Annotated in this window: 54 protein-coding genes and 2 tRNA genes (1 of these 56 cut by a window edge); 18 read left to right on the top strand and 38 right to left on the bottom strand. The window is 72.1% G+C overall.

Going from position 1 to position 56,680, the window contains the following annotated elements:
- From ACWEPX_RS14115 to nadD, 7 genes are all read right to left on the bottom strand, one after another.
- On the bottom strand, positions 1-224 hold the start of the coding sequence (locus ACWEPX_RS14115) for a ComEC/Rec2 family competence protein (protein WP_451897552.1). 2,074 nt of this gene lie to the left of the window's left edge; the window shows 224 of its 2,298 coding nt (coding positions 1-224); the start codon lies at positions 222-224; its stop codon lies beyond the left edge, outside the window.
- A gap of 919 nt (positions 225-1,143) precedes the next feature.
- A complete protein-coding gene (locus ACWEPX_RS14110) occupies positions 1,144-1,623 on the bottom strand; it encodes a helix-hairpin-helix domain-containing protein (protein ID WP_451897551.1) in 480 nt (159 codons plus the stop codon).
- A gap of 1,005 nt (positions 1,624-2,628) precedes the next feature.
- A complete protein-coding gene (locus tag ACWEPX_RS14105; RefSeq protein ID WP_451897550.1) occupies positions 2,629-3,477 on the bottom strand; it encodes a DegV family protein in 849 nt (282 codons plus the stop codon).
- 40 nt (positions 3,478-3,517) lie between these two features.
- Positions 3,518-4,222, bottom strand: coding sequence for a diglucosylglycerate octanoyltransferase (gene octT, locus ACWEPX_RS14100; RefSeq protein WP_451897549.1), 705 nt, complete (start codon positions 4,220-4,222; stop codon positions 3,518-3,520).
- A complete protein-coding gene (locus tag ACWEPX_RS14095) occupies positions 4,219-4,833 on the bottom strand; it encodes a histidine phosphatase family protein (RefSeq protein ID WP_451897548.1) in 615 nt (204 codons plus the stop codon). The genes octT and ACWEPX_RS14095 overlap by 4 nt, the downstream gene beginning before the upstream one ends.
- Positions 4,830-5,216, bottom strand: a complete 387-nt coding sequence (rsfS, locus tag ACWEPX_RS14090) for a ribosome silencing factor (RefSeq protein ID WP_451897547.1) — start codon at positions 5,214-5,216, stop codon at positions 4,830-4,832. The genes ACWEPX_RS14095 and rsfS overlap by 4 nt, the downstream gene beginning before the upstream one ends.
- A gap of 51 nt (positions 5,217-5,267) precedes the next feature.
- Positions 5,268-5,861: a nicotinate-nucleotide adenylyltransferase gene (nadD, locus tag ACWEPX_RS14085; RefSeq protein WP_451897546.1), complete on the bottom strand. Its 594-nt coding sequence runs from the start codon at positions 5,859-5,861 to the stop codon at positions 5,268-5,270.
- Between the two features lie 97 nt (positions 5,862-5,958).
- Here nadD and ACWEPX_RS14080 point away from each other — a divergent pair, with 97 nt between their 5' ends.
- From ACWEPX_RS14080 to ACWEPX_RS14070, 3 genes are read left to right on the top strand one after another with little or no spacing between them, the layout of a single operon-like run.
- Positions 5,959-6,642 carry a nitroreductase family protein gene (locus ACWEPX_RS14080; protein WP_451897545.1) on the top strand — a complete coding sequence of 228 codons (684 nt, stop codon included), beginning with the start codon at positions 5,959-5,961 and terminating at the stop codon, positions 6,640-6,642.
- A gap of 15 nt (positions 6,643-6,657) precedes the next feature.
- Entirely contained in the window at positions 6,658-8,706 is a 2,049-nt protein-coding gene (locus ACWEPX_RS14075; protein ID WP_451897544.1) for a RecQ family ATP-dependent DNA helicase, read from the top strand.
- Complete coding sequence (locus ACWEPX_RS14070; RefSeq protein ID WP_451897543.1) at positions 8,703-9,404, top strand: methyltransferase domain-containing protein; 702 nt, start codon at positions 8,703-8,705, stop codon at positions 9,402-9,404. The genes ACWEPX_RS14075 and ACWEPX_RS14070 overlap by 4 nt, the downstream gene beginning before the upstream one ends.
- Here the strand turns inward: ACWEPX_RS14070 and proB are convergent.
- The 6 genes from proB to ACWEPX_RS14040 all read right to left on the bottom strand — a co-directional run bounded on the left by proB (position 9,390) and on the right by ACWEPX_RS14040 (position 16,312).
- Positions 9,390-10,511 carry a glutamate 5-kinase gene (gene proB / locus ACWEPX_RS14065; RefSeq protein ID WP_451897542.1) on the bottom strand — a complete coding sequence of 374 codons (1,122 nt, stop codon included), beginning with the start codon at positions 10,509-10,511 and terminating at the stop codon, positions 9,390-9,392. The two genes, ACWEPX_RS14070 and proB, sit on opposite strands and share 15 nt — an antisense overlap.
- Positions 10,508-11,941: a GTPase ObgE gene (obgE, locus tag ACWEPX_RS14060; protein ID WP_451897541.1), complete on the bottom strand. Its 1,434-nt coding sequence runs from the start codon at positions 11,939-11,941 to the stop codon at positions 10,508-10,510. The genes proB and obgE overlap by 4 nt, the downstream gene beginning before the upstream one ends.
- A gap of 78 nt (positions 11,942-12,019) precedes the next feature.
- Positions 12,020-12,277, bottom strand: coding sequence for a 50S ribosomal protein L27 (gene rpmA, locus ACWEPX_RS14055; RefSeq protein WP_451897540.1), 258 nt, complete (start codon positions 12,275-12,277; stop codon positions 12,020-12,022).
- Positions 12,278-12,291: 14 nt separating this feature from the next.
- On the bottom strand, positions 12,292-12,603 hold the full coding sequence (gene rplU / locus ACWEPX_RS14050; protein ID WP_189212117.1) for a 50S ribosomal protein L21: 312 nt from the start codon (positions 12,601-12,603) through the stop codon (positions 12,292-12,294).
- A gap of 143 nt (positions 12,604-12,746) precedes the next feature.
- Entirely contained in the window at positions 12,747-15,395 is a 2,649-nt protein-coding gene (locus tag ACWEPX_RS14045; protein ID WP_451897539.1) for a translation initiation factor IF-2 N-terminal domain-containing protein, read from the bottom strand.
- A 185-nt stretch (positions 15,396-15,580) separates the two neighbouring features.
- Positions 15,581-16,312 (bottom strand): TIGR03936 family radical SAM-associated protein, encoded by a 732-nt coding sequence (locus ACWEPX_RS14040; RefSeq protein ID WP_451897538.1) that lies wholly within the window; start codon positions 16,310-16,312, stop codon positions 15,581-15,583.
- A gap of 223 nt (positions 16,313-16,535) precedes the next feature.
- Between ACWEPX_RS14040 and ACWEPX_RS14035 the strand changes: the two genes are divergently transcribed.
- Positions 16,536-17,906, top strand: coding sequence for a S8 family peptidase (locus ACWEPX_RS14035; protein ID WP_451897537.1), 1,371 nt, complete (start codon positions 16,536-16,538; stop codon positions 17,904-17,906).
- 22 nt (positions 17,907-17,928) lie between these two features.
- On the opposite strand, the gene ACWEPX_RS14030 is transcribed toward ACWEPX_RS14035, so the two are convergent.
- From ACWEPX_RS14030 to ACWEPX_RS13980, 11 genes are all read right to left on the bottom strand, one after another.
- Positions 17,929-19,887, bottom strand: a complete 1,959-nt coding sequence (locus ACWEPX_RS14030; protein ID WP_451897536.1) for a TIGR03960 family B12-binding radical SAM protein — start codon at positions 19,885-19,887, stop codon at positions 17,929-17,931.
- Positions 19,888-19,913: 26 nt separating this feature from the next.
- Positions 19,914-20,768: an ABC transporter permease gene (locus ACWEPX_RS14025; RefSeq protein ID WP_451897535.1), complete on the bottom strand. Its 855-nt coding sequence runs from the start codon at positions 20,766-20,768 to the stop codon at positions 19,914-19,916.
- The gene (locus tag ACWEPX_RS14020; protein ID WP_451897534.1) at positions 20,769-21,569 is read right to left on the bottom strand and encodes an ABC transporter permease; all 801 of its coding nucleotides are present in this window, start codon (positions 21,567-21,569) and stop codon (positions 20,769-20,771) included.
- Positions 21,569-22,534: an ATP-binding cassette domain-containing protein gene (locus ACWEPX_RS14015; protein ID WP_451897533.1), complete on the bottom strand. Its 966-nt coding sequence runs from the start codon at positions 22,532-22,534 to the stop codon at positions 21,569-21,571. Before ACWEPX_RS14015 ends, ACWEPX_RS14020 begins: the two co-directional genes overlap by 1 nt.
- Before the next feature lie 49 nt (positions 22,535-22,583).
- Complete coding sequence (gene ndk / locus ACWEPX_RS14010; protein WP_451897532.1) at positions 22,584-22,994, bottom strand: nucleoside-diphosphate kinase; 411 nt, start codon at positions 22,992-22,994, stop codon at positions 22,584-22,586.
- A 94-nt stretch (positions 22,995-23,088) separates the two neighbouring features.
- Complete coding sequence (locus ACWEPX_RS14005; protein ID WP_451897531.1) at positions 23,089-23,478, bottom strand: PaaI family thioesterase; 390 nt, start codon at positions 23,476-23,478, stop codon at positions 23,089-23,091.
- A 10-nt stretch (positions 23,479-23,488) separates the two neighbouring features.
- Positions 23,489-23,905 (bottom strand): VOC family protein, encoded by a 417-nt coding sequence (locus ACWEPX_RS14000; protein WP_451897530.1) that lies wholly within the window; start codon positions 23,903-23,905, stop codon positions 23,489-23,491.
- Positions 23,906-23,915: 10 nt separating this feature from the next.
- On the bottom strand, positions 23,916-24,290 hold the full coding sequence (locus ACWEPX_RS13995; RefSeq protein WP_451897798.1) for a helix-turn-helix transcriptional regulator: 375 nt from the start codon (positions 24,288-24,290) through the stop codon (positions 23,916-23,918).
- Positions 24,291-24,344: 54 nt separating this feature from the next.
- The gene (locus tag ACWEPX_RS13990) at positions 24,345-24,701 is read right to left on the bottom strand and encodes a DUF4233 domain-containing protein (protein WP_451897529.1); all 357 of its coding nucleotides are present in this window, start codon (positions 24,699-24,701) and stop codon (positions 24,345-24,347) included.
- Positions 24,698-26,044 (bottom strand): bifunctional tetrahydrofolate synthase/dihydrofolate synthase, encoded by a 1,347-nt coding sequence (gene folC / locus ACWEPX_RS13985; RefSeq protein ID WP_451897528.1) that lies wholly within the window; start codon positions 26,042-26,044, stop codon positions 24,698-24,700. The genes ACWEPX_RS13990 and folC overlap by 4 nt, the downstream gene beginning before the upstream one ends.
- Positions 26,045-26,229: 185 nt before the next feature.
- Positions 26,230-28,851 (bottom strand): valine--tRNA ligase, encoded by a 2,622-nt coding sequence (locus ACWEPX_RS13980; protein WP_451897527.1) that lies wholly within the window; start codon positions 28,849-28,851, stop codon positions 26,230-26,232.
- Between the two features lie 70 nt (positions 28,852-28,921).
- Here ACWEPX_RS13980 and valS point away from each other — a divergent pair, with 70 nt between their 5' ends.
- From valS to ACWEPX_RS13960, 4 genes are all read left to right on the top strand, one after another.
- Positions 28,922-31,387, top strand: coding sequence for a valine--tRNA ligase (gene valS, locus ACWEPX_RS13975; protein WP_451897526.1), 2,466 nt, complete (start codon positions 28,922-28,924; stop codon positions 31,385-31,387).
- 222 nt (positions 31,388-31,609) lie between these two features.
- A complete protein-coding gene (locus ACWEPX_RS13970; protein ID WP_451897525.1) occupies positions 31,610-32,575 on the top strand; it encodes a hypothetical protein in 966 nt (321 codons plus the stop codon).
- A 49-nt stretch (positions 32,576-32,624) separates the two neighbouring features.
- Complete coding sequence (locus ACWEPX_RS13965; protein WP_451897524.1) at positions 32,625-34,907, top strand: FdhF/YdeP family oxidoreductase; 2,283 nt, start codon at positions 32,625-32,627, stop codon at positions 34,905-34,907.
- A gap of 85 nt (positions 34,908-34,992) precedes the next feature.
- Positions 34,993-35,241, top strand: a complete 249-nt coding sequence (locus tag ACWEPX_RS13960) for a mycoredoxin (protein ID WP_451897523.1) — start codon at positions 34,993-34,995, stop codon at positions 35,239-35,241.
- Between the two features lie 44 nt (positions 35,242-35,285).
- Here the strand turns inward: ACWEPX_RS13960 and ACWEPX_RS13955 are convergent, their stop codons facing one another.
- From ACWEPX_RS13955 to ACWEPX_RS13945, 3 genes are read right to left on the bottom strand one after another with little or no spacing between them, the layout of a single operon-like run.
- Positions 35,286-35,552 (bottom strand): SCO4225 family membrane protein, encoded by a 267-nt coding sequence (locus tag ACWEPX_RS13955; protein ID WP_451897522.1) that lies wholly within the window; start codon positions 35,550-35,552, stop codon positions 35,286-35,288.
- Positions 35,549-37,048, bottom strand: coding sequence for a phytoene desaturase family protein (locus ACWEPX_RS13950; RefSeq protein ID WP_451897521.1), 1,500 nt, complete (start codon positions 37,046-37,048; stop codon positions 35,549-35,551). Before ACWEPX_RS13950 ends, ACWEPX_RS13955 begins: the two co-directional genes overlap by 4 nt.
- Positions 37,049-37,063: 15 nt before the next feature.
- Positions 37,064-37,840: an SDR family NAD(P)-dependent oxidoreductase gene (locus tag ACWEPX_RS13945; RefSeq protein ID WP_451897520.1), complete on the bottom strand. Its 777-nt coding sequence runs from the start codon at positions 37,838-37,840 to the stop codon at positions 37,064-37,066.
- A 118-nt stretch (positions 37,841-37,958) separates the two neighbouring features.
- Between ACWEPX_RS13945 and ACWEPX_RS13940 the strand changes: the two genes are divergently transcribed.
- The 5 genes from ACWEPX_RS13940 (at position 37,959) to ACWEPX_RS13920 (ending at position 44,661) form a co-directional block, all read left to right on the top strand.
- Entirely contained in the window at positions 37,959-39,278 is a 1,320-nt protein-coding gene (locus ACWEPX_RS13940; protein WP_451897519.1) for an alpha-lytic protease prodomain-containing protein, read from the top strand.
- Between the two features lie 167 nt (positions 39,279-39,445).
- Complete coding sequence (locus tag ACWEPX_RS13935) at positions 39,446-40,774, top strand: alpha-lytic protease prodomain-containing protein (protein ID WP_451897518.1); 1,329 nt, start codon at positions 39,446-39,448, stop codon at positions 40,772-40,774.
- A 63-nt stretch (positions 40,775-40,837) separates the two neighbouring features.
- A complete protein-coding gene (gene fdhD, locus ACWEPX_RS13930; protein ID WP_451897517.1) occupies positions 40,838-41,659 on the top strand; it encodes a formate dehydrogenase accessory sulfurtransferase FdhD in 822 nt (273 codons plus the stop codon).
- Complete coding sequence (locus ACWEPX_RS13925; RefSeq protein WP_451897516.1) at positions 41,656-42,822, top strand: CaiB/BaiF CoA transferase family protein; 1,167 nt, start codon at positions 41,656-41,658, stop codon at positions 42,820-42,822. Before fdhD ends, ACWEPX_RS13925 begins: the two co-directional genes overlap by 4 nt.
- Positions 42,823-43,491: 669 nt before the next feature.
- Positions 43,492-44,661, top strand: coding sequence for an alpha/beta hydrolase-fold protein (locus tag ACWEPX_RS13920; protein WP_451897515.1), 1,170 nt, complete (start codon positions 43,492-43,494; stop codon positions 44,659-44,661).
- A 1-nt stretch (position 44,662) separates the two neighbouring features.
- Here ACWEPX_RS13920 and clpX read toward each other — a convergent pair whose 3' ends face one another.
- The 5 genes from clpX to ACWEPX_RS13895 all read right to left on the bottom strand — a co-directional run bounded on the left by clpX (position 44,663) and on the right by ACWEPX_RS13895 (position 50,008).
- Positions 44,663-45,958 carry an ATP-dependent Clp protease ATP-binding subunit ClpX gene (gene clpX, locus ACWEPX_RS13915; RefSeq protein ID WP_451897514.1) on the bottom strand — a complete coding sequence of 432 codons (1,296 nt, stop codon included), beginning with the start codon at positions 45,956-45,958 and terminating at the stop codon, positions 44,663-44,665.
- Positions 45,959-46,198: 240 nt separating this feature from the next.
- Positions 46,199-46,816 carry an ATP-dependent Clp protease proteolytic subunit gene (locus tag ACWEPX_RS13910; protein ID WP_451897513.1) on the bottom strand — a complete coding sequence of 206 codons (618 nt, stop codon included), beginning with the start codon at positions 46,814-46,816 and terminating at the stop codon, positions 46,199-46,201.
- Positions 46,817-46,836: 20 nt separating this feature from the next.
- Complete coding sequence (locus ACWEPX_RS13905; RefSeq protein ID WP_451897512.1) at positions 46,837-47,439, bottom strand: ATP-dependent Clp protease proteolytic subunit; 603 nt, start codon at positions 47,437-47,439, stop codon at positions 46,837-46,839.
- Between the two features lie 142 nt (positions 47,440-47,581).
- Complete coding sequence (gene tig / locus ACWEPX_RS13900; protein WP_451897511.1) at positions 47,582-48,925, bottom strand: trigger factor; 1,344 nt, start codon at positions 48,923-48,925, stop codon at positions 47,582-47,584.
- A 72-nt stretch (positions 48,926-48,997) separates the two neighbouring features.
- On the bottom strand, positions 48,998-50,008 hold the full coding sequence (locus tag ACWEPX_RS13895; protein WP_451897510.1) for an LLM class flavin-dependent oxidoreductase: 1,011 nt from the start codon (positions 50,006-50,008) through the stop codon (positions 48,998-49,000).
- Between the two features lie 135 nt (positions 50,009-50,143).
- Between ACWEPX_RS13895 and ACWEPX_RS13890 the strand changes: the two genes are divergently transcribed.
- Positions 50,144-50,536, top strand: a complete 393-nt coding sequence (locus ACWEPX_RS13890; RefSeq protein WP_451897509.1) for an SCO5389 family protein — start codon at positions 50,144-50,146, stop codon at positions 50,534-50,536.
- 32 nt (positions 50,537-50,568) lie between these two features.
- Here the strand turns inward: ACWEPX_RS13890 and ACWEPX_RS13885 are convergent, their stop codons facing one another.
- Together ACWEPX_RS13885 and ACWEPX_RS13880 are read right to left on the bottom strand one after the other, a co-directional pair.
- Positions 50,569-50,934: a hypothetical protein gene (locus ACWEPX_RS13885; RefSeq protein ID WP_451897508.1), complete on the bottom strand. Its 366-nt coding sequence runs from the start codon at positions 50,932-50,934 to the stop codon at positions 50,569-50,571.
- Positions 50,935-51,132: 198 nt separating this feature from the next.
- Positions 51,133-51,203 (bottom strand) — tRNA-Gly (locus ACWEPX_RS13880).
- Between the two features lie 67 nt (positions 51,204-51,270).
- Here ACWEPX_RS13880 and ACWEPX_RS13875 point away from each other — a divergent pair.
- Positions 51,271-51,347, top strand: a tRNA-Pro gene (locus ACWEPX_RS13875).
- 457 nt (positions 51,348-51,804) lie between these two features.
- Positions 51,805-52,017 carry a tyrosine-type recombinase/integrase gene (locus ACWEPX_RS13870; RefSeq protein WP_451897507.1) on the top strand — a complete coding sequence of 71 codons (213 nt, stop codon included), beginning with the start codon at positions 51,805-51,807 and terminating at the stop codon, positions 52,015-52,017.
- Positions 52,018-52,608: 591 nt separating this feature from the next.
- Here the strand turns inward: ACWEPX_RS13870 and ACWEPX_RS13865 are convergent.
- The 3 genes from ACWEPX_RS13865 to ACWEPX_RS13855 all read right to left on the bottom strand — a co-directional run bounded on the left by ACWEPX_RS13865 (position 52,609) and on the right by ACWEPX_RS13855 (position 54,085).
- On the bottom strand, positions 52,609-53,349 hold the full coding sequence (locus ACWEPX_RS13865) for a DUF5753 domain-containing protein (RefSeq protein WP_451897506.1): 741 nt from the start codon (positions 53,347-53,349) through the stop codon (positions 52,609-52,611).
- 110 nt (positions 53,350-53,459) lie between these two features.
- A complete protein-coding gene (locus ACWEPX_RS13860; protein ID WP_451897505.1) occupies positions 53,460-53,831 on the bottom strand; it encodes a hypothetical protein in 372 nt (123 codons plus the stop codon).
- A gap of 35 nt (positions 53,832-53,866) precedes the next feature.
- A complete protein-coding gene (locus tag ACWEPX_RS13855; protein ID WP_451897504.1) occupies positions 53,867-54,085 on the bottom strand; it encodes a hypothetical protein in 219 nt (72 codons plus the stop codon).
- A gap of 503 nt (positions 54,086-54,588) precedes the next feature.
- On the opposite strand from ACWEPX_RS13855, the gene ACWEPX_RS13850 reads away from it, so the two are divergent.
- Together ACWEPX_RS13850 and ACWEPX_RS13845 are read left to right on the top strand one after the other, a co-directional pair.
- Positions 54,589-55,803 (top strand): helix-turn-helix domain-containing protein, encoded by a 1,215-nt coding sequence (locus tag ACWEPX_RS13850; protein WP_451897503.1) that lies wholly within the window; start codon positions 54,589-54,591, stop codon positions 55,801-55,803.
- Positions 55,800-56,354 (top strand): flavoprotein, encoded by a 555-nt coding sequence (locus ACWEPX_RS13845; RefSeq protein ID WP_451897502.1) that lies wholly within the window; start codon positions 55,800-55,802, stop codon positions 56,352-56,354. Before ACWEPX_RS13850 ends, ACWEPX_RS13845 begins: the two co-directional genes overlap by 4 nt.
- Here ACWEPX_RS13845 and ACWEPX_RS13840 read toward each other — a convergent pair.
- Positions 56,351-56,599 carry a PD-(D/E)XK nuclease domain-containing protein gene (locus ACWEPX_RS13840; protein ID WP_451897797.1) on the bottom strand — a complete coding sequence of 83 codons (249 nt, stop codon included), beginning with the start codon at positions 56,597-56,599 and terminating at the stop codon, positions 56,351-56,353. The two genes, ACWEPX_RS13845 and ACWEPX_RS13840, sit on opposite strands and share 4 nt — an antisense overlap.
- Positions 56,600-56,680 lie beyond the last annotated feature (81 nt).

Raw genomic sequence — 56,680 nt, 5'->3', positions numbered from 1 at the left:
CGAACCCGCTCGGCAACGGGCACCACGGCGAGCACCCCTGCGGCCAACAACGGCCACGCCGCATGAACCCTCCCCGCCCCAGACCGCGCGACGACCGCCGCCGCCACCCCCACAGCCACCACCCCGACCGCGGCCGCGACCGCCCAGTGGACGAGGAGCCCGAGAAACGCCGCGAACCAGACCGCGAGGGCGGCGGGGACGAGACGCCAGTCGTGGGTGGGCATGGGATGGCCTCCGGGGGCTGGGAGGGGAGGTGGGGCGGGAGGTGGTGCCGGCAGGCGTGGTGGTGCCGGCAGGCGGGCTGGGGTGGGAGGTGCTGGCAGGGGTAGCGGGGCGGGGTGGCGTGATCAAGCGGACTGGGGTGGTGGGGCGAAGTGGCGTGACTACGCGGACTGGAGTGGTAGGGCGGAGTGGGGTGGCTAGGCGGAGTGGGGTGGCTGGACGGCGTGGGGTGGTGGTGTGCGGTGTCCGGGAGGGTGGGGACGAGGTAGAGGTGGCGGCGGACGCGGAGCCGAGTGGCGGGAGCGGCGGACGGGGGCTGCGACCTGGCCGAGGTGGACGACGAAGACGAGGTGGAGGTGGGGGTGGCGGGCAAGGCGCAGGGTGAGTGCAAGGCGCAGGGCGGGGGCCATGCGGAGGGCGGGGCGTTTCGGGTGGGGGTTGGGCGCGGGAGGGGTGACCTATTCAGGACGGGGCTGGAGGCGCAGGGAGGGAGGGCCTGCGCACAAGGAAGACCCAAGCCGGGAAGACAAGCCGGGGTGATACGACAGATGGAGCTGGCAAGGCAGACAGGGGTCGCTTGCCAGGTCGAGGAGGCTTGGCAGGTCAGGATGGCGGAGCAATTCAGGGCGGCTTGGAAGGTTCCGGTGGGTTGGTGAGTCGGGATGGTTCGGCGGGTTGTGCGGGCTTCGCGGGGTTCGGGTGATGGGCGGTGAGCGCGTCGGTGTGCTGGAGCGGGGGCGGTGGTGGGGATGGAGTCCGTTCGGCGGAGGGTGGTTTGCGGCATGGTGGCCTGCCTGGGTGTCGTGGTGGAGGTGGCTAGGTTGGGGTGGGGCGTGGGCTGGGTTGAGGCGTGGGCGTGTCGGCGGGGGTGAGGGCTTGGGCAGTGCGCGGCTGGGGGCGCGGAGGGATGGGTGGAGCGGGCTAGACGGTGACCAAGTCCTTCAATTTGTCGAAGCGGGTTGGGCCTATTCCTTCGATTTGGCGTAGTTGGTTGATGTCGGTGAAGCCGCCGGTGCGGGTGCGGTACTCGACGATGCGTTGGGCGGTGACGATGCCTACGCCGGGGAGGGCGTCGAGTTGGTAGACGGGGGCGGTGTTGAGGTTGGTGAGGGGTGGGGTGGACGAGTTGAGGGCGGCGGGTGGGGGTGTGGTGCCGACGTGGATCTGTTCGCCGTCCACCAGGCGGCGGGCGAGGTTGAGGGTGCTGGTGTCGGTGCCGGGGAGGGGGCCGCCGCTGGCGGTGAGGGCGTCGATCACGCGGGAGCCGGTGGGGAGTTGGCGGACGCCTGGGGTCTTGACCTTGCCTTGGATGTCGACGGTGATGGCTGGCTTGGGCTGGTCGACCGGGAGGGCGGGCGGGGGTGCGGCGGGAGTTTCCGGGGAGCCGGGGATCGCCAGCACGCCTGCCAGGAGGGCACCGAGGACGACGGCGACGATGGCGGCCGCGCGGGGTAGGCGACGGCGTGCGGGGGTGACGTCGACTTCGTTGGCGGGGTCGAGGACGAAGTCAGAGTCGAAGTCGGGGTCTGCCGGCTTCGTGTGCTCGTGGGAGGAGTCCGGTCGTTGGGGCGAGTACTCCGGATCAGTGGGGTCGGGGTAGTCGGCATGGGAGGAGGAGCCGACGTGGGCCGAGGTCGGGTTCGATTCGACTCGGGTTCCGGTGGGTGGCAGGTCGGGTTGAGCGGTGGGGCCAGGGGTGAGGCTGCCGCTGGTGGCGGGCCAGGTGGGGTCGGGTGAGGCGGAGGTGGAGGGCCGGGTGCGGTCGGGCGAGGCCGGGGTGGAGGGCCAGGTGTGGTGGGGCGAGATCGGCGTGGAGGAGCGGGTGGGGTGGGTCTCCGACTGGTGGTCAGACGTGCGTTGGACGGAGGCCGACGGGTGGGCAGACGTCGGGTGGGTGGAGGCCGGTGGGTGGGCGGACGTCTGCTGGGCAGAGGCCGGTGGGTGGGCGAACGCCTGCTGGGCGGAGCTCGACAGGTGGGCGGACGTCGGATGGGCAGAGGCCGACAGGTGGGCGGACGTCGGATGGGGGGAGGCCGACGGGTGGGCGGGCATTGAATGGCGGGCAGGCTCGACCGGCTTGGTGGGCCTCCGGTGCTGGGTAGGCGTTGAGGGGTGAATCAGGGCGCGGGGTTTGGGGTGGGGGGTGGGGTGGTTTGGTCGGAGGTCGGGGTCTTCGGTTGGGTAGGGGTGGGTGGGGTGGGAGGGCTTGGTCCAGCGGGTGAGGAAGCGGGTCAGGGGGTGGGGGGTGTCTGCATAGGACGGTAGGGAGCCGTTGTCCCAGGGGCGGTCGATGGCGCGGCTCAGGCGGGTGAGGGCTTCGTCTACTGTGGCCTTCGTCTTCATACCTACGACGGTATGAGCGGCGCTCCCCACGCTGCCAGGCCTTCTCCCCGGCCTGTGGACAACTCAGGTGCAGATCGCCACGCCGAGGACGCCGGGGCCGGTGTGGGCGCCGATGACGGCGCCTACCTCGCTGACGAAGCAGCCCACCGAGCCGGGGAGGCGGTCGTCGAGGCGGGCGGCCAGTTCGGCGGCTCGTTCGGGGGCGGCGAGGTGGTGGACGGCCAGGCGGATCTCGCCCGGGGGGAGTTCGGCGGCCGCTGCGGAGGCCAGGTCGACCAGGCGGGCGAGGGCTCGGGTGGTGGTGCGGACCTTCTCCAGGGGTTGGATGCGGCCGTCGGTCACGTGGAGAAGGGGTTTGACCGACAGCGCCGTGCCGAGCAGCGCCGCCGCCGCGCCGATGCGGCCGCCGCGGCGCAGGTGCTCCAGCGTCTCCACCACGAACAGGCAGCGGGTTCGGGACGCCGCCGAGACGGCCGCCTCCTCCACGGCATCGGCGTCTCCTCCCCCGGCCGCGACGGAAGCGGCCTGGAGGGCGGCGAAACCCAGGCCCATCGCGATGGTGCGGGAGTCGACCACGCGGATGCGGGCCGGGTCGACCTCGGTGGCGGCCAGGCGGGCCGACTCCCAGGTGCCGGAGAGCTCCTTGGACAGGTGGACCGACAGCACGCCGTCGTAGCCCGCCGACAGCAGCTCCCGGTACCGCTCGGCGAACGCCTCCGGATTCGGCCGGGAGGTGGTCACCGCGCGGTGGTCGCGGAGGGCTTTGGCCAGTTCGCCGGGGCCGATGTCGATGCCGTCGCGGCCCGTCTCGTCGTCGACGTGCACCGTGAGGGGGACGACGTGGACGGCGTGCCGATCCGCGAAGCCCTCGGGGAGGGACGCGGTCGAGTCGGTGACTACGGCGAACGGCACGGTGCGGGAGCCTAACCGGAGCAGGGCAGGATTGCCGGGATCAGTCGAGCAGCGGGCCGATCAGCTCGGCGAACGCCTTCCCCACCTGCTCGTGCGCGGGCCAGCCCCAGTGGATGCCGTCGGGGTTGCCCTGGCCGCTGAGCACGTGCTCCCCCACCACCTCCGCCAGGTCCAGCAGCGGCACGCCCGACGCCGACGCCCACGCGGTGAGCGCGCGGACCGCGGGCGCGCGGCCGTGGTGCACCCCCGCGTACCCCGCGGACCGGTGCACCGACGGAAGCACCGCGACAGCGGGCATCGACGGGCGCAGCGTCCGGATCGCCGTCAGCGTCCGGTCGAGGTAGCGCACCGACAGCGCGGGCGGCAGCGCCACCCGGCGGCTGACCTTGGCCAGGTGGGGCACCGAGGCCAGGTACGCCGACCGCACCCACCGCCGGACGCGGTCGGAGTGCAGGTAGCGGATGCCCTCGCGCAGGTACGTCGGCGCGGGCGAGGGCAGCGTGTCCATCCCGCCCACGCCCAGCACCAGCGCGGACGCCTTGGGCAGCACCGGCCAGACCCGGGGGTCGCCGACCAGCGACCAGTAGGCGTCGCGCGCCGTCCAGCCCAGGCCCGCGAACAGCTCCGCCGACCCGCCCAGCGCGGCGGCGGCCAGGTTCGGCCACAGCCGGGGGTCGTCGGCGGGGTGCGGCCCGTCCGGCCCGTGGAAGGCCAGCGAGTCGCCGAACACGAGCAGGGTGGTCACCCGGTGATGCCCGCGTTGTAGGCGATCAGCCGCCACGCCAGGCCGCTGGTCTCCCGCCTGGCCAGCACGGTCCAGTGGCAGTTGCCGATGCCCGCCAGCAGCGGCCAGGCCGCCAGCGGCAGGTCCAGCAGGTGCGCGGTCAGCGCGGTGATCAGGCCGCCGTGCGCGCACAGCAGCGCGGTCTCGGCGTCGCCCTCGTCCAGGTCGGCGACGACCTCGGCGGCCCGGGCCGCCACCTCGACGCGCGGCTCGCCGCCGGGCGGGGCCCAGGTCGGGTCGGTCTGCCAGACCTTGCGGGCGCCGGGGTACTCCGCGTCGACCTCGGTCAGGGTCTTGCCCTGCCACAGGCCCAGGTGGGTCTCGCGCAAGCGCTTGTCGATGCGCAGCGGGATGCCGCTCGCCGAGCTGAACACGGTGGCCGTGTCGGTGGCCCTGCGCAGATCCGAGGTGACGATGATGTCCGGGTTGAACCGGACCAGCGCGGGCACGGCGAAGCGGGCCTGGTTCCAGCCGGTCTCGGTCAGGTTCGAGTCGATGTGGCCCTGCATGCGGCCGGTGGCGTTGTAGTCGGTCTCGCCGTGCCGCCACATCACGACCCTGCGCAACGTCACGTGGCGTCGTCCTCCTCCGCGGGCGGACCGGCCTCGAACGGCACCCGCGGGCAGTCCTTCCACAGCCGCTCCAGGCTGTAGAAGGAGCGCTCCTCGGCGTGCTGGACGTGCACCACGACGTCGACGAAGTCCAGCAGCACCCAGCGGCCCTCGCGGGCGCCCTCGCGGCGCACCGGCTTGGTCCCGGCGGCGCGCATCTTCTCCTCGACGTTGTCGACGATGGCCCCGACCTGCCGCTCGTTGGCCGCCGACGCGATGACGAAGCAGTCCGTGATGACGAGCTGGTCGGAGACGTCGAGCACGACCACGTCGGTCGCCTTCTTGTCGGCGGCCGCCGACGCGGCGACGATGGCCAACTCGCGGGCTTGCTCCGTGGCTGCCACGGCTCTCCTCGGTTTCTCCGCTGACGCAACCCGTCGAGGGTACCCGCCGCCTCAGCGTTCGCCGACGTAGAGCCGCCGTTTGGAGATGTACTGCACCACCCCGTCGGGGACGAGGTACCAGACCGGCTCGCCCTTGGCCACCCGCTCCCGGCAGGCGGTGGACGAGATCGCCATCGCGGGCACCTCGACCAGGCTCACCGATCCGGTGGGCAGGTGGGCGTCGGCCAGGTCGTACCCCGGCCGGGTGACGCCGACGAAGTGCGCGAGGGTGAACAGCTCGGCGGCGTCGCGCCAGGACAGGATCTGGGCCAGCGCGTCGGCGCCGGTGATGAAGTACAGCTCCGCGTCCGGGTTGAGCCCGCGCAGGTCGCGCAGGGTGTCCACGGTGTAGGTCGCGCCCTCGCGGTCGATGTCGACCCGGCTGACGGAGAACCGCGGGTTCGACGCGGTGGCCACCACCGTCATCAGGTAGCGGTCCTCGGCGGCGCTGACCTGGCGGTCGCCCTTCTGCCACGGCTGCCCGGTCGGCACGAACACGACCTCGTCGAGGTCGAAGCGCGCCTGCACCTCGCTGGCCGCGACGAGGTGCCCGTGGTGGATCGGGTCGAACGTGCCGCCCATGATCCCGATACGGCGATCCGCCATGTCGGTAACCGTACCCGCGCCCGTTCGGATCATGTCGGCGAAACCTATGGCTACCTGGTATGAGGTACGACGGCGGATTGCTTGTAACACTCCTGCCATGGCTTGGGAACCGATCCACGATCAGCCCTTCACGCCCGTTCCGTACCGACCGGTGCGGATGAGCGTCGAGGACTCGCTGCGCAACGCCGCAGAACTGCGCGCCAAGATGGACCAGCGCCGCACCGTGCGCGCCTTCTCCACCGATCCCGTGCCGGAGCAGGCCGTGCTGGACGCGATCGCCGTCGCCTCCACCGCGCCGTCGGGGGCCCACCAGCAGCCGTGGACGTTCGTGCTCGTGCAGGACCCCGAGGTGCGCCGCAAGATCCGCGAGGCCGCGGAGCGGGAGGAGCAGATCTCCTACGCGGGCCGCCTGGGCGAGGAGTGGCTCTCGGCGCTGCGCCCGCTGGGCACCGACCAGAACAAGCCGCACCTGACCGACGCGCCCTACCTGATCGTGGTCTTCGAGCAGCGGTACTACCTCGACGGCCAGGAGCAGCACAAGCACTACTACGTCGACGAGTCGGTCGGCATCGCCGTCGGCATGCTGATCACCGCGCTGCACCTGTCCGGCCTGGCCGCGCTGACGCACACGCCCAGCCCGATGAAGTTCCTGTCCGAGGTGCTCAACCGCCCGCGCAACGAGAAGGCGTTCGCGGTGATCCCGGTCGGCTACCCCGCCGAGGACGCCACCGTGCCCGACCTGGTGCGCAAGGACCTGGAGCAGGTGCTCGTCCGCGTCTGAGGTATCAAGGGGGGCGTGGACGACCAGGCCCTGCGGGCGGCGGCCGAACAGCGGCTGCGCGCCCTCGCCGGTGACGACGCCCGGCTGCGCGACGACCAGTGGACCGCGATCCGGACGCTGGTCGCCGACCGCGGCCGGGCCCTGGTCGTGCAGCGCACCGGGTGGGGCAAGTCGGCGGTGTACTTCGTGGCCACGGCCCTGCTGCGGGAGCTGGGCGAGGGCCCGACGGTGATCGTCTCGCCGCTGCTGGCGCTGATGCGCAACCAGGTCGCCGCGGCGGCGAAGGCGGGCGTGCACGCCGCGACGATCAACTCGGCGAACCCGGGCGAGTGGACCGCGGTGCAGGAGCAGGTCGCCGCTGGCGAGGTCGACGTGCTGCTCGTGTCACCGGAACGGCTGAACAACCCGGATTTCCGGGACGCCGTGCTGCCGTCGCTGACCGCGTCCGCGGGGATGCTCGTGGTCGACGAGGCGCACTGCATCTCCGACTGGGGCCACGACTTCCGCCCCGACTACCGGCGGCTGCGCACGCTGCTCTCCGACCTGCCCGCGGGCGTGCCCGTGCTGGCGACGACGGCCACGGCGAACGACCGGGTGGTGCGCGACGTGTCCGCGCAGCTGGGCTCCTCCGCGGTGCTGCGGGGGCCGCTGGACCGGGAGAGCCTGCACCTGGCGGTGCTGCGGCTGCCCACGGCGCAGGCGCGGCTGGCGTGGCTGGCCGAGAACCTGCCGCGGTTCACCGGATCGGGGATCATCTACACCCTGACGGTCGCCGCCGCCGAGGAGCTGGCGGGCTTCCTGCGCGACCGCGGCTTCCCCGTCGCCGCCTACACCGGGCGCACCGACCCCGACGAGCGGCTGCGGGCCGAGGAGGACCTGCTGGCCAACCGGGTCAAGGCGCTGGTGGCGACCTCGGCGCTGGGCATGGGCTTCGACAAGCCGGACCTGGGCTTCGTGGTGCACGTGGGCGCGCCGCAGTCGCCGATCGCGTACTACCAGCAGATCGGGCGCGCGGGCCGCGGCGTCGAGCGGGCCGACGTGGTGCTGCTGCCCGGGGTCGAGGACAAGGACATCTGGTCCTACTTCGCCTCGCTGGCGTTCCCGCCGGAGCGGGTGGTGCGCCAGGTGCTCGACGCGCTGACCGACCGGCCGATCTCCACCCCCGCGCTGGAGCCGCTGGTCGAGCTGTCGCGCAACCGGCTGGAGATGGTGCTCAAGGTCCTCGACGTCGACGGGGCCGTGCGGCGGGTCCGCGGCGGGTGGACGGCCACCGGCCAGCCGTGGGAGTACGACGCGGCGCGGTACGCCCGCATCGCCGAGGCCCGCGACGCCGAGCAGCGGGCGATCCTGGAGTACCAGGCCACCGGCGGCTGCCGCATGGAGTTCCTGCTGCGCACCCTCGACGACCCGCACGCGGCGCCCTGCGGCCGCTGCGACAACTGCACCGGGCGGCGGTGGAGCGCGGAGGTGTCGGCGGCGGGCGTGGACGCCGCGCGCGAGCGGCTGCGCAGGCCGGGCGTGGAGATCCCGCCGAAGAAGCTGTGGCCGACCGGGATGGCGGCGCTGGGCGTGCCGCTGTCGGGCAAGATCAAGCAGCCGCTGGAGCCCGGGCGGGCGCTCGGGCGGCTGACCGACATCGGGTGGGGCAACCGGCTGCGCGAGCTGTTCGCCGGACCGGACGGGCAGGCGCCGGACGGCGTGCCGGACGACGTGGTGGACGGCTGCGTGCAGGTGCTCGCGGCCTGGGAGTGGGCCGCCCGGCCGGAGGGCGTGGTCGCGGTGGCGTCGTCGGCGCTCGCGCGGGACCTCGCGGCGCGGATTGCGGGCATCGGGCGGCTGCCGCTGCTGGGCGAGGTGACCGTGGGCTCCGCGGCGCGGGCGAACAGCGCGCAGCGGCTCGCGGGGCTGTGGAACGGCCGCGGGTTCGCCGGGTCGGTCTCGGGGCCGGTGCTGCTGGTCGACGACCGGGTGGATACCGGGTGGACGATGACCGTCGCGGGGACGGTGCTGCTGGAGGCGGGCGCGTCGGCCGTCCTGCCGTTCGCCCTGGCGACGACGACGTGACCGCCTTCCACGACCGGATCGAGTCGCTGCCGGGCATGGCGGAAGCCCGGGCCAGGGTGCGCGACCTGCTGGCCCTGCCCCCGGGCGCCGCGGTGGTCGACGTCGGCTGCGGGACGGGGCACGCGGCGGGTGAGCTGGTCGGGCACCGGGTGGTGGGGGTGGACCTCGACCCGGAGGCGGTGGCCACCGCCCGCTCCCGGCACCCGGGGGTGTTCGTGGTCGCGGACGCCGCGGCGCTGCCGTTGGCGGACGGTTCGGTGCGGGGCTACCGGGCCATGCGGCTGCTGCACCTCGTCCCAGACGCGGGGGCGGTGCTGCGCGAGGCGCGGCGGGTGCTCCAGCCGGGCGGACGGGCGGTACTGGTGGGGCCGGACTACGGGATGGTCGTGGTCGACGGGCCGCAGGAGCTGATCCGGGCCGCGCAGACGAGCTCGCGCGAGGAGCACTTCGGGCGGCGGTTCCGGACCCTGCTGCTGGACGCGGGCTTCCACGACGTCGCCGTCGAGGTCCACACGATGGTGGTGACCGATCACTCGGTCATGGCCCCGTCGCTGGCGGTGCTGGCGCAGGGGGCGGTTGCGACGGGCCGGGTGACGAGGGCGGAGGCCGACGACTGGCTGGCCGACCAGGCCGAGCGCGGCGCGCGCGACCGCTTCCTGATCGCCTGGCCGCTGTTCTACGCCTCAGCCGTGCGCTAGGGCGACCAGGTCGTCGGCGTGGACGACCTCCCGGCGGTGCTCGGTCGGCAGGTCGCGGGTGGAGCGGCCGATGAGGTCCGGCAGCTCGGTGGAGTCGTAGGCGACCAGGCCGCGGGCCACCACGCGGCCTGCGGGGTCGGTGAGGTCCACCACGTCGCCCGCGTGGAAGTCGCCGGTGACGGTGGTGATGCCCGCGGCCAGGAGGGAGCGGCGGTTGGTGACCACGGCGGTGACCGCGCCGTCGTCCAGGGTCAGGGTTCCGGTGGCGTCGGCGGCGTAGGCCAGCCAGAAGCGGCGCGCGGTCAGCCTGCGGCCGGAGGCGGCGAAGGCGGTGCCGACGTCCGCCGAGGTCAGGGCCCGGCCTGCGGCGGCGGCCGAGGCCAGCAGGACCGGGACGCCCGCGACCGAGGCCAGGCGGGCGGCGGCCAGCTTGGAGGCCATGCCCCCGGTGCCCAGGCCCGAGCCGGAGGCGCCCGCGTCCACGCCCGCGACGTCCGCGGCGTCGGCGACCTCCTCGATCGGGCTGGCCGCGCCGAGGCGCGGGTCACCGTCGTAGAGGGCGTCCACATCGGACAGCAGGACCAGCGCGTCCGCGCCGATCAGGTGGGCGACCAGGGCGGCGAGGCGGTCGTTGTCGCCGAAGCGGATCTCGTCGGTGGCCACCGTGTCGTTCTCGTTGACCACCGGGACCACGCCCAGGGCCAGCAGCCGCGACAGCGTGCGCTGGGCGTTGCGGTAGTGCGCGCGGCGGACCACGTCGTCGGCGGTCAGCAGGACCTGGCCGACGCGCAGCCCGTGGCGGGCGAAGGACTCGACGTAGGCGTGCCCGAGCGCGAGCTGCCCGACGCTGGCCGCCGCCTGCTGGGTGGCCAGGTCGCGGGGGCGGCGGGCCAGGCCGAGCGGGGCCAGGCCCGCGGCGATCGCGCCGGAGGACACCAGCACGACCGACGAGCTCGCGCGGCGGGCGGCCAGCGCGTCGACCAGGGCGTCCAGCCGCGCCGGGTCGAGGCCGCCCGCCGCGGTCGTCAGCGACGACGAGCCCACCTTGACGACCACCAGCCGGGCGGCGGCGACGGCCGAGCGGGTCGCCGAGCGCAGCGCGGTCACTCCGGTTCCTCCAGGCCGCGGCGCACCCGGCGGGCGTGCTTGCGCTCGGCGGCGCTGGTCCGGTCGTCCTGCTCCAAGCGCGGGTCGCTGCCCCGGGAGAACATGGTCATCGCGATGCCTGCGGGCGTCGACGGCTCCCAGTCGAAGGTGATGCCGCCGATCGTCACCGGGCAGCCCGGCTGCGCGCCCGCCTTGGCCAGCGCCTCCTCCACGCCCAGGCGGGCCAGCCGGTCGGCGAGGTAGCCGATGGCCTCGGCGTTGTCGAAGTTCGTCTGCCGCACCCAGCGCTCCGGGCGCTCGCCGCGGACGGTGAACGCGCCCTCCTCGGCCGGGTCGGGCTCGATGGTGAAGCCGGTGTCGTCGACGGCCTTGGGCCGCAGCACGATCCGGGTCGGCTCCACGATCGGCCGCGCCGAGCGGTCCGCCTCCACCACCCTGGCCAGGGCGAACGTCAGCTCGCGCAGCCCTTCGCGGGTGGCGGTGGACACCTCGTACACCGGCAGGCCGCGCGCCTCGATCTCCGGGCGCACCAGCTCGGCCAGCTCCCGCCCCTCCGGGATGTCGATCTTGTTGAGCACCACCACGCGCGGCCGGTCGGCCAGCGTGCCACCGAGCGCGGGGGTGTAGCGGGCCAGCTCGGCCTCCAGCGCGTCGATGTCCGACAGCGGGTCGCGGCCGGGCTCCTCGGTGGCGCAGTCGACCACGTGCACCAGCACCGAGCAGCGCTCGATGTGGCGCAGGAAGTCCAGGCCCAGGCCCTTGCCCTCGGACGCGCCGGGGATCAGCCCGGGCACGTCGGCCATCGTGAAGACCGTCTCCCCCGCGGTGATCACGCCCAGGTTCGGCACCAGCGTGGTGAACGGGTAGTCGGCGATCTTCGGCTTGGCCGCCGACAGCACCGCGATCAGCGAGGACTTGCCCGCCGACGGGAACCCGACCAGCCCGGCGTCGGCCATCGAGCGCAGTTCCAGCACCAGGTCGCGGGTGTCCCCCGGCTCGCCGAGCAGGGCGAACCCGGGCGCCCGGCGGGCCTTGGAGGCCAGCGCGGCGTTGCCCAGCCCGCCCCGGCCGCCGGACGCGGCGACGAACCGCGTGCCGTGCCCCACCAGGTCGGCGAGGATCTCCCCGTCCTTGGACAGCACCACGGTGCCCTCGGGCACCTTCAGCTCCAGGTCCTGCCCGTTGGCCCCGTCCCGGTTGCCGCCCTGCCCCTGCTTGCCGTGCGTGGCCACCGCGTGCGGGCGGAAGTGGAAGTCCAGCAGGGTGTGCACGTTGGCGTCGACGACCAGCACGACGTCACCGCCGTTGCCGCCGTTGCCGCCGTCGGGGCCGCCCAGCGGTTTGAACTTCTCCCGGTGGACCGACGCGCACCCGTTGCCGCCGTTGCCGCCGGAGACGTGGATGACCACCCGGTCGACGAATCGGGACATGGCTTCCTCTCACAGACACGACAAAGGGCGGGCCGAAGCAGGCCCGCCCTCGTCACAAAGGGGTCTCGCGGTCGGGCCTCAGGCCTCGACCGGGACGATGTTGACGGTCTTGCGACCGCGCCGCGAACCGAACTGGACGGCGCCCGCGGACAGCGCGAACAGCGTGTCGTCCTTGCCGCGGCCGACGTTGACGCCCGGGTGGAACTTGGTGCCGCGCTGGCGGACCAGGATCTCACCGGACTTGACGACCTGACCGCCGAACCGCTTCACGCCCAGGTACTGGGCGTTCGAGTCGCGCCCGTTGCGGGAGCTTGACGCACCCTTCTTGTGTGCCATGGCTGCTCAGGTCCTCACTTCACCGTGATGCCGGTGACCTCGACGCGGGTCAGCTTCTGCCGGTGACCCTGGCGCTTGTGGTAGCCGGTCTTGTTCTTGAACTTGTGGATCCGGATCTTCGGGCCCTTGGTGTGCTCGACGACCTTGCCGGTCACCGCAACCTTCGCCAGGGCGTCCGCGTCCGTGGTGACGTCGGTGCCGTCGACGACCAGCACCGCGGCAAGGCTGAGTTCGGTGCCCGGCACGCCTTCGAGCTTCTCGACCTCGACGACGTCGCCGACAGCCACCTTGTACTGCTTGCCGCCGGTCTTGACGATCGCGTACATCGGACGGAAGTCTCCTGCTGCTAGACAGTGGGGGTCGTGCGTGGGGTCACGCGGTACTCGGTGCGGACCAGGCTGTGCACGACACGGCCCACCATTCGGCGGGCCGTGCAACAGCGTACACGCCTGCTCCGCGCACCGACGAATCAGCCCTCGGTGTCCACGCCCACCGGGGGGCCTGCGGGCCGGGACGCGGCCCGCCGACGCCTGCGCGGGGCCGCGGCGGGGGCCAGCTCAGCCACCCGGCCGTTGCCGTTGCGCGCCTGCTCGGGCACCTCCGGCCCGGCGGCGTCCGGGTCGTCCTCGCCTGCGCGGACGGTGGACCGGGCGATCTGGGCGACCGCGGCCTTGGCCACCTCCCGCTCGGGCTCGGGGACCGGCTCCTCCTTGGGGGCCTCGGGCTCCTTCGCGTCCTTGTCCTTCGCGTCCTTCTCCTTGGCCGCGTCCTTAGCCGCGTCCTTGGCCGCGTCCTTGGCCACGCGGTCCTCGCCGCGGTTGCGGGAGCGCTTGGACTCCTTGTGCCCGCTGCCGCCGCCGTTCTGGCCGTTCTGCTGGCCGGTGGCCGCCTTCACGACCGGCTCGGTCGAGACGTTCACGCCGCGGCCCTTGCAGTGCTCGCAGGTGGTGCTGAACGCCTCAAGCAGGCCGGTGCCGACCCGCTTGCGGGTCATCTGCACCAGGCCCAGCGAGGTGACCTCCGCCACCTGGTGGCGGGTGCGGTCGCGGCCCAGGCACTCGGTGAGCCTGCGCAGCACCAGGTCGCGGTTGGACTCCAGCACCATGTCGATGAAGTCGATCACGATGATGCCGCCCACGTCGCGCAGCCGCAGCTGGCGGACGATCTCCTCGGCCGCCTCCAGGTTGTTGCGGGTGACCGTCTCCTCCAGGTTTCCACCCGACCCGGTGAACTTGCCGGTGTTGACGTCGATGACCGTCATCGCCTCGGTGCGGTCGATCACCAGGTAGCCGCCGGAGGGCAGCCAGACCTTGCGGTCGAGCGCCTTGAGCAGCTGCTCCTCGACGCGGTGGGTGGTGAAGGCGTCCTTGGGGCCGCTGTGCTTGCGGACGCGGTCGACCAGCTCGGGGGCGACGTGGCGGACGTAGGCGTCGATGGTCTCCCAGGCGGTGTCGCCCTGGACGATCAGCGCGCTGAAGTCCTCGGTGAACAGGTCGCGGACGACCTTGACCAGCAGGTCCGGCTCCTCGTAGAGCAGGGTCGGCGCGCTGCTCTTGCCGCCCTTGCGGCCGCTGCCCGCCTCCGCCTTCTCCTTGATGACCTCCCACTGCGCCTGCAGGCGGCGCACGTCGCGGCCCAGCTCCTCCTCGGAGATGCCTTCGGACGCGGTGCGGATGATCACGCCTGCGTCCTCGGGGACGACGCGCTTGAGCACGTCCTTGAGCCTGCGGCGCTCGTTCTCCGGCAGCTTGCGGGAGATGCCGGTCGCCCCGCCGCCGGGCACGTAGACCAGGAACCGGCCGGGCAGGGAGATCTGGGTGGTCAGCCGGGCGCCCTTGTGGCCGACCGGGTCCTTGGTGACCTGCACCAGCACGCTGTCGCCGGTGGAGAGGGCCTGCTCGATCTTGCGGGCCTTGCCCTCCAGCCCGGCGGCGTCCCAGTCGACCTCACCGGCGTAGAGCACGGCGTTGCGGCCGCGGCCGATGTCGACGAAGGCCGCCTCCATGCTGGGCAGCACGTTCTGCACGCGGCCCAGGTACACGTTGCCGACCAGCGACCCGCTGCCCGACGAGGTCACGAAGTGCTCGACGAGCACCCCGTCCTCCAGCACGCCGATCTGGGTGCGGTCGCTGTACTCGCGGACGACCATCGTGCGGTCGACGGACTCGCGGCGGGCCAGGAACTCGGCCTCGGACAGGATCGGGGCGCGCCTGCGCCCGGCCTCGCGGCCGTCGCGGCGGCGCTGGCGCTTGGCCTCCAGCCGGGTCGAGCCGCGCACGCTGCGCACCTCGTCGCGGCCGCTGTCGCGGGAGGAGTCACGCGAGGAGTCACGGTCCTCGCGGGCCTCGCGGACGTGGGTGACGGTGTTCGGCGGGTCGTCGGCCTCGGCGGTGTCGGCGTCCTCGCCGCCCTTGCGGCGGCGGCGACGGCGGCGGCGCTTGCTGCCGCCGTCCTCGTCGGCCTCGGGCGCCTCGGCGGCCTCGGGCTCGGCGTCGGCGGGCTCGGCGTCCTCGGCGTCGGGGGCGTCCTCGGCCCCGCGGCCCCGACCGCGGCCGCGGCGACCGCGGCGGCGGCGCCTGCCTGCGCCCTCATCGGCGTCGGCGTCGGCGTCCGCGGCGTCGTCGACCGGCTCCTCCGGCTCGTCGTCGGGCTCCGGCTCGGGCTCGGGCCTGGCCTTGCGGCGCGCGGTGGCCGCGGCCGGGTCCGGCGCCTGGAACAGCGGCGACGCCGAGGCGAACACCGGGACGGCGGGCAGCCGCGGGGCGACCGCGGGCAGCTCATCGACCTCCTCGACGGCCTCGTCAGCGCTGTCCGCGCTATCTGGGCTGCCGGGGCTATCCGGGCTGTCCGGACTCACCGGGCTCACCGGGGTTTCCGCCGATTCGGCGGGCTCCCCCGCCAGCGCGTCGGCGACCCGCAGCGCCAGCTCCCTGGCCACACTGGACTGCGCGCCGCGGGCGGGTTCGCCCAGCTCGTTCAGCGCCCCGAGCACCTCGCGGCTGCTCACCCCGAGCAGCTTGGCCAGGGCGTGCACGCGCACCTTGGCGGGCAGATCGCCCAGCGCGGGTGTGGTGGCGGCCCCGCCGGTCCGACCGGCAGGGTTCGACATATCCGACATGTAGCTCCTCCGCCCCCGGGCGCGCTGGGTGCGCGGCCGCTCAGGGGCCCTAGTTGTCCAATCCGCCGCGTGGGAGCGGCGGGAATCCTCGCCTCTCGCCGGACCGCTCCGCATGGCACGGCGGGCGGGCACGACGTCAGGTCGTGCGACGACACACCCCGGCGCGCTCCGGACTCCCGACCGCGCTACCCGGCAGCCGCGGCCCTGTCCGGGGCCAGCGGGTCGGACAGCGCGCCTACGTCGTCCAGCCGCCCCTGCGCCAGTCGGGTCGCCTTCGCGGGCACCGGCTGGTCCAGGGCGGCGACGACACGGAGCGCGCTCAGTACGTCGTCGGGCCGAACGGCCGGTGTTGTCTGCCGGACGACCATACGCAGTATCCCACACGGACCGTCCCCGGCGGGCATGTCGATGCCCACAGCGGGTCTCGCGGCCACCTCGGCCCGGATCACCGCAGGTCGGACATCGATCTCCCGCGTGCCGTCCTTGGTGCGGCGGGACACCATCACGTGCTCCTCGGCGAGCAGGCGCCCGACCGCGGCGGCGAGTGTGTCCGACGACACGCCGGGCAGTTCCACCTGCCACTCGGCCGCGTCCACCCGGTCGGCCAGCGCGCCCGGCCCGGCGACGACGACCTCGAGCACGTCGAGGCCGGGGGGCAGGGCGGCGTCGAGCGCGGCGGCCAGCGCGGCCGGGTCCACCGCGGTGACCAGCTGGATCTCGACGTACTCGGCCTCGCTGGCCACGCCGGTCGGCGCGGCCCCGATCCAGGAGATCTTCGGGTGCGGGCTGAAGCCCTGCGAGTAGGCCATCGGCACGCCCGCGCGGCGCAGGGCGCGCTCGAAGGCGCGGGCGACGTCGCGGTGGGAGGTGAAGCGGAGCCTGCCCCGCTTGGCGTACCGCACGCGCAGCTTCTGCACCGGCGGCGCCGAGGGGTTGGGCTGGTCCTTCCGGCTCAGGGGTTGCTCCTTCTGGAGGTACTGGCACTGCTCCCCTGGTGAGCGGTGCGCGTGCCTGGCACCGTACCCTCAGCGCCAAATGGCCCGGCGCGCTTGTTTCCCGTCTGCGTCGTGGCTACCGTCCGCGATGGAGTGGACAGCAGACGCCGTAGCAACCGGCGGACCCATGCCCTGGAGGTCGCCTGTGCCTCTGCTGCGCCGGACCTTGGCGGCAGCGGTCAGCTTTGCGATGGTCGCAACCACGCACGCCGCCCCCGACGCCACCGCGGACCCGCGCCCGGACTGCGCGCCCAGCGGCCCCACCCTGCGCTACGTCGTGCTGTTCGACGCGGGCACGGCCGCCGAGGACGCGAAGCTGGACATCTCGGTCGCCTGCGGCTCGCTGAGCGGCTACTACGCCCAGATCGCGGTGGGCATCGCGGTGTCGGCCGACCCCGCCTTCGCCGACCGGATGGGCCGCGACCGGGCCTTCAGCGCCAGCACGGTGGCCAGCGGTGAACGGGACAACCCGCCGCTGACCGCGGGCGGCGAGGTCGCCACCGCCGACCGCTCCGGCGAGCAGTGGAACATGGCGATGATCGGCGGGGGCGCGGCGCGCCGGATCGGCGACGACGTGCTGGTCGGCGTGCTGGACTCGGGCATCGACGCCACCCACCCCGACCTGGCGGCCGCGGTCGACCCGGCGGTGTCGGCGGGCTGCCTGACCGGCGTGGCCGACCCCCGGCCCGCGGCCTGGGCGCCCACCACCTCCCCGCACGGCACGCACGTCGCGGGCCTGATCGCGGCGGCCGACGACGGCCGGGGCATCACCGGGGTGGCCCCGGGCGTGCGGCTGGCCTCGGTGAAGGTCGTCGACGACGCGGGCTACGTCTACCCGGAAGCGGTGATCTGCGGGCTCATGTGGGCCGCCGCGAAGCGGATGACCGTGACGAACAACTCCTACTTCGTCGACCCGTGGCTGCTGACCTGCGACCGCGACGCCGAGCACGTCGTCTACGAGGCGGTCCGGCGCGCGGTCGACTACGCCTCGATCCGCGGCGTGCTGACGGTCGCGGCGGCGTCGAATGAGAACACCGACCTGGCCGCGCCGAGCGGCGAGACGGCCGACGGCGTGGGCAGGCGCACCCTGGACGGCAGCTGCAAGCTGCTGCCGGGCGGTCTGCGGGGCGTGGTCGCGGTCTCCGCGGTCGGCCCCGATCAGGTGAAATCCGGCTACAGCGCCTACGGCCTGGGTGTGGTGGATATCACAGCACCGGGCGGCGAGGGCGAGGCCTGCGTGCTCTCGACCGTGCCCGGCGGCTACGGGACGGCGTGCGGGACGTCGATGGCGGCCCCGCACGTGACCGGTGTCGCCGCGTTGCTGGCCGGCGGGCACCGGTACACGACCCCGCAGCAGCTGTCGCGGATGCTGACCGACCGGGCGCGCTCGCTGGCCTGCCCGGCCGACTACGACCTCGACGGCGTGGCCGGGCAGGACGCCTACTGCACCGGGTACGACCGCTTCAACAGCTTCTACGGCCACGGCCTGGTGCAGGTCCCGCAGCTGGTCCCCTAGCGGGTCGGCTGGGCTGAAGCGGCTAGGTCAGCGCGGGGTTGCGCACCGGGGTGCCCTGGCCGACCGGGCTGATCGGCAGCAGCTTGCGGCCGGTGGGGCCGATCTCGATGTCGGTGCCCATCGCCGGGCAGACCCCGCAGTCGAAGCACGGGGTCCAGCGGCAGTCGTCCTGCTCGCGCTCGTCGATGGCGTCCTGCCAGTCGTCCCACAGCCACTGCTTGTCGAGGCCGGAGTCGAGGTGGTCCCAGGGCAGGACCTCGTCCTCGGTGCGCTCGCGGGTGGTGTACCAGGCCAGGGAGACGCCCAGCGGCGTCAGCTCGGCCGCGCAGGCGTCGACCCAGCGCTGGTAGGAGAAGTGCTCGCTCCAGCCGTCGAAGCGCCCGCCCTCGCGCCAGACCCGCTCGATGACCCGGCCCACCCGGCGGTCGCCGCGGGAGAGCAGGCCCTCGATGTGGCTGGGCTTGCCGTCGTGGTAGCGCATGCCGATGCTGCGGCCGAGGCGGCGGTCGGCGTTGACCGCCTCGCGGAGCTTGCGCAGCCGCTCGTCCACGGTGTCCGGGTCGGTCTGCGCGGCCCACTGGAACGGGGTGTGCGGCTTGGGGACGAACCCGCCGATGGAGATCGTGCAGCGGATGTCCTTCTGGCCGCTGGCCTCCCGGCCCGCCCGGATGACGTTGCGCGCCATCTCGGCGATCTGCAGGACGTCGTCGTCGGTCTCGGTGGGCAGCCCGCACATGAAGTACAGCTTCACCTGCCGCCAGCCGTTGGCGTAGGCGGTGCTGACGGTCTTGATGAGGTCCTCTTCGGACACCATCTTGTTGATGACGCGCCGGATGCGCTCGCTGCCGCCCTCGGGGGCGAAGGTCAGCCCGGAGCGGCGGCCGTTGCGGGAGAGCTCGTTGGCCAGGTCGATGTTGAAGGCGTCGACCCGGGTGCTCGGCAGCGACAGGCCGGTGTTGGTGCCGGTGTAGCGGTCGGCCAGCTGCTTGGTGATCTCGCCGATCTCGGAGTGGTCGGCGCTGGAGAGCGAGAGCAGGCCGACCTCCTCGAAGCCGCTGGCGGCCAGGCCCCGCTGCACCATCGCGCCGATGCCGTCGATGCTGCGCTCGCGCACCGGGCGGGTGATCATGCCCGCCTGGCAGAACCGGCAGCCGCGGGTGCAGCCGCGGAAGATCTCCACCGACATCCGCTCGTGGACGGACTCGGCCAGCGGGACCAGCGGCTGCTTGGGGTAGGGCCAGGCGTCGAGGTCCATCGTGGTCCGCTTGGCCACGACCGCGGGGACGCGGTCGTTGTTGGGCGTGACGGCGGCGATGCGGCCGTCGTCTGCGTAGGACACGTCGTAGAAGCGGGGGATGTAGACGGTCCCCGTCTCGGCCAGGCGCGTCAGCAGCTCGTCGCGGCCGCCGGGGCGGCCGTCGGCCTTCCACCGGCGGATGATGTCGGTGATCTCGCCGACGGCCTCCTCGCCGTCGCCCAGGACGGCGGCGTCGATGAAGTCGGCGATGGGCTCGGGGTTGAACGCGGCGTGCCCGCCCGCGACGACCACCGGGTGCTCGGTGGTGCGGTCGGCCGCGTGCAGCGGGATGCCCGCCAGGTCGAGGGCGTTGAGGAGGTTGGTGTAGCCCAGCTCGGTGGCGAAGCTGACGCCGAGCACGTCGAACGCCTTGACCGGGCGGTGCCCGTCGACGGTGAACTGCGGGACGCCGTGCTCGCGCATCAGCGCCTCCAAGTCCGACCAGACCGCGTAGGTCCGCTCGGCGAGCACGTCGGGCATCTCGTTGAGGATCTCGTAGAGGATCATGACGCCCTGGTTGGGCAGCCCGACCTCGTAGGCGTCGGGGTACATCAGCGCCCAGCGCACGTTCGCCTGGTCCCACGGCTTCAGGGTGGCGTTCAGCTCGCCGCCGACGTACTGGACCGGCTTGGACACCTGCGGGAGCAGGGGCTCCAACTGGGGGAATACCGACTCGACGCTCATAGTGCTTCCCAGGGTAACCGGCCGGGTCAGGACAGCAGGAGCTTGCCCAGCCGACGCGAGGCCACGACGGTGCCCACGGCGATCATCACCGCGAAGTACGACAGGTGCCCCAGGATCGATATGTCGACAAAACCACCCGAGAGCGAGCGCATGACCTCGATCGCGTGGTAGAGCGGGAAGCACTTCACGATGAACTGGAGCACGGCCGGGTAGACCGTGATCGGGAAGAACGTCGTGGAGAACAGGAACATCGGCAGCAGGGCGAGCTGGACCAGGTCGAAGTCCTGCCAGGAGCGCATGTACGTCGTGCAGGCCATCCCCACCGCGGCGAAGGCGAAGGCGATGAAGACCGCGGCGGGCAGGGCCAGGATCGCCCACGGCGAGGCCAGCAGGCCCATCCCGAGCATGACCGCCAGGAAGCCGCCCGCGTACAGCGCGCCGCGGATGAGCGCCCAGGTGATCTCCCCGATGGCCACGTCCAGCGGGCCCAGCGGCGTGGCCAGCATGGCGTCGTAGAGCTTGGCGTACTTGAACTTGAAGAAGATGTTGAACGTGGCGTCGTAGACCGCGCCGTTCATGGCCGACGCGGCCAGCAGGGCGGGGGCGACGAAGGCGACGTAGGGCATCGGCTCGCCGGTCGGGCCGACGACCTCGCCGACCAGGCGGCCGAAGCCGTAGCCGAGGCCGAACAGGTAGAACAGGGGCTCGAAGAAGCCCGACGCGATGGCCAGCCACGCCTTGCGCTGGGTCAGCAGCGAGCGCTCCACGAGCACCCGGGCGCGGCCCGCGTAGGTGCCCGCGGGCAGGAAGCGCAGCAGGAAGCCGGTGCGCGGCGGGATGGGCGGCAGCTCGGCGGAGCGGACCGGGGTGTCAGTGGACATCTAGACCGCCAGCCTCCGGGTGAACGTGCGCGTGCAGAGGTAGGCCCCCACGGCCACCAGGGCGAGCAGGAACGCCGCGTGGCCCGCGGCGGCCAGCGGGTCGATGCCGCCGAAGGACAGGCCGCGGGACAGCTCGGTGCCGTGCCAGAGCGGGGTCGCCCAGACCAGCGGCTGCACCCAGCCGGGCAGCTGCTCGACCGGGAAGAACGTGCCGGAGAACATCGTCATCGGCATCACGACGAACCGGAACACGGCGTTGAACTGCTGGCCCTCGGACTCGATGGTCGAGGAGTAGGCCACCAGCGGGGCGGCCAGCGCCATGCCGGTCAGCACCGCCACCGGCAGGGCGAACGCGGCCGCCGGGCCGGTCAGCGCGCCCAGCAGGCCCGCGACCGCCAGGAAGATCGCCGCGGAGACCGCAAGGCGCACCGCGACCCACGCCAGCACTCCCCCGACCAGCGGTTTCGGGCCGATCGGGGTGGCGGTGACGGCGATGTAGGTGCGCTGCCACTTGAAGGAGGACAGCACCGGGTACGTCGACTCGAAGGCCGCGGTCTGCAGGGCCGCCGCGCACACCAGGGCGGGCGCGAGGTACTGCAGGTACGGCAGGCCCAGGGTCGCCTCGCTCGCCCGCACCTGCGAGCCGAAGCCCACGCCGAGGGCGACGAGGAACAGCAGCGGCGACAGGACGCTGGAGACCGCCGAGGACCGCCAGTTGCGCTTGTACCAGGTCCAGAACGCCTCGATGACCATCAGCGCCGAGCGCACGGGGCCGATGGCGGTGCCGGTTGAGGTGCGCATCAGTCCACCAGGGTCCGGCCGGTGAGGCGCAGGAAGACGTCCTCCAGCGAGCTGCGGCGCACCAGGCTCGACAGCGGGTGGACGCCGCGGTTGTGGGCGGCCTTGAGCGCGGACTCGCCGTCGTCGGCGTAGAGCAGCAGCCGGTCGGGCAGCACCTCGACGCGGTCGGCGAGATCGGCGACGTCGGGCACCGCCGCGGCCTGGCTGCCGGGGGCGAAGCGCAGCTCCAGGACCTCGCGGGTGGAGTACCGGGCGATGAGGGCGGCCGGGCTGCCCTCGGCGACGATCTTGCCGCCGTCCATGACGACGAGGCGGTCGCACAGCTGCTCGGCCTCGTCCATGTAGTGGGTGGTGATGATGAGGGTGACGCCCTCCTGCTTGAGCCGGAAGAGGCGGTCCCAGAGCAGGTGCCTGGCCTGCGGGTCCAGGCCCGTGGTCGGCTCGTCGAGGAGCAGCAGCTCCGGGTCGTTGATCAGCGAGCGGGCGATGGTCAGCCGCCGCTTCATGCCCCCGGAGAGCGGCTCCACCTCGTCGTCGGCGCGCTCGGCGAGCTGGGCGAACTCCAGCAGCTCGCCTGCCTTGGCCTTGACGTGGGCGCGGGAGAGGCCGAAGTAGCGGCCGTAGATGTGCAGGTTCTGCCGGACGGTCAGCTCGGTGTCGAGGTTGTCCAGCTGCGGGCAGACTCCGATCCGGGCGCGGATCTGCGGGCCCTCCCGGTTGGGGTCCATGCCGAGCACGGACAGCTCGCCGCCGGTCCGCGGCGACACGCAGGCGATCATCCGCATCGTGGAGGACTTGCCCGCGCCGTTGGGCCCGAGGAAGCCGAACGCCTCCCCGCGCTCGACCCGCAGGTCGATGCCCTTGACCGCCTCGAAGTCCCCGAAGCGCTTGGTCAGCCCGCGGGCGTGGACCAGCGCGTCCCCGTTGTGCACCACGACGGGCACCCTAGACGGGGGAACCGACATTCCCCCAACCGATTCGGCGGGCCGCCTCGGCGGCGGCCCGCCGCGCCGGTCACAGGTCGGGGAACCAGATCTTGATCTCGCGCTCGGCGGACTCGGTGGAGTCCGAGCCGTGCACCAGGTTGTACTGGACCTCCAGGCCGAAGTCCCCGCGGATGGTGCCGGGGGTGGCCTTCTCCACCGGGTCGGTCCCGCCCGCGAGCTGGCGGAACGCGGCCACCGCGCGGGGGCCCTCGACGACGGCGGCCAGCACCGGCCCCGAGGTGATGAAGTCGAGCAGGTCGCCGAAGAAGCTGCGCTCGGCGTGCTCGGCGTAGTGCTGCTCGGCGACCGACCGCTCGACGTTCCGCAGCTCCAGCGCGACGAGCTTGAGGCCCTTGCGCTCGATGCGGGAGATGACCTCCCCGACCAGGCCCCGGCTGACGCCGTCGGGCTTGACCAGGACCAGGGTGCGCTCACTCACGGCTCTAGGTACTCCATTTCTGGGCAGAACGCTGATTGCGAGCAGGGTAACGGGGCCCGCCGCGCGGGTTCGCCGCCCCGCCCGCCCCCGGCGGTCAGCGCAGGACCATCTGGGTCTGGGTCGTCTGGGCGACCCGCTTGCCGTCGGCGTAGACGTCGGTCTGCACCACGATCGTTGACGCGCCGATGTGCAGCGGCCGGGCCACGGCCTCCACGTCGGACCGGGCCGCGCGGAACAGGTTGGTCTTGGTCTCGATCGTGGAGGTGCCCTTGGCGCCCTCGGGGAGGTTGAGGAACGCGCACACCGCCCCCGCCGAGTCGGCGAGGGTGACCAGCGCGCCCCCGTGCAGCACCCCGCCGAGGGTGCAGCGGTCCTCCTGCCAGGCCATGCTCGCGCGCACCTCCTCGGGCGCGGCCGCCGTGATGACCGCGCCTGCGGTGCGCGCGAAGGGCATGGACTCGGTCAGCTGCTCCGGGGTGAACATGCCCCTGATGCTATTGGGACTTGGGCTGGTTGATGCGGATCATGTTGCCCGCCGGGTCGCGGAAGGCGCAGTCGCGGACGCCGTAGTGCTGGTCCATCGGCTCCTGGAGCACCTCGGCCCCGGTGGCCTGGATGCGCTCGAAGGCGGCGTCGACGTCGTCGGTGGTGAGGGTGACGCCGCGCAGCAGGCCCTTGGCCATCAGCTCGGTGATGGCCTTGCGGTCCGATTCGGGGATGCTGGGGTCGGCGGCCGGGGACTCCAGCACGATCTCCAGCTCCGGCTGCGACGGCGGGCTCAGCGTCAGCCAGCGCATGCCCTCGAACTTGACGTCCTTGCGCACCTGGAAGCCGAGCGCGTCGCGGTAGAAGCCGAGCGCCTTGTCGTGGTCGTCGACGATGAGGAAGGTGTGTGCGAGCTTGATGTCCATGCGCCCCACGCTATGGGCGGCGCTTGGCGGCCGCTTCTCCATTCCTGATCGGTCGCGTGAGGATCTTCGCCACGCACGGCGGGATGTCCGCGCCCTCGTCGTGCGCGCGGGCGCGGTAGGCTCTGGGGGTCTCCCCCACCAGCTCGGTGAACCGCGAGCTGAACGAGCCCAGCGACGAGCAGCCGACGGCCATGCACACGTCGGTGACCGACAGGTCACCGCGCCGCAGCAGCGCCTTGGCCCGCTCGATGCGGCGGGTCATCAGGTAGGAGTACGGCGTCTCGCCGTAGACGGCGCGGAAGCTGCGGGAGAAGTGCCCCGGCGACATGAGCGCGGCCTTGGCCAGGGCGGGCACGTCGAGGGGCTGCGCGTAGTCGCGGTCCATCGTGTCCCGGGCCCGGCGCAGGCGGATCAGGTCGTCGAGTTCCACCCGGCCAGACTACTGCTGACCAGGCAGTCTGCCCTCGGCCATGCGCTTGCGCACGTCCTGGTGCATCCACGCCACCCAGCCCCAGGCCGCGCCGAAGAGCACGCCCGTGGCCCCGATGGCCAAGGTGATGAAGAAGCCGAGCACCAGCAGCCCCTGCAGGCCGAGCGCGGCTCCCAGCGCCCACGGCTTGCGCGCGAACGCGCACAGCACCACCATGGCGACGCCGAGCGCGCCCACCGCCCACACCTCGCCGGTGGTGATGTCGTCGCGCTTGGCCAGCAGCAGGACGGCCAGCAGCAGGACGATGGCCTCCAGCAGCAGCATCGCCGACATCACGCCGCGGAAGCCCTTCATCGGATCCGTCACGCGGGCTCCTTGCCGAACAGCGTGCGGGCCTCGCCCGCGGTGACCACCGACCCGGTGATGACGACCCCGCCGCCGGACACCGGCTCGCCGGGGCTGTCGGTCTCCTCGGCCAGGCCGACGGCGATCTCCACCGCGTCGTCCAGGCGCGGGGCGACGGTGACCCGCTCGTCGCCGAAGACCTCCACGGCGTGGCCCGCGAGCAGGTCGGGGTCCATCGCGCGCGGGGAGCTGTTGGTGGTGACCACCAGGTCGGAGAACACCGGCTCCAGGGCGGTCAGGATGCCCGCGACGTCCTTGTCGGCCATGACCCCGATGACGCCGACCAGCCTGCGGAACTCGAACTCCGCGTCCAGGGCGGCGGCGAGCGCGGCGGCCCCGTGCGGGTTGTGGGCGGCGTCGATGAACACCGTGGGCGCGGTGCGCATCCGCTCCATCCGCCCGGGCACGACGACGGTGGCGAACGCCTCCCGAACCGCCTCGACGTCGAGCTGGCGGTCCGCCCCGGCGCCGAAGAACGCCTCGACGGCGGCGAGCGCGCGGGCGGCGTTGTCGGCCTGGTGGGCGCCGTGCAGCGGCAGGAAGATCTCGTCGTAGATCCCGCCGAGCCCCTGCAGCGCGACCATCTGCCCGCCGACGGCGACGTCGCGGTGGTGCACGCCGAACTCCATGCCCTGCCGGGCGACGGTGGCGTCGACCTCGGCGCAGCGCTCCAGCAGCACCCGCGCGACCCCGGGGTCCTGCTCGGCCAGGATGGCCACCGAGCCCGGCTTGATGATCCCGGCCTTCTCCCCGGCGATGCTGAGCAGGTCCGGCCCCAGGTACTCGACGTGATCGATGCCGACCGGCCCCACCACGGCGACCCGGGGCTCGACGATCGAGGTCGCGTCCCACGTCCCGCCCAGCCCGGTCTCCACGACGGCCACGTCCACCGGCGCGTCGGCGAAGGCGGCGTAGGCCATCGCGGTCAGCACCTCGAACTTGGTCAGCGGCACCTCGGACTTGCCGTCGACCATCGCCAGCATGGGCTCGACATCCCGGTAGACCTCGACGTACCGCGCGGGATCGATCGGCGCCCCATCCAGCCCGATCCGCTCGGTGACGAGCTGCAGGTGCGGACTGGTGTACCGCCCGGTCCGCAGCCCGAGCCGCGTGAAGAGCGCATCGATCATCCGCGTGGTGGACGACTTCCCGTTCGTCCCGGCGATCTGCACGACCGGATAGGTCCGCTGCGGATCACCGAGCAGGTGCGCCAACGCGCTGATCCGCACCAGCGACGGTTCGATCTTGGTCTCCGGCCACCGGGTGTCCAGTTCGGATTCAACCTGCCGCAGTTCGTCGAGCACCCGTCGAGTCTACGCGGCAGCGGCCTCCGACCTGGGCTCCTGGGTCAGGAGGACCACCCCACCCCCACCACCCGTGCTGGTCAGCCCCGCTCCACACCCCACGCCAACATCGTCGCGCTGGGGTTGCGGGCATCCAAGCAGCCCGCGGGTGGGCACGGGGTCAACCGCGCCCACCGGCTAGGGGCTCAGCTCGGGAGGGCTGCCAGGCGGGCCTGGATGCGCTCGATGTCGGCGGCGGCGGTGTCGCGGCGGGTGCGGATCTTGGTGACGACGTCCTCGGGGGCCTTGTCGGTGAACTTCGGGTTGTTGAGCTTGGCCTCGCACTGGGCGAGTTCCTTCTCCGCCGCCGTCAGGTCCTTGGTGAGGCGCTTGCGCTCCGCGGCGACGTCGACCGTTCCCGACAGGTCCAGCTCCACCACCACGGTCCCGCCTGCGAGGGCGACCTCCAGCGCCGCGCTCGCGGCGAAGTCGGCAGCGGGGGGCTGCAGACGCGCCAGGGCGGCGATGGCGGGGGCGTGGTCGGCCAGGTCGGCCGCGTCCACTCCGGACAGCCGGGCGGTGACCCGCTGGCCCGGCTTGACGCCCTGGTCGGCGCGGAAGCGGCGGATCTCGGTGACCAGCTTCTGCACGCCCTCGACCCGCGTGCGGGCCGCCGGGTCGGCCTGGGCGCCCGAGGGCGCGGGCCAGTCGGCCACCACGACGGACTCGCCGCCGGTGACGGCCTTCCACAGCACCTCGGTGATGAACGGGATCACCGGGTGCAGCAGCCGCAGCAGCACGTCGAGCACGTGGCCGAGGACCGCGCGGGTGGCGTCGGCGCGGGCGCCGCCCGCGGCGATCTGGACCTTGGCCAGCTCCAGGTACCAGTCGCAGAACTCGTCCCAGGTGTAGTGGTAGAGCGCGTCGCACAGCTTGGCGAACTGGAAGCCGTCGAACAGCTCGTCCACTTCGGACACCAGGGCGTCCAGGCCGTCGAGGATCCAGCGGTCGGCGTCGGTCAGCTCGGCGCGCGGGGGCACCGGCGTCGCGGTCGTCGCGCCGTTCATCAGCGCGAAGCGGGTCGCGTTCCACAGCTTGGTGTTGAAGTTGCGCGACCCCGCGGCCCACTCCTCGGCCAGGGCCATGTCGCTGCCCGGGTTGGCGCCGCGGGCCAGGGTGAAGCGGCAGGCGTCGGCGCCGTAGCGGTCCAGCCAGTCCAGCGGGTCGATGACGTTGCCGCGCGACTTGGACATCTTCTTGCCCTGCGCGTCGCGGATCAGCCCGTGCAGGTACACGTGGTCGAACGGCTGCACGCCGTCCATCGCGTACAGGCCGAACATCATCATCCTGGCGACCCAGAAGAAGAGGATGTCGTAGCCGGTCGACAGCACCGAGGTCGGGTAGAACCGGGCCAGGTCGGCCGTGCGCTCCGGCCAGCCAAGCGTGGAGAACGGCCACAGCGCCGAGGAGAACCAGGTGTCGAGCACGTCGGGGTCCTGGGTCCAGCCCGCAGGCGGCTGCTCGTCCGGGCCGACGCACACCGCCTCGCCGTCCGGGCCGTACCAGACCGGGATGCGGTGGCCCCACCACAGCTGGCGGCTGATCGTCCAGTCGTGCATGTTGTCGACCCAGTCGAAGTAGCGCTTGGCCAGTTCCGGCGGGTGGACCTTGGTGCGGCCGTCGCGCACGGCGTCGCCCGCGGCGCGGGCCAGCGGCTCGACCTTGACCCACCACTGCAGCGACAGCCGCGGCTCGACCACGGTGTCGCAGCGCGAGCAGTGGCCCACGGCGTGGACGTAGGGCCGCTTCTCGGCCACGATCCGGCCCTCGGCGCGCAGCGCGGCGACCACGGCGGGCCGGGCCTCGAAGCGGTCCAGGCCCTGGAACGGGCCGTGCGCGGTGATGACGCCGGTCTCGTCCATGACCGTGATGGCGGGCAGGTCGTGGCGGCGGCCGATCTCGAAGTCGTTCGGGTCGTGCGCCGGGGTCACCTTGACCGCGCCGGTGCCGAACTCGGGGTCGACGTGGGCGTCGGCCACGATCGGGATGCGGCGGCCGGTCAGCGGCAGCTCGACCTCGGCGCCGATCAGGTGGCGGTAGCGCTCGTCGTCGGGGTGCACGGCGACGGCGGTGTCGCCGAGCATCGTCTCCGCCCGGGTGGTGGCCACCACGATCGACGCATCGCCGGAGCCGTACCGGATGGACACCAGCTCGCCGTCGTCGTCGGAGTGCTCGACCTCGATGTCCGACAGCGCGGTGCGGCAGCGCGGGCACCAGTTGATGATCCGCTCGGCCCGGTAGATCAGGCCGTCGTCGTAGAGCTTCTTGAAGATCGTCTGCACGGCCCGGGACAGGCCCTCGTCCATGGTGAACCGCTCGCGGCTCCAGTCGATGCCCTCGCCGAGGCGGCGCATCTGGTCGAGGATCTTGCCGCCGTACTCGGCCTTCCACGCCCAGACCCGCTCGACGAACTCCTCCCGGCCCAGGTCGTGGCGGGAGAGCCCCTCGGCGGCGAGCTGGCGCTCGACGACGTTCTGGGTGGCGATGCCCGCGTGGTCCATGCCGGGCAGCCACAGCGCCTCGTACCCCTGCATCCGGCGCCGCCGGGTGAGGGCGTCCATCAGGGTGTGGTTGAGGGCGTGGCCCATGTGCAGGCTGCCGGTGACGTTCGGCGGGGGCAGCACGATGCTGAACGGCGGCTTGCCGCTGCCGGGGTCGGCGGTGAAGTACCCGGCGGCTACCCAGCCCTGGTACAGCTCCGCCTCTACCGCGGCGGGCTCCCAGGCCTGCGGAAGGTCGGTGGTCTGCAAGGCGGGCGTCTCGGTCACGGTCGATGAGTCTACGAAGGCCCAGCAAAACCGGTGGAGGCGGGCACGCGGGCGCGACTACCCTCCGTGCATGGGACGAGCGGAACTCGACGGGCTCGAAGCGACGTGGGCGCGGCGCTGGGCGGAGTCGGGCGTCTACCGCTTCCGCGGCGACGGCCCCCGCGAATCGGTCTTCTCCATCGACACCCCGCCGCCGACGGTCAGCGGCAGCCTGCACGTGGGCCACGTCTTCTCCTACACCCACACCGACATCATCGCCCGCTTCCAGCGCATGCGGGGCATGGACGTGCTCTACCCGATGGGGTGGGACGACAACGGCCTGCCGACCGAGCGCCGCGTCCAGCTGCACTACGGCGTGCGCTGCGACCCGTCGCTGCCCTACGAGCCCGGCCTCGAACCGAAGCGGGACAAGAAGAAGACCCGGCCGGTGTCGCGGCGCAACTTCGTGGAGCTGTGCGAGCGGCTGACCGAGCAGGACGAGCGGGCGTACGAGGCGCTGTGGCGGCGGCTGGGCCTGTCGGTGGACTGGACGCGGACCTACACCACGATCGGGGCGCGGGCCCGGGCGCTGTCGCAGGCGTCGTTCCTGCGGCTGCTGGCCGCCGGGCAGGCGTACCAGGCCGAGGCCCCCACGCTCTGGGACACCACCTTCGGCACCGCCGTCGCCCAGGCCGAGCTGGTGGACCGCGACACCCCCGGCGCGTGGCACACCCTGACCTTCGCCACCGCCGCGGGCCCCGCCGAGGTGGAGACGACCCGCCCCGAGCTGCTGCCCGCCTGCGTGGCGCTCATCGCCCACCCCGACGACGAGCGCCACCGGGCGCTGGTCGGCACGACCGCCCGGTCCCCGCTGTTCGGCGCCGAGGTGCCGGTGCTGGCCCACCCGGCCGCCGACCCGCAGCGGGGCAGCGGGCTGGTGATGTGCTGCACCTTCGGCGACCTGACCGACGTGCTGTGGTGGCGCGAGCTGGGCCTGCCCGCCCGCGCGGTGGTCGGGCGCGACGGCCGCCTGCGGCCCGATCCCCCGCCCGGGGTGGACCCGGCGGCCTACGCCGAGGTGGCCGGGCTGGGCGTGCGGGCGGCCAGGGAGAAGGTGGTGGCGCTGCTCGACCTGCGACCGCGGCCGGTGACGCGCCCGGTGAAGCACTACGAGAAGGGCGACCGGCCGCTGGAGATCGTGTCCAGCAGGCAGTGGTTCATCCGCTCCACCGCCTACCGCGACCGGCTGCTGGAGCGCGGCCGGGAGCTGCGCTGGCAGCCGGAGTCCATGTGCGTGCGGTTCGAGAACTGGGTGGCAGGTCTCTCGGGCGACTGGCTGATTAGCAGGCAGCGCTACTTCGGTGTGCCGTTCCCGCTGTGGTACCCGCTGGACGAGACCGGCACCCCCGACTACGCCAACCCGCTGCTGCCCGACGAGCTGCCGTGCGACCCCGCTGGCGAGACGCCGCCGGGCTACCGGGCCGACCAGCGCGACCAGCCCGGCGGGTTCACCGCCGACCCGGACGTGATGGACACCTGGGCGACCTCCTCGCTGTCCCCGCTGCTGGTCTGCGGCTACGGCACCGAGCTGTTCGCCAAGGCCTACCCGATGGACCTGCGGCCCCAGGCCCACGAGATCATCCGCACCTGGCTGTTCAGCACGGTCCTGCGCGCCGAGCTGGAGACCGGCGCGCTGCCCTGGCGCACCGCGGCGATCTCCGGCTGGGTGCTGGACCCGCAGCGGCAGAAGATGGGCAAGAGCTCGGGCAACGGGCTCGGCCCCGACGAGCTGCTCGACCGCTTCGGCGCCGACGCGGTGCGCTACTGGGCGGCGAGCGGGCGCCCCGGCGTGGACACCGCGGTGGACGTGGGCCGGATGCGGGTGGGCCGCAGGCTGGCGACCAAGCTGCTCAACGCCAGCCGGTTCGTGCTCGGCTTCCCCGAGGCGGACGACCCGGTGACCGAGCCGCTGGACATCGCCGCGCTGGGTGCGCTGGACCGGGTGGTGGTCGACGCGACCGCCGCGCTGGCCGACTACCGCTACACCGACGCCCTGGAGCGGGTCGAGCGGTTCTTCTGGACCTGGTGCGACGACTACCTGGAGCTGGTGAAGGACCGCGCGTACGGCGACCTGCCGGGCGCGGGGTCGGCCAGGGCGGGGCTGCGGGCCGGGCTGGCGACCCTGCAGCGGCTGTTCGCCCCGTTCCTGCCGTTCGCGGCCGAGGAGGCGTGGTCGTGGTGGCGCGACGGCTCGGTGCACACCGCGGCCTGGCCCGCCCCGGCGGGCTACCCCGACACCGGCGCGCTGGCCGCGGCGGGCGCGGTGCTGGCCGAGGTGCGCGGGGCCAAGACCCGGGCGAAGGTGTCGATGCGCGCCCCCGTCGACCAGCTCGCCGTGACCGGTCCCGAGGACTTCCGCGCCGCGCTCGCCCCGGTGGCCGCCGACCTGCGCGCAGCCGCCCGAGCTGCGGAGGTGGTGCTCCGCGACGGCCCGGACACCCTGGTGGCCGTGGCGCTACCGCCGGACGGGGGACCTGGTCACCCGACGGTCGGCTGAGGCCGAACGGCCCAGGCCGCGGGGTCCGCTCGGCAGCGGCGGGCTTCGACAAGCGGTCCCCGGTGACCGTTGGTCCGGGCCAGCCTGCCGCTCGTCGCACGATCGGCGGTGTCCCCCGGATGGGCTGTTAACACCGAAGTCGGCCGCATCGATGTCCCGGGCACCAGGCAGCAACGACATCGAGCGGGCGGCGAAGGCCGGCCGGGTGCCCTTGGGGGGCTCGTGGACCATCGGGAGTACGGCGACCACGCCGCGGTGCAGGACGCCGAGTGGCGCAGCCGCGTGCGGGAGGCCGCGCGCGCCGACGTCCGCGCGATGCTGCGCGCCACCCGCCGCCGCAGGGCCGAGCGGTGGCTGGTCACGGCGACCGTCCTGGTGGCCATCGTGGCGGTGCTCATGCTGCTGGTCGGCGTCGGCATGTTCGACGGCGACCGCCCCGCGGCCCGCGGCGACCGGCCCGGCGCGGGCCCCGCCGCCGCGCGCACGCTGGACCCCGCGGCCCCGTTCGCGGGCACCCCGGCCGAGTCCTGGGCCGACGGCGCCGACGGCATCCACGTGCCCGCCCCGATGCAGGTCGGGGAGTTCTCCGCCGCCGAGGTGGCCGAGGCGACCGAGCTGGTCCGCCGCGCCGTCATCGCCAGCCGCGTCGACCGGTCCATGCTGGTCGACCACGACCCCAGCGGCTACCTGGGCCTGCTGGCCGAGGACGCCCGCAAGCAGCTCGCCCCGCTGTTCGGCACCGGCCAGGAGCCGCAGGCCCAGGCGCTGGTCAGCCTCATCGCCCCGGACAGCCCGCTGCTGCCGGTCGCGCCCAAGGTCACCGGGACGATGACCGCGGCCGCGGGCGGCACCGGCGAGCTGGTGATCCACACCAACTACCTGTTCGCCTACGCCTTCGCGCCCGGGGCCGCCGTCGCCGACCCGATGGACGCGGTCGTGCTGGTCCGCGCCGAGGTCGACTACATCATGCGCAAGGGCCCGCGGTGGAGCGAGGGCAGCATCGGGCTGTGGTACGGCCACGTCGGCGGGTTCGGCTACTCCATCGCCTGCGACTGGTACAAGAAGGGCTTCCTCGCCCCGGCCTTCCGCGACCGGTCGGTCAGCCACCTGCCCACCCCCCGCCAGGACCGCCGCAGCTACTTCGACCCCGCCGCCGAGCTGCCCGCCGAGAGCGGCTGCCCGGCCTGATCAGCGGGTCGTCCTCGCTTCCGCGGGCGCGGTGGCGCAGGATGGGGGCATGGCGCGCGAGGCACCCGACACCGACGTCACCGAGGACGAGCTGGTCACCGGCGACCCGAAGACGTACGCGGCAGGCATCCCGGGCGTGGCCGCCACGCTGCGGCACAGCGTGGCGCAGATGGGTGTCAAGCGCACGGCGCAGACGCTGCGGGTGATCAACCAGCGCGACGGGTTCGACTGCCCCGGGTGCGCGTGGCCGGAGGGGCAGGGCAAGCACCGCAAGGCGGTGGAGTTCTGCGAGAACGGGGCCAAGGCCGTCGCCGAGGAGGCGACGCTGCGCCGGGTCGGCCCGGAGTTCTTCGCCGCCCACCCGGTGGCCGAGCTGGCCGAGCGCACCGACTACTGGCTGGGGCAGCAGGGCAGGCTCACCCAGCCGATGGTGCTCCGGGGCAGCCACTACGAGCCGATCGGGTGGGACGCGGCGTTCGCGCTCATCGCCGAGCACCTGCGCGGGCTGTCCAGCCCGGACGAGGCCGTCTTCTACACCTCCGGCCGCACCAGCAACGAGGCCGCGTTCCTCTACCAGCTGCTCGTGCGCGCCTACGGCACCAACAACCTGCCCGACTGCAGCAACATGTGCCACGAGTCCTCCGGCGCGGCGCTGGCCGAGACGACCGGCATCGGCAAGGGGTCGGTGTCGCTGGCCGACATCGAGCAGGCCGACCTGATCGTGGTGGTCGGGCAGAACCCCGGCACCAACCACCCGCGCATGCTCGCCGCCTTGGAGGCGGCCAAGGGCGGCGGCGCAAAGATCGTGGCGGTGAACCCGCTGCCCGAGGCCGGGCTGCTGCGGTTCAAGAACCCGCAGAACGCGCGCGGCGTCGTCGGCCGGGGCACCCAGCTGGCCGACGAGTTCCTGCAGATCCGCCTCGGCGGCGACCAAGCGCTGTTCCAGGCGGTCGGCAACCTGCTGCTGCGCTGGGAGGACGCGCGCCCGGGCATCGTCGACCGCGACTTCGTCGAGCGCCGCACCGTCGGGTTCGACCGCTACGCCGAGCACGTCCGCGCGCTGGACTGGTCGGCGGTCTTCGCCGCGACCGGCCTGGCCCACGGCGAGATCGAGCGGCTGGCCGAGCTGGTCGCCGACTCCCGGCGGATGATCGTGTGCTGGGCGATGGGCCTGACCCAGCACCGGCACTCGGTGGCGACGATCCGCGAGATCGCCAACGTCGTGCTCCTGCGCGGGATGATCGGCAAGCCGGGCGCGGGGCTGTGCCCGGTGCGCGGGCACTCCAACGTCCAGGGCGACCGGACGATGGGCATCTGGGAGAAGATGCCCGAGTCGTTCCTGGCGGCGCTGGAGACCGAGTTCGCCATCCCGGTGCCGCGCAAGCCCGGCTACGACACCGTCGACGCCATCCGGGCGATGCGCGACGGCAAGGCCAAGGTGTTCATGGCCGTCGGGGGCAACTTCGCCGCCGCGACCCCCGACACCGAGGTCACCGAGGCCGCGCTGCGCAAGTGCGACCTGACCGTGCACGTGTCGACCAAGCTGAACCGCTCGCACGTCGTGCACGGACGCACCGCGCTCATCCTGCCGACGCTGGGCCGCACCGAGCGCGACGGCGACCAGTTCGTCACCGTCGAGGACTCCATGTCGGTGGTGCACCGCTCGCGCGGGCGGCTGGCGCCCGCGAGCCCGCACCTGCGGTCCGAGGTCGCCATCATCTGCGGCGTCGCCCAAGCCCTGTTCGGCCCCGACCACCCGGTGCCGTGGGCGGACTACATCGACGACTACGACCGCATCCGCGACCACATCGCGCGCGTGGTCCCCGGGTGCGCCGAGTACAACACGCGCGTGCGGGCGCCTGACGGGTTCGTCCTGCCGCACGCCCCGCGCGACGCCCGGGAGTTCCGCGGCACGGAGACCGGCAAGGCGCTGTTCACCGCCAACGACCTGACCGTGCTGGAGGTGCCGCAGGGGCGGCTGCTGCTGCAAACCCTGCGCAGCCACGACCAGTACAACACCACGATCTACGGCATGGACGACCGCTACCGCGGGATCAAGGACGGCAGGCGGGTCGTGTTCGTCAACCCCGACGACCTCGCCGAGCTGTCGATCGCCGACGGCGCGCTGGTCGACCTGGTCAGCGAGTACACCGACCGGGAGCGGCGGGCCGAGCGGTTCCGGGTGGTCGCCTACCCGACCGCGCGCGGGTGCGCGGCGACGTACTTCCCGGAGGCCAACAGCCTGGTACCGCTGGACTCCACGGCCGAGGTGTCCAACACCCCGACGTCGAAGTCGCTGGTCGTGCGGTTGGAGCCGCGATCGGCCGTGTGACCGGCAGCGCACTGCGGCGGGGGCATCATCGCGCCCTGGTATGCGTTGATAGCGATACCACGGCTGATGATCCCGGAGGAGCACGATGACCGCGCCCACCACGCTGACCATGTACTCGACCACCTGGTGCGGCTACTGCCGCAGGCTCAAGACCCTCCTGGACCGCGAGGGCATCGAGTACGTCGAGGTCGACATCGAGCGCGACCCGAGTGCGGCGGACTTCGTGATGAGCGTCAACGGCGGCAACCAGACCGTCCCGACGCTGCACTTCCCCAACGGCAAGGCCCTGACCAACCCGAGCCTGGCCGACGTGAAGGCGGCGCTCGCGGCCTGATCCGGCACCCCCTGGGCGGCAGGCGCGACCACCGCGCCTGCCGCTCAGCGCCTGCGGACGGCGCGGAGCACGGCGAACAGCAGCCCCGCCTGCACCGCGGCCACCGCCACCAGCAGCAGGAACTCCCCCGCCGCGCCCAGCTCCGGCAGCGCGGTGACCAGCAGCGACCCCGGTAGCGCCGCCGCGATCGCCCACACCGGGGCCAGCGAGGCGTCCGGGCCGCTGTGGCCCGCGTGGATGACCGCGACCACGGCGATGACCGCGCACACGACGGCGAAGTAGCCGATGGCGATCTTGGCGGGCCTGCTCATGCGCCCAGCACCGCCATCGCCGCGTTGTGGCCCGCGATGCCGCTGACCCCGCCGCCGCGGACCGCCCCGCTGCCGCAGACCAGCACGTTGGCGATGTCGGTCTCCACGCCCCACCCCTCCCCGTACGGCCACGACAGGTCGCCGTGGAAGATGTTGCCGCCGGGCATCGCCAGGTCGGCCTCGACGTCCAGCGGCGTGCGGGCCTCGACGCACGGGGCGCCGTCGGCGTCGCGGGCGACGCAGGAGAGCAGCGGTTCGGCCAGGTACCGGTCGAAGCCCGCGGCGAAGCGCTCCACCAGCTCCTCGCAGGCACCCCGGTTGTCGTCGGTGAACAGCGCGGTCGGCAGGTGCAGGCCGAACAGCGTCAGGGTGTGCCGGTCCCCCTCCACGATGGACGGGTCGGTCAGCGTGTGGCAGTAGGTCTCGCCCGCAGGCCGCCGCGGCAGCGCGCCCGCCGCCGCGGTCCAGAAGGCGCTCTCCAGCTCCTCGAACGACTCGTCGAGGTGGAAGGTGCCCGCGAAGGCCACCCGCGGGTCGACCCCCGAGCGCAGCCGCGGCAGCCGGTCCAGCAGCACGTTGACCTTGAGCTGGGCGCCCACCGGGTCGACCGCCTCCCGGCCGAGCAGCCGGTCGAGCACCGCGGGCGCGACGTTGGCCAGCACGTGCCCGGCGCCCACCACGTGCTCGGCGTCCCCGCGCCGGTACTCGACCTCGGCGCGCACCCCGTCGGCGTCGACCCGCACCACCTCGGCCCCGGTCAGCACCTCCGCCCCCGCATCCCGGGCCACCCGCAGCAGCTCGGCGGTCACCGCGCCCATGCCGCCCACCGGGACGCGCCACTCGCCGGTCCCGTTGCCGATCACGTGGTAGAGGAAGCACCGGTTGGCGGCCAGGCCCGCGTCGAACAGCGAGGTGAAGGTGCCGATCAGCCCGTCGGTGGCCACCACGCCGCGCACGAGGTCGTCGGTGAACGCCTCGGTGATGAGGTCGCCGAGCGGCTGCTCGAAGAAGCGCGCCCACGCCCGGTCGCCCACGCGGTCGCGCAGGTGGGCGCGGGAGGGCAGCGGTTCGAGCAGGGTGGGGGCCACCGCCTTGGCCAGGCCGTCGACCTCGGCGTAGAACGCCTGCCACCGGCGGTATTCGGCGTCGGAGCCGGTCAGCTCGCGGAACGACGCCTCGGTCGCGGGGCCCGGGTCGCGCTCGACCAGCAGCCCGCCGTGCCTGCCGCCGCGCTCGTAGGGGGTGAAGGAGGCGACCGGGCGCGACCGCAGGTCCAGGCGCAGTCCCAGGTCGGCGGCGATGCGGTCGGGCAGCAGGCTGACCAGGTAGGAGTACCGGGACAGCCGGGCGCCCGGGAACGGGCTGGCGCTGACCGCGGCGCCCCCGGTGCGCGGGAGGCGTTCCAGCACCAGCACCGACCGCCCCGCCCGGGCGAGGTACGCGGCGGCCACCAGACCATTGTGGCCGCCGCCGACCACGATCACGTCATAGCGCACAAGCGAACCCTAGTGCTATGTCCGCAGGTACGACGCCCCGTTGAGGTCCAGGATCGCGCCCGAGGCCCACAGGGCTTCCCGCGATGCCAGGTAGACCACGGCCGCGGCGACCTCGCTCGGCAGGCCGACCCGGCCGAACGGGCTCTGCGCCGCGATCGCCGCCCCGGACTCGCCCGCCAGCCGGTGCTCCACCCGGTCGGTGCGCACGAAGCCGGGCGCGACCGTGGTCACCCCGATCCGGTGCGGGGCCAGCGCGACGGCCAGCGACTGGCCGAGGGCGTGCAGGGCGGCCTTGCTCGCGCCGTAGGCCGGGTAGTCGGGCTCGCCCCGGAAGGCCCCGCGCGAGCCGACGTTGACGATCCGCCCACCGGTGCCCTGCTCGACCATCCGGGCCGCGACCAGGTGGCTCAGCTCGGCCACGCCGAAGAGGTTGACCTCGAAGGTCTCCCGCCAGGCCCGCCGCCAGTCGGCGAAGGGCGTCGACGGCGGGTGCGGCCCCACCTGGACGGCGGCGTTGTTCACCAGCACGTCGATCCCGCCGAGGGCGGCCACCGCCTCGGCCACCAGCGCCTCGGGTTCGGCCAGGTCGGCGCCGATGAGCGCGTGGCCGTCACCGGCCAATTCGGTGTAGACCACTTCTGCGCGTTCCCGGCCTGATTTGTAGTGCACGGCGACCCGGTCGCCGAGGGCGGCGAAGGCGTGCGCGACGGCCGCGCCGATGCCGCCGGAAGCGCCGGTGACCAGGACGCGGCGGCGGGGGACGGCGCCGCCGGGAGCGGGGGCGTTGTTCATGGCCGACACCCTGCCATGATCGGCGGTATGACCTGATTGGTATGTACCAATATGGGCGATCCGCCTCCTACCGTTTGCCTGGATTCCACCCTGCACGCCCTCGAGGAGAGAGCGGATAATGAATCGTAAGATCATCGCGGCCGCTACGACGGCCATTACGGCGGCTGGGCTGGCCACAGCCATCGCCCTGACGCCGACCGCGACCGCGGGGCAGACCGCCCCTGCGGTCGACGAGACCCAGTCGGCGATCCTGGCCGCCATGTCCCGCGACCTGAAGATCAGCCCCGAGCAGGCCAAGCACCGCCTGGCCGTGGAGAAGGCCGCGGGCGCCACCGACAAGGCCCTGCAGTCCCTGCTGGGCGCGGGCGGCTACGGCGGCTCCTGGATGGATGCCACCGGCTCCACCCTGACCGTCGCCGTCACCAACGCCCGCGACGCCGAGAAGGTGCGCGCCCTCGGCGCGGTCCCCAAGACCGTCGCCCGCAGCGCCGCCCAGCTCGACGCCGCCAAGGCCAAGCTGGACGCCAAGGCGACCAGCGCGCCGAAGTCCGTCCCGGGCTGGTATGTCGACATCACCAGCAACGAGGTCGTCGTGCTGAGCCACGCGGGCTCCGAGGCCAAGGCCAAGGCGTGGGCGGCCAAGGCAGGTCTGGGTGCCGTGCGCGTCGAGACCACCGCCGAGAACCCGCGTCCGTTCATCGACGTCATCGGCGGCAACGCCTACAGCTTCGGCGGCAGCCGCTGCTCGGTCGGCTTCTCCGTCCAGGGCGGCTTCGTCACCGCAGGCCACTGCGGCGGCGCGGGCACCCGCACCTCCAACCCCAGCGGTGTCGTGGCGGGCTCCAGCTTCCCGGGCAACGACTACGGCTGGGTCCGCGTCGACGCGGGCAACACCCCGCGGCCGCTGGTCAACCGCTACCCCGGCACCGTCCCGGTCGCCGGTTCGCAGGAGGCCCCGGTCGGCGCGTCGGTCTGCCGCTCCGGCTCCACCACCGGCTGGCGCTGCGGCACCATCCAGCAGAAGAACGCCACGGTGAACTACCCGCAGGGCTCGGTGTCCGGCCTCACCCGCACCAGCGCGTGCGCCGAGCCGGGCGACTCCGGCGGGTCGTGGCTGGCCGGTGACCAGGCCCAGGGCGTGACCTCGGGCGGGTCCGGCAACTGCAGCTCCGGCGGCACGTTCTACTTCCAGCCGCTGCAGGAGATCCTGTCGGCGTACGGCCTGCGCCTGCTGACCTCCGGGGACAACCCGCCCACCACCACCACGACGACCTCCGGCGGCAACAACCCGCCCGGTGGCACGTGGGCTGCCTACACCAGCTACGCCGTCGGCGCGCAGGTGACCTACGGCGGCAGCACCTACCGGGCGCTGCAGGCGCACACCTCGATGCCCGGCTGGGAGCCGCCGAACGTCCCGGCTCTCTGGCAGCGCGTCTAGCTGCCCAACCCGGTCCGGGCGCCGCGCAGGGGCGCCCGGGTCACCGCGGCCCCCGACGAGACGCAGGCGTCGGGGGCCGCGGCCTGCTATGACCATTGGTATGTACCAATGCGGGTGATTGTCCGCTTACCGTCGTTGCCACTCACCCTGCAACGAGGAGAGCGGACATGAACCGCAGATTGATCGCCGCTGTGACCACAGCGGTCACAGCGTCGGGGCTGGTCACCGCCATCGCCCTGTCGACCACCAGCGCGACGGCCGCCAGCAGCGCGGACCCGGCCATGCTCAGCGCGATGGCGCGCGACCTCGGCATCACCCAGGAGCAGGCCGTCGAGCGGATGGCCGCCGAGAAGGCCGCCGGGCGCACCGACAGCGCCCTCAAGGCGCGCCTCGGCTCGGCCTACGCGGGCTCCTGGATGGACAGCACCGGCCACACGCTCACCGTCGCGGTGACCGACGCCGCGCTCGCCGACGCCGTCCGCGCCCACGGCGCCGTCCCCGCGACCGCCAGGCACAGCGAGTCCACTCTGGAGGCGGCGAAGGCCAAGCTGGACGCCAGAGCCACCACCGCGCCTGCCGAGGTCCCCGGCTGGTACGTCGACGTGAAGGCCAACCGGGTCGTCGTGCTCGCCAACTCCGGCGGCGAGGCCGAGGCCAGGGCGTGGGCGGCCGGGGCGGGGCTGCGGGGGGCGATCGTCGGCGTCGAGACCAGCGCCGAGGACCCCAAGCCGATGATCGACGTCATCGGCGGCAACGCCTACTACTTCGGCCAGGGCCGCTGCTCGGTCGGCTTCTCCGTCGAGGGCGGCTTCGTCACCGCGGGCCACTGCGGGCGCACGGGCACCCGCACGACCCAGCCGAGCGGCAGCGTCCAGGGCTCCAGCTTCCCCGGCAACGACTACGCCTGGGTGCGCGTGGACGCGGGCAACACCCCGCGCCCGCTGGTCAACCGCTACCCCGGCACCGTGCCCGTCGCGGGCTCGCAGGAGGCGCCGGTCGGCTCGTCGGTCTGCCGCTCCGGCTCCACCACCGGCTGGCGCTGCGGCACCATCCAGCAGAAGAACGCCTCGGTCACCTACCCCGAGGGCACCATCACCGGCCTGACCCGCACCAACGCCTGCGCCGAGCCGGGCGACTCCGGCGGCTCCTGGCTGACCGGCGACCAGGCCCAGGGCGTGACCTCCGGCGGGTCCGGCAACTGCCAGACCGGCGGCACGATCTACTTCCAGCCGATCACCGAGATCCTCCAGGTCTACGGCCTGCGGCTGGTGACGACCGACCCCGGCACCACCACCACGACCACCCGCCCGACCACCGGCACCAGCCCGACGACCACCACGTCCACCCCGCCCGGTGGGACCTGGGCGCCGTACACCTACTACGGCACCGGGGCGCAGGTCACCTACGGCGGCAGCACCTACCGGGTCATCCAGCCGCACACCTCGATGCCCGGCTGGGAGCCGCCGAACGTCCCGGCCCTCTGGGAGCAGGTCTGACCGGATGACCGCGGCCCCCGGCGACCACAGGCGCCGGGGGCCGCGGTACGTAGGCTGGAGCGCATGGGACGGGTGACGGTGCGCAGGTCGGTGCTGCGCGTGGACACATCCGGGCGCACCCGCGCGCCGGACTCGCTGGCCGCGGAGGAGCCGCTGGAGCTGCGCGTCGGGGGTCGGCCGCTGGCGGTCACCATGCGCACGCCGGGGCAGGACGTCGAGCTGGCGCACGGGTTCCTGCTGACCGAGGGCGTCATCGCCGACCGCACGGACGTCGCGCTGGCCCGCTACTGCGACGGCGTGGACGACCAGGGCCGCAACACCTACAACGTCCTCGACGTCGCGCTGGCGCCCGGGATCGCGCCGCCGGACCCCGGCGTCGAGCGCAACTTCTACACCACGTCGTCGTGCGGGGTGTGCGGGAAGGCCGCGCTCGACGCCGTGCGGCTCAAGACGCGCTTCTCCCCGGCCGCCGACCAGTCGGCGGTGCCCGTCCCGGTGCTCACCGGCCTGCCGGACGCGCTGCGGACCGGGCAGAAGGTGTTCGCGGCGACCGGCGGCCTGCACGCCGCGGGGCTGTTCACCGCGACGGGCGACCTGCTGGCCGTGCGGGAGGACGTGGGCAGGCACAACGCCGTCGACAAGGTGCTGGGGTGGGCGCTGCTGCAGGACCTGGTGCCGCTGGGGTCGACGGTGCTGGTGGTGTCCGGGCGGGCGTCGTTCGAGCTGGTGCAGAAGGCGGCGATGGCGGGGGTGCCGGTGCTGGCCGCGGTGTCGGCGCCGTCGTCGCTGGCGGTCGAGCTGGCCGACGAGCTGGGCATCACGCTGATCGGCTTCCTGCGCGGGTCGTCGATGAACGTCTACACCCGACCGGAGCGGGTCGCGTGAGACCGCTGAAGGGGGTGCTGGTGGTCAGCCTGGAGCAGGCCGTCGCCGTGCCGTACGCGACCCGCCTGCTGGCCGACCTCGGCGCCCGGGTGATCAAGGTGGAGCGCCCCGGTAGCGGCGACTTCGCCCGCGACTACGACCGGGCGTGCGGGTCGGTGTCGAGCTACTTCGCGTGGACGAACGTCGGCAAGGAGTCCCTGGCGCTCGACCTCAAGCACCCCGACGGCCAGGCGGTCATCGCCGACCTGGTGGCGCGGGCGGACGTGGTGGCGTGCAACCTCTCGCCGGGGGCGGCGCGGCGGCTGGGGGTGGACGCGGAGGCGCTGCGGGAGCGGCACCCGGGCCTGGTGGTGGCCTCGCTGTCGTCGTACGGCGAGGACGGCCCCTACCGCGACCGCAAGGCCTTCGACGCGCTCATTCAGTCCGAGGCGGGCCTGGTCGCGGCGACGGGGACGGGCGCGGAGATGGCCAGGGCGGGCATCTCGGTGGCCGACATCGCCGCAGGCGTCCAACTGCACGCGGCGATCCTGGCGGCCCTGCTCCGCCGCAGCCGCACGGGCGAGGGCGCGACCCTGCGCCTGACACTGCTGGAGGCCCTGGCCGAGTGGATGCACCAACCGGTCCTCTACGCCCTGGGCACCGGCGCCGACCCGGTGCGGGCGGGCGCGCACCACCCGACCATCGCCCCCTACGGCCCCTTCCGCTGCGCAGGCGGCGAGGCGGTCCACCTGGCCGTCCAGAACGACGGCCAGTGGCGACGCCTGTGCGAGGTGGTCGGCCGCCCGGACCTAGCCGAGCACCCCAACTACCGCACGGTCTCCGACCGCGTCGCGCACCGGGAGTCCCTGCACGCCGAACTCCAGCCGCACTTCGACAGAACCGCTGCCGACGCCTTGCTCGCCTCCCTGCACGCCGCCGACGTCCCAGCCGCCCGCACCCGCGGAGTCGCGGACTTGGCCACCCACCCACAACTGACCGCCCGCACCCGCTGGCAAACCGTCCCGGTCCCCGGCGGCACCACCCCCATGCTCATCCCCCCAGTCGACACCGACGCCTGGACCTGGCACCCCACCCCAGTCCCCGCCCCCGGCGAACACACCGACGCCATCCTCACCTGGCTAGGCCACTCCCCCACCGCCCTACGCACCAGCGGCGCAATCTAACCCACCCCTCCCCCCGCTCCAGCTGACGCGATCATCCCGCCGCCCCACCCAGATGACGCGATCATCCCGCCGCCCCCACCCCAGATGACGCCACCATCCGCCCCCGTCACCCAGATGACGCCACCATCCGCCTTCACCCCAGATGACGTCACCATCCGACTCCAAGTCAGATGACGTCACCATCTGACCCTCCAATCCAGATGATGCGCCCATCCGAATGGCTCCCCAGATGATGCGACCATCCGAGCCGCTCCCCGCGCCCACTGTCCACATGACAAGACCATCCGAATGATCTGACCATCCGAACTGCATATCCCCTGCACACCAACAGCCCCGTTCGGCTCCGCAACCATCCACACAGCACACGCCCCCTCCGGCACGCTCGGCACGGCACAGCCCACAGTCCACCGGCGACACCTCTCCCCCATCACTGTGGACGCCCGTCATTCAGATGGCGCAATCATCTGGATGCGAGCCGCGTCTTCGACTTCGCGTGTGTCCCCCATGGTGGGTCGTCCATCGTCGCTCAAGCGGTTGCCCCCGCCTCCCAGATGATCAGCGCATCGGCGGATGTGACGTCCACGGGATGTGCAAGACGCTCCGCCTGTCCTGCCAGGAGCGGCAATCAGATGATGCGAACATCCGGATGACGGACCGACCGCCGTTCAGATGATGCCGTCATCTGAAACGTCTTCGCCTTTCTCGACGATGGAAGGACGAGACGTGCGGCGGCACGGTCGGGGCAGGATCGGGGGGCCGATGCGGGAGGGGTTCATGGGGCCGGGGGGAGCGGCGGACGCTGGCGAGTCACCGGGGGTGGGTGAGGTACGGCCGGTGCGTGAAGTACAGCGCGTGGGTGAGGCGCGACCCATGGGTGAAGTGCGGCCCACGGGTGCAGTGCGGCCCACGGGTGAACTGCGGCCGCTGGGTGACCGGCGGCCCATGGGTGAGGTGCGGCCCATGGGTGAGGTGCGGCCACTGGCTGAGGTGCGGCCCCTGGGTGAGGCGCGCCGGGTGGGGCGGCGGGTTGTGTTGCTGGGTGGGGCGGCCGTGGCGGTTGGGGGGATTGTGGGGGTGGCGGCGGGGGTGGTGCCGTTGGCGCGGACGATTGGGGCGGCGGGGCAGCGGGTGCCGGAGCCGATCGTGCGGGTGGAGCGGGTGTGGTCGCGGGCTCGGGGGCGGGAGGTGGGGTTGGTGACGGTGTTGCCGACCGAACTGCCCATCAAGGGCCTACCCGTGTGCCTCTTCCTGCACGGCCGCGGAGGCACCGCCGAGACGGCGTTTCCCAGTTCGCTCGGAAAGCATCTCGTCCGCCAGGTCGCGCACGACAAAGTCGAGCCGTTCGCGTTCGTCTCCGTCGACGGCGGGGACAACTACTGGCACGAGCGCGTCCCCGGGGACGACCCCATGCGCATGCTCCTCGCCGAGGTGCCCGCGTGGCTGGCGGCGCGGCACCTGGGACGGGTGTTCGCCGTCGCGGGGGTGTCGATGGGCGGGTTCGGGGCGCTGGTCTACGCGCGGCGGCGGGCTGAGCGCGGGGATCCCGTGCGGGCGGCGGCGGCCATCTCGCCCGCCCTCATCTCCTGGGAGCAGATGCGCAAGCGCCGGGCTTTCCGCAGCGAGCAGGAGTGGCTGGCGCTGGACCCCCGGCACAACATCCCGCCGGACACCCCGCTGGCCGTCTGGTGCGGCACCCAGGACCCCTTCGCCCCGGGCACGCGCGAGTTCATCGAGCTGGCCGACCCCGAGGTCGGCTACCTGGGCCCCGGCGGCCACGACCCGCGCTTCTACAACCGGGTCGTGCCCGGCCTGGTGGAGTTCCTGGCCGGGCACCGGTAGGTCAGGCGGACTTCTCCCGGCGCTCGCGGCGGGTCGGCTGGCGGGAGACGATGGTCGGGTTGACGTTCTCGCGGACCGTCTGCTCGGTGATGACGACCTTGGCCACGTCGGTGCGCGACGGGATGTCGTACATCACCGACTGGAGGACCTCCTCCATGATGGCGCGCAGGCCGCGGGCGCCCGTGCCGCGCAGGATCGCCTGGTCGGCGACGGCCTCCATCGCGGCGTCGGTGAACTCCAGTTCGACGCCGTCCATCTCGAACAGCTTCTTGTACTGCTTGACCAGCGCGTTGCGGGGCTCGGTCAGGATGCGCACCAGCGACGCCTTGTCCAGGTTGGTGACGCTGGCCACCACCGGCAGGCGGCCGATGAACTCCGGGATGAGGCCGAACTTGATCAGGTCCTCGGGCATCGTCTCGGCGAAGATCTCCGCGGCGTCGGTCTCCACCTTCGAGCGGATCTCGGCGCCGAAGCCCAGGCCGCGCTTGCCCACCCGGTCCTGGATGATCTTCTCCAGCCCGGCGAACGCGCCCGCCACGATGAACAGCACGTTCGTCGTGTCGATCTGGATGAACTCCTGGTGGGGGTGCTTGCGCCCGCCCTGCGGCGGCACCGACGCGGTGGTGCCCTCCAGGATCTTCAGCAGCGCCTGCTGCACGCCCTCGCCGGAGACGTCGCGGGTGATCGACGGGTTCTCGCTCTTGCGGGCGATCTTGTCGACCTCGTCGATGTAGATGATGCCGGTCTCGGCCCGCTTGACGTCGTAATCCGCGGCCTGGATGAGCTTGAGGAGGATGTTCTCCACGTCCTCGCCGACGTACCCGGCCTCGGTCAGCGCCGTGGCGTCGGCGATGGCGAAGGGCACGTTCAGCAGCTTGGCCAGCGTCTGGGCCAGGTAGGTCTTGCCGCAGCCGGTGGGGCCGAGCATGAGGATGTTGGACTTGGCCAGCTCGACGGTCTCCTCGCCGCGGCCGTCGCGGCCCTCGGGCCGGGCCCGCTCACCTGCCTGGATGCGCTTGTAGTGGTTGTAGACCGCGACGGCCAGGGAGCGCTTGGCGTCGTTCTGCCCGATGACGTACTGGTCGAGGAACTCGTGGATCTCCAGCGGCTTCGGCAGCTCGTCGAGCTTGACGTCACCGGCCTCGGCCAGCTCCTCCTCGATGATCTCGTTGCAGAGATCGATGCATTCATCGCAGATGTAGACGCCTGGCCCGGCGATGAGCTTCTTCACCTGCTTCTGGCTCTTCCCGCAGAAAGAGCACTTGAGCAGGTCTCCGCCATCACCGATACGTGCCATGGTCGCTGACCTCTGTCCCCTCCGGTGCGCGGAGCACACCTGGCTGTCCGACCGTCCGCACCGCCCCGGTGGCACCTGGCCGGTCGCGTCCGTTGCCTTCGACGGTACCTGTCTACCCCCGAGTTGCGGGAGAACCCGCACCCCGACGCGGCCGAATTGCTCTGATCCCCCACGATAGTTCCTCCACGCCGGGCGTGTCGGTCGCTTTCGTGCGGTCTGGCCGCGCCGGGGCCGGTCGGGTCACCTGGCCGAGAGCTTGCGGTACGGCAGCACCTCGTCGATGATGCCGTACTCCACCGCCTCGGCGGCGGTGAGGATCTTGTCGCGCTCGATGTCGGTGCGGACCTGCTCCTCGCCGCGGCCGGTGTGCCGGGCCAGGATGTTCTCCATCTGGCGGCGCACCCGCTGGATCTCGTTGGCCTGGATCTCCAGGTCGGAGACCTGGCCGTAGGTGCCCTCGGTGGCGGGCTGGTGGATCAGCACGCGGGCGTTGGGCAGGGCCATGCGCTTGCCCGGGGTGCCTGCGGCCAGCAGCACCGCCGCGGCCGACGCGGCCTGGCCCAGGCAGAACGTCTGGATGTCCGGACGCACGTACTGCATGGTGTCGTAGATGGCCATCAGCGAGGTGAACGAGCCACCCGGGGAGTTGATGTACATCGTGATGTCGCGGTCGGGGTCGGCCGACTCCAGGTAGATCAGCTGGGCCATCACGTCGTTGGCGGAGGCGTCGTCGATCTGCACGCCGACGAAGATGATCCGCTCCTCGAACAGCTTGTTGTACGGGTTCGACTCCTTGACCCCGTAGCTGGTGCGCTCCACGAACGACGGGAGCACGTAGCGGGACTGAAGATTGCTCACCTTGAGGCTCCTGTTCGTGCTCAGTTGGCCGTGCGCCCGACGCGGGACACCACGTGGTCGATGAAGCCGTACTCCTTGGCCTCCTCGGCGGTGAACCAGCGGTCGCGGTCGGCGTCGGCGGTCACCTTCTCCACGGTCTGCCCGGTCTGCTCCGCGGTGATGACGGCCATCTCGTGCTTCCACTTGGCGTAGACCTCGGCGCGGATGGCGATGTCCGACGCCGTGCCGCCGATGCCCGCGGAGGGCTGGTGCATCATCACGCGGGTGTGCGGCAGCGCGTAGCGCTTGCCGGGCGTGCCGGAGGCCAGCAGGAACTGCCCCATCGACGCGGCCAGGCCCAGGCCCCAGGTGGCCACGTCGGGCTCGATGAGCTGCATGGTGTCGTAGATGGCCATGCCCGCGGTGACCGAGCCACCGGGGGAGTTGATGTAGAAGGTGATGTCCTTCTCGGGGTCCTCGGCGGCCAGCAGCAGCAGCTGCGCGGTGATCCGGTTGGCGATCTCGTCGTCGACCTCGGAGCCGAGGAAGACGATGCGCTCGCGGAGCAGCCGCTCGTAAACCGAGTCGTTCAGGGTGAGCCCCGCGGTCGCCGACCGCAGGTGGGGCGAGGGGTGCTGCGTCACGTCTGCCTGCCTTCTCCCAAGTCTTGAAGCTCTTGCGTCGAGATCTCTCCCGACATTAACGAAGGCGGGCGGCGTCGACTGCCCGACACCGCCCACTTTCGCTCACAGCGTTAGAACCCGAGGGCGTCGACGACGCTCCCAGTCATTCGGCCGCGGCCTCATCCGCCTGCTTGCCGAACAGCTCCGACAGGTCGACCTCGGCGCCGTCCTCGGTGGTCACCTTGGCCTCGCGCACTACGGCGGCCAGCGCCTTGCCCCGGCGCACGTCGGCGAAGATGGCGCCGAGCTGGCCGGACTGCTGGGCCCGCTGGACGTACTCGTCCGGGCTGACCCCGAAGCGCTGGGCCTGGTAGATGATCCGCTCGGTCAGCTCCGCGTCGTTGACCTGGACCTGCTCGGCCTCGGCGATGGCGTCGAGCACCAGCTGGGTCTTGACCGACTTCTCGGCGTCGGCGCGCAGCTCGGTGTCGAACTCCTCGCGGTTGCGGCCCTGCGACTCCAGGAACTCGGTCAGCTTGGCGTCGTCGTGGTCGAAGGAGTGCACGGCGTCGTGGTGGCGGTTGTCCACCTCGGCCTGCACGACCTTCTCCGGCAGCGGCACCTCGACCGCCGCCAGCAGGGCCTCCAGGACCTTGTCGCGGGCCTGCACGCCCTGCTGCATCTTCTTGACCCGGCCGAGCCGCTCGCGCAGGTCGGCGCGCAGCTCGTCGATGGTGTCGAACTCGCTGGCCAGCTGGGCGAACTCGTCGTCGGCCTCGGGCAGCTCGCGCACCTTGACCGTCTGCACGGCCACGGTGACCTCGGCGTCCTGGCCCGCGTGCTCGCCAGCGACCAGCTTGGTGGTGAAGGTGGCCGACTCACCGGCGGACAGGCCGACCAGGGCCTCGTCGATGCCCTCGATGAGCTGGCCGCTGCCGACCTCGTAGCTCAGGCCGGAGGTCTTGGCGTCCTCGACCTCGGCGCCGTCCACGGTGGCCGAGAGGTCGATGGAGACGAAGTCGCCGGTCTCCACCGGGCGGTTGGCGCCGGTCAGCGTGCCGAAGCGGGCCCGCAGCTCGTCGAGCTGCTCGTCGACCTCGGCGTCGGTGACCTCGACGTCGTCGACGGTCACGGCGAAGCCGTCGTAGGCCGGGACCTCGATCTCCGGGCGCACGTCCACCTCGGCGGTGAACTCCAGGCTGGCGCCGTCCTCCAGCTTGGTCAGCTCGATGTCGGGCTGGCCGAGGGCCTTGATCTGGCCCGCGGTCAGCGCCTCCATGTACTTGGCCGGGATGGCCTCGTTGACGACCTCGTCCAGGATGGGCGCGCGGCCGACGCGCGACTCGATGACGCGCGCGGGGGCCTTGCCCGGGCGGAAGCCGGGGATGCGGATCTGGCCCGCGAGCTTGCGGTACGCGCGGTCGAAGTTCGGCTTGAGCTCGTCGAACGGCACCTCGACGTTGATGCGTACCCGCGTCGGGCTCAGCTGCTCGACGGTGCTCTTCAACGTGGTCTCCTCGGTACTGACTTGGGGTACTGCCCCGCGGCGCAGCGGGCCGACGGGGATCGACGTCCGAGTCTAGGCGAGCTTCCCCAGGTCGGACGCGGCGGGTGGCAGGACGCCGGAGCGGCGCAGCGCGCCCAGGGCGGTGACGGTGCGCTGGGTGTGCCCGGGGTCCCCGGTGGCCTCGACCATGCAGATGACCCGGTCGACGCCGGAGCGGGCCAGCCGGGTGGCGCAGTAGTCGAGGTCGCCGACGGGGTGCAGGTCGCAGAGCAGCCGGGCGTAGGCGTACGGGTCGCGGGAGGGGCCGCGGCCGCCGTCGAGCGGGACGTGCGCGGCCAGGCCCGAGCACAGCCACCCCGGCGCGCTGGCCATCACCTCGTCGACGGCCTCGGCGCGGCTGTCGGCGACGTGCGCGACGACCGCGGAGACGTGCGGGGCGTCGACCGGGCCGCCCGCGGCGCGGTAGTGGGCCACCATGGCGAGCTTGTCCTCGTCGGCGACGTGCATGCCCAGCAGCAGCGGCAGCCCGCGGGCGGCGGCCAGGGCCACGGTGGCCTTGGAGGTGGCGGCCACGGCGACCGGCGGGTGCGGGCGGGTGAGCGGGGCGGGCACGACCGGCACCTCGCGGAAGGGGAACCGCGGGGTGCCCGCGACGGTGGGGCCTGCCAAGGCGCGCAGGAGCAGGTCGAGGGCGTCGGGGAAGCCGGTGCGGTAGCGGTCCAGGCCGGTGCCGAACACCTCCAGGTCCACCCACGGGCCGCCGCGGCCGACGCCGAGGTGGAACCGGCCGCCGGAGAGGTTGTCCAGCAGCAGGGCGCGCTCGGCGACGGCGACCGGGTGGGCGGTGCTGAGCACGCTGACCGCGGTGCCGATGGCGATGCGGCGGGTGCGGCCGAGCGCGAAGGCGGCGAACGCGGCCGCGTCCGGGCACACGCCGTAGGGCATGAAGTGGTGCTCGGCGACCCACGCCTCGTCCAGGCCTGCGCGCTCGGCGGCGTCGAGGGCGGCGACCGCCCGGTCGAGCGCGTCGCGGTCGGACTGGCCGGGGAAGCGGGGGGCGAGCAGGAAGGCTCCGATGGGCACAGGGGCGGACCTACCGGCGCGCGGGGTGGCCCCGCAACCGCTCGGGGCGCATTTCGACCATTCCGGTGGCGAGGGTTGATCAGCCTTCGACGGGGCCGGTAGGCAGGGATTCGACTGGAGCTACTGGAGGTTGCGATGTCTCTCGATGTGCCCGCCGACCTGCTCGCCCGCGCCGAGCGCGGCCCGGTGGACGACGCCGACTTCGTCGACTGCGTGCGGGTGTCCCTGCCGTACGCCTGGGAGGTCATCTCCCGCGTCGCCTGCGCAGCCCCGGACCGCCCGGACGGCTTCGCCGACCACGAGGTGCCGCCGCCGAGCGAGGCCGAGCGCGGGCAGCTGCTGCGCGCCCTGGCCTCCGACGCGATCCGCGGCGGCCTCGAACGCCACTTCGGGGTGAAGCTGGCCTTCCAGAACTGCCACCGGGTGGCGGCGTTCGTGCCCGCCGCGGTCGACAGCGAGCGCTACCGGGCGTTCATCAGCCCGCGGGGCCAGCTGCTCAACCAGTCCCCCGAGCTGCGCGACTGCTGACCGGCCGCGCGCCCTCCTGGTCCGGGAGGGCGCTAGGCCAGCACGTGCTCGATCCGCTGCCGGGTCTCGGCGTCGACCGGCAGCGCCCCCAGCACCTCCGGCTCGACCCACTCCGCGCCCGCCAGCAGCTCGCCCGCGTTCGGCCGCGCGCGGAAGCACACCCCGAACCCGGGCCCGCCGGTCACCCCCACCAGGTCGCACACCTCGACCGCCACCCCGGTCGCCGCGGCCACCACCCGGGTGACCCCGGCCCCGGCCTCCTCGCCGACCAGCAGCGGTCCCGCGGGCAGCTCCAACCGCCCCCCGCGGCGCACCATCAGCACCAGCCCGGCGTCGTCGACCACGACGGCGCTGAGCACCACGGCCTGCCTGACATCCAGCACTGCATTGCGCGACATGGCACCGGTCTACCGAACCCGCCTGCCCGCTGCCACGGCGTTCACCGTCAATACGGGCACTCTTAAAGCGTTTCACCCGGCTGGCTGTGGTGAGCGACACTCACCGGCACCCGAACGGCCGGTTCAGCTCCGCCCACTGTGGAGACCCCCGAACAGCACCGCGGCCCGCCGGAGGGATCGCCGACGGGCCGCGCTCGGAGCGGGCGACGGGAATCGAACCCGCGTAGCTAGTTTGGAAGACTAGGGCTCTACCATTGAGCTACGCCCGCATGCGCCGGTCGGTGACCGGCACGGGAAACAGCTTAGCGCGTGCCGGTAGGCTGATCGGGTAGACCCCGGGCTGTGGCGCAGCTTGGTAGCGCATTCGCTTTGGGAGCGAAGGGTCGCAGGTTCAAATCCTGTCAGCCCGACCAAGGGCCTCTTACCGCTGGTGAGAGGCCCTTTCCATGTCCAACTCCAGGGGGACGCCCTCAGCAGAGTGCTCGGTGACACTTCGCCTGAGGGGTTTCGCGCGTGCCCTACAGCCTCTCGTCCGACACCGTCCCCTGGCCTCCAGGCCCTACCCGCGGCTGATCAAGGAGTGGGCTCGATCACTCGCCACCCAAGGCGTGAGCGAGAACACGATCTTCGGCTGGATCGCCCACCGGCTCGGTGCCCCAGACGAGGCAAGCCAACAACTACCGGGGCTTGCAGGCCTGGATCCGGTGGCTCGCCGATGAGGACGAGGTCGACCAGCACCCCGTCACCAAGGTGAAGCCGCCCTACGTGCCCGACCTGCCGCCCCGGGCATCGCCGTCGGCCTCCTCCAGAAGGTGCTGGCCACCTGCGACAGCAAGGCGCTCGTGTCCCGCCGTGACGAGGCCCTGATGTTTGGTCTTCGACACCGGCGCCCGGCTCTCCGAGGTCGGCAAGCTCGCCGTCGACGACCTCGACCTCCAAGTCGACGTGATCAAGGTGATCGGCAAGGGCCGCAAGGCGCGAGACCCCTTCTCGCCTCGCGTCGGCAAGGCCTTGTCCCGTTACCTTCGCGTGCGCGCGCGAGCGCCGCGCCGAGCTACCCGCGTTGTGGCTGGTCGAGCGTAACCCACGGCTCCCTGAACCCCAGAGGCATCGCCTCTCGGCGCCGACCGAGCTGACGCCCAGCACGGCGCGGCGGCTGCGCATCGGCGACACCTTCTAGGTGACACGGGTGCGCTGTGCTCGCCCCATGGCGGCACCGACCAACATCGGGTCATAGCACCGTTACTTGCCCCAGAAATTACTGTCGGGTAGCCACCGGGCGGGGTAGCGGTAACGCTCCAGGCATTCGGCCTAGCTATTGAGCTACCGTGCGCACCGGCTAGGCGTCGGCCTCCCCGACCGGCTGAGGTGATCATGCGGAGTCGCCTTCCCTCCGCTGTGCTCCCAGCTCTGCAACAACTCGTCAGTCAAGGCAGGGAATTCACCAGTCGGCCACTCGTCCTCATCCCAGTCCCGCACTCCGCCGTGTGGGTCAAGGCACCGTGCAGGCCAGTTGAGCCGCAGCGGTCTGCCCCCTGGGCTTGGCGTTCCACCAACTCGGCGACGGACACGGCGTGGTCGCCGTGGCCGTTGTGCTTGCTCATTGCCGGAACCGCCACAGCAGCCGGGCGGTGAGCACGAGGCTGCCCACCACAATGCACACCAGGGCCACGGTCATTCGCGCACTGCCCGGATGAGCGCCAGTGAGTCATCCGGGGACAAGGCCAGGGCTTCCACCCGGTGGACCATGCGCCAGTAGGACGCCACGGTTTCCGGGTCGTCGGAAACGTGCAAGCCGTCGTTGTCGGGGACGACCACCACGGGTGGTGTCCCGTGGATGAGCTGGAACGGGATGGTGGGAACGCCGCCCGTGCCCTGCGGGACGACCCGGATGGTGACGTGTGCCCGCCTGGCGACCTCGCCAAGGTGCATGCGCTGGTCATCCATGACCGCGCCGTTGCCGACCCTGCGCCGGATGGCTTGCTCGCTGGTGAGCCACTGAAACGGCAGGGGATCAAGGTCGTTGCGTAGTAGGGCCGCGCGTTGTTCCCGGGTGACGTTGTATGCAACGGTGTCTTGCTTGGTCAGCGCAGCGGCGTACATCTGCGTTTGCAGATGAGCGGGCACCGCCAGTGGATCAAAGACTGCCAGCCGATCAGCAAAGGCTTCCAGCCCGGTCACCAACCCGATGCGGAGTGGCCCGACCGGGCGCGGGGGTTTCACCAGGCGGTGCCGGCACGCTCGCAGCAGAGTGTCCATGAAGGGAAGCCAGTCCTCGCGGTCAAGCTGGGTGCAGAGGATCTTGAGTTCTTCCGGCTGCGGAAGCGGCCACCCGCGCAACAAGTCCCGGGCAAGGGATTCATGGATGTGCAGCCATCCCGACACCGGGATGGGATGCGCCTTGGTCTCAGCCACCAGACGGCGTAAGTGGAAGCGGAAAACCTGCCGGGAAACCGGCAAGGACAACGGCACCCGGGGAAGAAGCCGCGGTTCACTTCTCTGTTGAGGCGTAAGCGAAAGAGCCCTCACCGCTTCAGCTCCGACTGCCCGAGGCATAGTCGCCGGGCCTGATCCGGCAACTCGCCGTCCCGCAGCCACACCGCACAACCTGTCCGCCGGATGGCCTTCACCAAGCGCGCTGCAACATCCTCCCGGGGTGAAAGGTGCACAGCGTTCAGCAGCACAGCAGCCGAGGAGTTAGGCATTGACAGCGCATCGAGTAGCCCCCGGAAGCCGATGCGGTCGTCATCGAGCGGCCCGCCGCTGTCGGTGAACACTGCCCCGAGCACCCACCCTTCGCGGGCGCACCAGGACGCCAATTGCTCCTTGCACTCCCGGACGAACACCTCATTGTCGACGAGCACGCGGACGTAGCCGTAGACCACAGGCGCGGGCATGGCAGAACCTCCAAGAACCGTTGCAGGGGAAGAAATCAGCGCACGATGGGCGGCAATTTCGGGTGCTTCTTGGCAGCGGTCTGAACCTTCTTGAAGCCACGGTCCGCCGCATTGGCTACAGGCTGTTCTACGGCCGAGGTACAGACCATCGCTACGAAGCTGAGGGCCGACAGTTCCAGTACGGACAGCTCCACGGTGAGCATCACTTGCTCCGGTGCCGTCTTGGGCGGGGTGGACTGCTTCTTGCCACTCATGCCCCCGCGTCCTTGTTCGCTTGGCGCACTGCGGCGTACTGGTACTCGACAACGCAGGCCAGTTGGTCGAGCCGATCTCGCAAGTCCCGCGCCTGCGCCGGGGTCAACAAAGCAGCTTCAGCTGGGGGCGCCACTAATACGACCTTTCCGCTGGTGGGAGCCGTCCACAGCCCGATGCTTCGCACCCGTCGGAAACCGTCGGTGCAGGTGATGTGCGACTTCATGGGGTCGAGCCCGGCACCGCTACTCACGACAGTTCCCTCTGGTCGGCGACTGGAACGCACCCAACCCCGGAGCTTGCCGACCTGGAACCGGGGGAAGGCCGCACCGCATGGGAGAGGCGATCGAGGCTCGGCGCGGTTGTTCCTGGTCTTGGCGTCCGGGGCCGGGTGCCGAGTGCCGACGCTAGGAGCGACAGACCGTTACGAGTCGTACAAAATGTGTGACCACCTACCCGTTAGGCTGATCAGAGGCACATCCACCGACCGGATGGAGCGGAAGCAGTGGACACGGACGGGCAGCAACTCGGTTCCCGGGTTCGCTACTGGCGACTGCGCCGCAACCTGAGCCGCAAGCAGTTCGCCGACATGGTGGGCCGGTCGACGTCATGGCTGGACAAGATCGAGACTGGAGAACGGGCACTTGCCCGGGTACCGATGATCGAGCGCGTGGCCGACGCCCTCGGCATTGACCCAACGGTGCTCACTGACACCGTGGCGGCTGAGCGAGCCAGTCACTGCGTCGATGCGTCCGAGGTGCTGGCTATCCGAAGCGCCCTGAGCCACTATCCCGGCTTGGCCGTCCAGCAGTCTTCACCCGTCAAGCTGGCCGACATCCAGCGCCAGGCCGAGTACCTGGATCAGGCGTGGCTGTCGTCCCGCTTCACCGTCGTTGCCCGCCACCTGCCGAAGCTCATGACCGACGCCCAGTGCGCCGTACTCACGGCGCTGCCTGCTGATCAGGTAGCGGCCTACCGGGTGCTGGTCACTACCTATCGGCTGGCCTCATCCATGTTGCTCAAGTTCGAGGCCAACGATGTTGCCTGGCTGGCAGCAGATCGGGCGATGCACACAGCACTTGTTGTTGATGACACATGGGCATTGGCCCGAGCCACCCGCAGCGTCGCCCGTGCCATGACCAGTACGCACCAGCAGGGAGAAGCTATCGCCACCTTGCTTGCGATGGCTGACCGGATGCGGGATGAAGTGAGCGCCAATGAGCGTCACCTCCTGTCGCTCTACGGGATGCTCTACCTCGCGGCCTCCATAACTGCTGCCGGACAAGAAGACGCACGGCTAGCCCGGGATATGCACGACGAAGCCATCACCGCGGCCCTCCGTTTTGAGTCGCACTACGATGACCACCACACGTACTTCGGTCTCACAAACACCCTTATCCATCGGGTGTCCGCACTCGTCAGGCTGCATGAGGGCGGCAGGGCGCTAGAGTTCGCCGCCACCATTGACCCCAGTTCGGTTGCCACTCTATCGGTTGAACGCCGCTCCAACTATCTGCTCGACCTCACCGAAGCCCATACCAGTGTCGGCAACTACCGCCAGGCGGTGACCCTCCTGGCCCAGGCCGAACAGGTCGCCCCTGAAGAAGTTCGTTGCCGACCACTGGCACACGGCTTGCTTCGCTCGCTGCTGGAGAACACGACCGGCGAGAAAGCCACAATTGTTCGCCAGATGGCCGTACGGGCAGGAGTCACCGCATGAGCAAGCCCGTGCTCTACCTCATGGTCTGCGGCGCAGGCCCGGCCGACCACATCGACCGAATGATCACCCTGGCGCAGGCCGACGGCTGGGATGTCTGGTGTATCGCCACTCCGGCCGCTGTTGAGCACTTTCTTAACCTTGACGAACTGGAGAAGCTCACCGGCCATCCGGTACGCACCGGTCACCAACGAGCCGGACAGCCAGGCTTGCCGAAAGCGACGGCCGTGATTGTCGCACCCGCGACGTACAACACGATCAACAAGTGGGCGGCTGGCATTGCCGATACTTACGTGCTTACCCAGCTTGCTGAACTGACTGGCCTTGGTCTGCCAATTGCCGTGCTGCCGTTCGTGAACACCGCACTTGCTGCGAACAGAGTCTTCCAGCGCAGCGTGACCGAACTACGGGAGTCCGGCGTCAACGTGCTGTTCGGAGAAGGCGGCTTTGTGCCACACCCGCCACGCACGGGTGGGCGGGTGATGGACAGCTATCCGTGGGGTGTGGCGCTTGAGGCTGTGGCCGGATCGAGAAACACCCCACCTTCTGCCTAGCGAGTGATGACTACTCGCACAAGGAAGCCATCGGAATCCGCGTTCAGATCATTCTCAAACCCTCTTGCGTTGGTAATCTTCCGCTTCGGGTCATAGACCAAGGCAAATAGTGCACTTACGTGGGGATGTGCTCGAAAGTGTTCGATATCAAGGTTTAGTTCTTTGCGTAGCTTCTCTCTGCCTAGGTCATTTCGTGTCATCTTCGTCTCGATGGCGATTCGCTCTTGCTTAAGAGGGTGTCTCACGTGGGTTGATCTAGGTCTGCGATGATCTTGTTGTGGACAGGTTGTCGCTGCGGTTGGTGCCGGATGAGTTGTGGGCGCTGG

The organism is Actinokineospora sp. NPDC004072, from assembly GCF_053604195.1.
This window is presented reverse-complemented; position numbering and strand designations above follow the sequence as displayed.

Excerpts from the sequence above, each read along its gene's own strand:
- nadD (WP_451897546.1), bottom strand. The coding sequence starts at position 5,861 with ATGGCGGATCGCCGTATCGGGATCATGGGCGGCACGTTCGACCCGATC.
- ACWEPX_RS14080 (WP_451897545.1), top strand. The coding sequence starts at position 5,959 with ATGGCTTGGGAACCGATCCACGATCAGCCCTTCACGCCCGTTCCGTAC.
- obgE (WP_451897541.1), bottom strand. The coding sequence starts at position 11,941 with ATGTCCCGATTCGTCGACCGGGTGGTCATCCACGTCTCCGGCGGCAAC.
- rpmA (WP_451897540.1), bottom strand. The coding sequence starts at position 12,277 with ATGGCACACAAGAAGGGTGCGTCAAGCTCCCGCAACGGGCGCGACTCG.
- rplU (WP_189212117.1), bottom strand. The coding sequence starts at position 12,603 with ATGTACGCGATCGTCAAGACCGGCGGCAAGCAGTACAAGGTGGCTGTC.
- ACWEPX_RS14045 (WP_451897539.1), bottom strand. The coding sequence starts at position 15,395 with ATGTCGGATATGTCGAACCCTGCCGGTCGGACCGGCGGGGCCGCCACC.
- ACWEPX_RS14030 (WP_451897536.1), bottom strand. The coding sequence starts at position 19,887 with ATGAGCGTCGAGTCGGTATTCCCCCAGTTGGAGCCCCTGCTCCCGCAG.
- ACWEPX_RS14025 (WP_451897535.1), bottom strand. The coding sequence starts at position 20,768 with ATGTCCACTGACACCCCGGTCCGCTCCGCCGAGCTGCCGCCCATCCCG.
- ACWEPX_RS14020 (WP_451897534.1), bottom strand. The coding sequence starts at position 21,569 with ATGCGCACCTCAACCGGCACCGCCATCGGCCCCGTGCGCTCGGCGCTG.
- ACWEPX_RS14015 (WP_451897533.1), bottom strand. The coding sequence starts at position 22,534 with ATGTCGGTTCCCCCGTCTAGGGTGCCCGTCGTGGTGCACAACGGGGAC.
- ACWEPX_RS14005 (WP_451897531.1), bottom strand. The coding sequence starts at position 23,478 with ATGTTCACCCCGGAGCAGCTGACCGAGTCCATGCCCTTCGCGCGCACC.
- ACWEPX_RS14000 (WP_451897530.1), bottom strand. The coding sequence starts at position 23,905 with ATGGACATCAAGCTCGCACACACCTTCCTCATCGTCGACGACCACGAC.
- ACWEPX_RS13995 (WP_451897798.1), bottom strand. The coding sequence starts at position 24,290 with ATGGACCGCGACTACGCGCAGCCCCTCGACGTGCCCGCCCTGGCCAAG.
- valS (WP_451897526.1), top strand. The coding sequence starts at position 28,922 with ATGGGACGAGCGGAACTCGACGGGCTCGAAGCGACGTGGGCGCGGCGC.
- ACWEPX_RS13965 (WP_451897524.1), top strand. The coding sequence starts at position 32,625 with ATGGCGCGCGAGGCACCCGACACCGACGTCACCGAGGACGAGCTGGTC.
- ACWEPX_RS13960 (WP_451897523.1), top strand. The coding sequence starts at position 34,993 with ATGACCGCGCCCACCACGCTGACCATGTACTCGACCACCTGGTGCGGC.
- ACWEPX_RS13955 (WP_451897522.1), bottom strand. The coding sequence starts at position 35,552 with ATGAGCAGGCCCGCCAAGATCGCCATCGGCTACTTCGCCGTCGTGTGC.
- ACWEPX_RS13945 (WP_451897520.1), bottom strand. The coding sequence starts at position 37,840 with ATGAACAACGCCCCCGCTCCCGGCGGCGCCGTCCCCCGCCGCCGCGTC.
- ACWEPX_RS13940 (WP_451897519.1), top strand. The coding sequence starts at position 37,959 with ATGAATCGTAAGATCATCGCGGCCGCTACGACGGCCATTACGGCGGCT.
- ACWEPX_RS13935 (WP_451897518.1), top strand. The coding sequence starts at position 39,446 with ATGAACCGCAGATTGATCGCCGCTGTGACCACAGCGGTCACAGCGTCG.
- fdhD (WP_451897517.1), top strand. The coding sequence starts at position 40,838 with ATGGGACGGGTGACGGTGCGCAGGTCGGTGCTGCGCGTGGACACATCC.
- ACWEPX_RS13920 (WP_451897515.1), top strand. The coding sequence starts at position 43,492 with ATGATGCCGTCATCTGAAACGTCTTCGCCTTTCTCGACGATGGAAGGA.
- clpX (WP_451897514.1), bottom strand. The coding sequence starts at position 45,958 with ATGGCACGTATCGGTGATGGCGGAGACCTGCTCAAGTGCTCTTTCTGC.
- ACWEPX_RS13890 (WP_451897509.1), top strand. The coding sequence starts at position 50,144 with ATGTCTCTCGATGTGCCCGCCGACCTGCTCGCCCGCGCCGAGCGCGGC.
- ACWEPX_RS13885 (WP_451897508.1), bottom strand. The coding sequence starts at position 50,934 with ATGTCGCGCAATGCAGTGCTGGATGTCAGGCAGGCCGTGGTGCTCAGC.
- ACWEPX_RS13860 (WP_451897505.1), bottom strand. The coding sequence starts at position 53,831 with ATGCCCGCGCCTGTGGTCTACGGCTACGTCCGCGTGCTCGTCGACAAT.
- ACWEPX_RS13855 (WP_451897504.1), bottom strand. The coding sequence starts at position 54,085 with ATGAGTGGCAAGAAGCAGTCCACCCCGCCCAAGACGGCACCGGAGCAA.
- ACWEPX_RS13845 (WP_451897502.1), top strand. The coding sequence starts at position 55,800 with ATGAGCAAGCCCGTGCTCTACCTCATGGTCTGCGGCGCAGGCCCGGCC.